The organism is Streptomyces auratus (assembly GCF_050433025.1).
GTDB classification, from domain to species: Bacteria; Actinomycetota; Actinomycetes; order Streptomycetales; family Streptomycetaceae; genus Streptomyces; species Streptomyces sioyaensis.
The window spans coordinates 4,306,556-4,364,226 of sequence record NZ_JBNGCB010000001.1 but is presented as its reverse complement, the minus strand read 5'-3'; the positions used below and the strand labels follow the sequence as shown (position 1 = coordinate 4,364,226).

General features: G+C 71.8%; 48 protein-coding genes and 2 pseudogenes (2 of these 50 running past the window's edge). 29 read left to right on the top strand and 21 right to left on the bottom strand.

The genetic code is table 11. The features are described 5' to 3' along the window. Both BKA18_RS19020 and BKA18_RS19015 read left to right on the top strand, forming a co-directional pair. Positions 1-1,067: the 3' portion of a PP2C family protein-serine/threonine phosphatase gene (locus BKA18_RS19020; RefSeq protein WP_366043952.1), read on the top strand. The gene continues 628 nt to the left of window position 1, outside the view; 1,067 of the gene's 1,695 nt are visible here — the last part of the coding sequence; its start codon lies off the left edge, out of view; the stop codon is at positions 1,065-1,067. A gap of 168 nt (positions 1,068-1,235) precedes the next feature. Then, positions 1,236-2,696, top strand: coding sequence for an aminopeptidase P family protein (locus tag BKA18_RS19015; protein ID WP_366043951.1), 1,461 nt, complete (start codon positions 1,236-1,238; stop codon positions 2,694-2,696). A gap of 34 nt (positions 2,697-2,730) precedes the next feature. Here BKA18_RS19015 and BKA18_RS19010 read toward each other — a convergent pair whose 3' ends face one another. Continuing rightward, complete coding sequence (locus BKA18_RS19010) at positions 2,731-2,901, bottom strand: hypothetical protein (protein ID WP_429638351.1); 171 nt, start codon at positions 2,899-2,901, stop codon at positions 2,731-2,733. Between the two features lie 435 nt (positions 2,902-3,336). On the opposite strand from BKA18_RS19010, the gene BKA18_RS19005 reads away from it, so the two are divergent. Next, positions 3,337-4,650, top strand: coding sequence for a diacylglycerol/lipid kinase family protein (locus BKA18_RS19005; RefSeq protein WP_366043950.1), 1,314 nt, complete (start codon positions 3,337-3,339; stop codon positions 4,648-4,650). 193 nt (positions 4,651-4,843) lie between these two features. On the opposite strand, the pseudogene BKA18_RS19000 reads toward BKA18_RS19005, so the two are convergent. Beyond that, positions 4,844-6,226: pseudogene (locus BKA18_RS19000) on the bottom strand (ABC transporter ATP-binding protein); the annotation flags it as partial. A 76-nt stretch (positions 6,227-6,302) separates the two neighbouring features. Continuing rightward, entirely contained in the window at positions 6,303-6,800 is a 498-nt protein-coding gene (locus BKA18_RS18995) for an ATP-binding protein (RefSeq protein ID WP_040898821.1), read from the bottom strand. 246 nt (positions 6,801-7,046) lie between these two features. On the opposite strand from BKA18_RS18995, the gene BKA18_RS18990 reads away from it, so the two are divergent. The 9 genes from BKA18_RS18990 to BKA18_RS18950 all read left to right on the top strand — a co-directional run bounded on the left by BKA18_RS18990 (position 7,047) and on the right by BKA18_RS18950 (position 17,482). Further along, a complete protein-coding gene (locus BKA18_RS18990; RefSeq protein ID WP_366043948.1) occupies positions 7,047-7,877 on the top strand; it encodes a hypothetical protein in 831 nt (276 codons plus the stop codon). Positions 7,878-8,007: 130 nt separating this feature from the next. Then, a complete protein-coding gene (locus BKA18_RS18985; protein ID WP_366044219.1) occupies positions 8,008-8,772 on the top strand; it encodes a YcnI family copper-binding membrane protein in 765 nt (254 codons plus the stop codon). An 84-nt stretch (positions 8,773-8,856) separates the two neighbouring features. Continuing rightward, positions 8,857-9,504 carry an SCO family protein gene (locus tag BKA18_RS18980; protein ID WP_366043947.1) on the top strand — a complete coding sequence of 216 codons (648 nt, stop codon included), beginning with the start codon at positions 8,857-8,859 and terminating at the stop codon, positions 9,502-9,504. Further along, positions 9,501-9,944 carry a copper chaperone PCu(A)C gene (locus BKA18_RS18975; RefSeq protein WP_366043946.1) on the top strand — a complete coding sequence of 148 codons (444 nt, stop codon included), beginning with the start codon at positions 9,501-9,503 and terminating at the stop codon, positions 9,942-9,944. Before BKA18_RS18980 ends, BKA18_RS18975 begins: the two co-directional genes overlap by 4 nt. Before the next feature lie 44 nt (positions 9,945-9,988). Continuing rightward, positions 9,989-12,190 carry a copper resistance CopC/CopD family protein gene (locus tag BKA18_RS18970; protein ID WP_366043945.1) on the top strand — a complete coding sequence of 734 codons (2,202 nt, stop codon included), beginning with the start codon at positions 9,989-9,991 and terminating at the stop codon, positions 12,188-12,190. Further along, on the top strand, positions 12,190-13,563 hold the full coding sequence (efeB, locus tag BKA18_RS18965; RefSeq protein WP_366043944.1) for an iron uptake transporter deferrochelatase/peroxidase subunit: 1,374 nt from the start codon (positions 12,190-12,192) through the stop codon (positions 13,561-13,563). The genes BKA18_RS18970 and efeB overlap by 1 nt, the downstream gene beginning before the upstream one ends. 204 nt (positions 13,564-13,767) lie before the next feature. Next, positions 13,768-14,694: a prephenate dehydratase gene (pheA, locus tag BKA18_RS18960; protein ID WP_006604331.1), complete on the top strand. Its 927-nt coding sequence runs from the start codon at positions 13,768-13,770 to the stop codon at positions 14,692-14,694. Positions 14,695-15,380: 686 nt separating this feature from the next. After that, complete coding sequence (serS, locus tag BKA18_RS18955) at positions 15,381-16,670, top strand: serine--tRNA ligase (RefSeq protein ID WP_006604332.1); 1,290 nt, start codon at positions 15,381-15,383, stop codon at positions 16,668-16,670. After that, on the top strand, positions 16,667-17,482 hold the full coding sequence (locus BKA18_RS18950) for an HAD family hydrolase (RefSeq protein WP_366043943.1): 816 nt from the start codon (positions 16,667-16,669) through the stop codon (positions 17,480-17,482). Before serS ends, BKA18_RS18950 begins: the two co-directional genes overlap by 4 nt. Here BKA18_RS18950 and BKA18_RS18945 read toward each other — a convergent pair. The 3 genes from BKA18_RS18945 to BKA18_RS18935 all read right to left on the bottom strand — a co-directional run bounded on the left by BKA18_RS18945 (position 17,470) and on the right by BKA18_RS18935 (position 19,574). After that, a complete protein-coding gene (locus tag BKA18_RS18945) occupies positions 17,470-18,264 on the bottom strand; it encodes a rhomboid-like protein (protein ID WP_366044218.1) in 795 nt (264 codons plus the stop codon). The two genes, BKA18_RS18950 and BKA18_RS18945, sit on opposite strands and share 13 nt — an antisense overlap. Before the next feature lie 11 nt (positions 18,265-18,275). Beyond that, positions 18,276-18,518, bottom strand: a complete 243-nt coding sequence (locus BKA18_RS18940; protein WP_366043942.1) for a hypothetical protein — start codon at positions 18,516-18,518, stop codon at positions 18,276-18,278. A gap of 105 nt (positions 18,519-18,623) precedes the next feature. After that, complete coding sequence (locus BKA18_RS18935) at positions 18,624-19,574, bottom strand: MerR family transcriptional regulator (protein ID WP_366043941.1); 951 nt, start codon at positions 19,572-19,574, stop codon at positions 18,624-18,626. A gap of 294 nt (positions 19,575-19,868) precedes the next feature. Between BKA18_RS18935 and BKA18_RS18930 the strand changes: the two genes are divergently transcribed. The 6 genes and pseudogenes from BKA18_RS18930 to BKA18_RS18905 all read left to right on the top strand — a co-directional run. Continuing rightward, complete coding sequence (locus BKA18_RS18930; protein WP_366043939.1) at positions 19,869-20,183, top strand: SAV_915 family protein; 315 nt, start codon at positions 19,869-19,871, stop codon at positions 20,181-20,183. Between the two features lie 14 nt (positions 20,184-20,197). Then, positions 20,198-21,664, top strand: coding sequence for a diaminopimelate decarboxylase (gene lysA, locus BKA18_RS18925; protein ID WP_366043938.1), 1,467 nt, complete (start codon positions 20,198-20,200; stop codon positions 21,662-21,664). Between the two features lie 171 nt (positions 21,665-21,835). Then, positions 21,836-22,546, top strand: a complete 711-nt coding sequence (locus tag BKA18_RS18920; protein WP_366043937.1) for a FadR/GntR family transcriptional regulator — start codon at positions 21,836-21,838, stop codon at positions 22,544-22,546. A 176-nt stretch (positions 22,547-22,722) separates the two neighbouring features. Further along, entirely contained in the window at positions 22,723-24,012 is a 1,290-nt protein-coding gene (locus BKA18_RS18915) for a CynX/NimT family MFS transporter (protein ID WP_366043936.1), read from the top strand. Positions 24,013-24,176: 164 nt separating this feature from the next. Further along, positions 24,177-25,016, top strand: a complete 840-nt coding sequence (gene mltG / locus BKA18_RS18910; RefSeq protein WP_366043935.1) for an endolytic transglycosylase MltG — start codon at positions 24,177-24,179, stop codon at positions 25,014-25,016. Between the two features lie 86 nt (positions 25,017-25,102). Continuing rightward, positions 25,103-25,189, top strand: a pseudogene (locus BKA18_RS18905) (aldo/keto reductase); the annotation flags it as partial. A gap of 109 nt (positions 25,190-25,298) precedes the next feature. Here the strand turns inward: BKA18_RS18905 and BKA18_RS18900 are convergent. The 4 genes from BKA18_RS18900 to BKA18_RS18885 form a co-directional block, all read right to left on the bottom strand. Next, positions 25,299-26,018: an ABC transporter permease subunit gene (locus BKA18_RS18900; protein ID WP_366044217.1), complete on the bottom strand. Its 720-nt coding sequence runs from the start codon at positions 26,016-26,018 to the stop codon at positions 25,299-25,301. Positions 26,019-26,097: 79 nt separating this feature from the next. Further along, positions 26,098-27,009: an ABC transporter ATP-binding protein gene (locus tag BKA18_RS18895; protein WP_366043934.1), complete on the bottom strand. Its 912-nt coding sequence runs from the start codon at positions 27,007-27,009 to the stop codon at positions 26,098-26,100. 76 nt (positions 27,010-27,085) lie between these two features. Beyond that, positions 27,086-27,997, bottom strand: a complete 912-nt coding sequence (locus tag BKA18_RS18890) for an ABC transporter permease subunit (RefSeq protein WP_366043933.1) — start codon at positions 27,995-27,997, stop codon at positions 27,086-27,088. 4 nt (positions 27,998-28,001) lie between these two features. Further along, on the bottom strand, positions 28,002-29,057 hold the full coding sequence (locus BKA18_RS18885) for an ABC transporter ATP-binding protein (protein ID WP_366043932.1): 1,056 nt from the start codon (positions 29,055-29,057) through the stop codon (positions 28,002-28,004). Positions 29,058-29,267: 210 nt separating this feature from the next. Here BKA18_RS18885 and BKA18_RS18880 point away from each other — a divergent pair, with 210 nt between their 5' ends. The 4 genes from BKA18_RS18880 (at position 29,268) to BKA18_RS18865 (ending at position 34,296) form a co-directional block, all read left to right on the top strand. Beyond that, positions 29,268-30,134, top strand: a complete 867-nt coding sequence (locus BKA18_RS18880; RefSeq protein ID WP_366043931.1) for a M24 family metallopeptidase — start codon at positions 29,268-29,270, stop codon at positions 30,132-30,134. A 101-nt stretch (positions 30,135-30,235) separates the two neighbouring features. Further along, positions 30,236-32,032, top strand: a complete 1,797-nt coding sequence (locus BKA18_RS18875; protein ID WP_366044216.1) for an SDR family oxidoreductase — start codon at positions 30,236-30,238, stop codon at positions 32,030-32,032. A gap of 174 nt (positions 32,033-32,206) precedes the next feature. Next, positions 32,207-33,136 carry a metal-dependent hydrolase gene (locus tag BKA18_RS18870; RefSeq protein WP_366043930.1) on the top strand — a complete coding sequence of 310 codons (930 nt, stop codon included), beginning with the start codon at positions 32,207-32,209 and terminating at the stop codon, positions 33,134-33,136. 29 nt (positions 33,137-33,165) lie between these two features. After that, entirely contained in the window at positions 33,166-34,296 is a 1,131-nt protein-coding gene (locus tag BKA18_RS18865; RefSeq protein WP_366043929.1) for a MerR family transcriptional regulator, read from the top strand. A 153-nt stretch (positions 34,297-34,449) separates the two neighbouring features. Here the strand turns inward: BKA18_RS18865 and BKA18_RS18860 are convergent, their stop codons facing one another. Next, a complete protein-coding gene (locus BKA18_RS18860) occupies positions 34,450-35,799 on the bottom strand; it encodes a carotenoid oxygenase family protein (RefSeq protein ID WP_366043928.1) in 1,350 nt (449 codons plus the stop codon). Continuing rightward, entirely contained in the window at positions 35,796-36,386 is a 591-nt protein-coding gene (locus BKA18_RS18855) for a hypothetical protein (RefSeq protein ID WP_366043927.1), read from the bottom strand. Before BKA18_RS18855 ends, BKA18_RS18860 begins: the two co-directional genes overlap by 4 nt. 138 nt (positions 36,387-36,524) lie before the next feature. On the opposite strand from BKA18_RS18855, the gene BKA18_RS18850 reads away from it, so the two are divergent. Both BKA18_RS18850 and BKA18_RS18845 read left to right on the top strand, forming a co-directional pair. After that, the gene (locus BKA18_RS18850; RefSeq protein ID WP_429638426.1) at positions 36,525-37,160 is read left to right on the top strand and encodes a PadR family transcriptional regulator; all 636 of its coding nucleotides are present in this window, start codon (positions 36,525-36,527) and stop codon (positions 37,158-37,160) included. Between the two features lie 187 nt (positions 37,161-37,347). Next, positions 37,348-37,890: an RNA 2'-phosphotransferase gene (locus BKA18_RS18845; protein ID WP_366043925.1), complete on the top strand. Its 543-nt coding sequence runs from the start codon at positions 37,348-37,350 to the stop codon at positions 37,888-37,890. 127 nt (positions 37,891-38,017) lie between these two features. Here the strand turns inward: BKA18_RS18845 and pspAB are convergent, their stop codons facing one another. From pspAB to BKA18_RS18830, 3 genes are all read right to left on the bottom strand, one after another. Continuing rightward, the gene (gene pspAB, locus BKA18_RS18840) at positions 38,018-38,581 is read right to left on the bottom strand and encodes a PspA-associated protein PspAB (RefSeq protein WP_366043924.1); all 564 of its coding nucleotides are present in this window, start codon (positions 38,579-38,581) and stop codon (positions 38,018-38,020) included. A 40-nt stretch (positions 38,582-38,621) separates the two neighbouring features. After that, complete coding sequence (htpX, locus tag BKA18_RS18835) at positions 38,622-39,521, bottom strand: zinc metalloprotease HtpX (protein WP_006604356.1); 900 nt, start codon at positions 39,519-39,521, stop codon at positions 38,622-38,624. Positions 39,522-39,759: 238 nt separating this feature from the next. Then, positions 39,760-40,662 (bottom strand): LLM class flavin-dependent oxidoreductase, encoded by a 903-nt coding sequence (locus BKA18_RS18830; protein WP_366043923.1) that lies wholly within the window; start codon positions 40,660-40,662, stop codon positions 39,760-39,762. Between the two features lie 146 nt (positions 40,663-40,808). Between BKA18_RS18830 and BKA18_RS18825 the strand changes: the two genes are divergently transcribed. Continuing rightward, positions 40,809-41,744 (top strand): HAD family hydrolase, encoded by a 936-nt coding sequence (locus tag BKA18_RS18825; protein WP_366043922.1) that lies wholly within the window; start codon positions 40,809-40,811, stop codon positions 41,742-41,744. Between the two features lie 18 nt (positions 41,745-41,762). Here BKA18_RS18825 and BKA18_RS18820 read toward each other — a convergent pair whose 3' ends face one another. From BKA18_RS18820 to hisC, 5 genes are all read right to left on the bottom strand, one after another. Next, positions 41,763-43,442, bottom strand: a complete 1,680-nt coding sequence (locus BKA18_RS18820; protein ID WP_366044215.1) for a GAF domain-containing sensor histidine kinase — start codon at positions 43,440-43,442, stop codon at positions 41,763-41,765. A gap of 147 nt (positions 43,443-43,589) precedes the next feature. Further along, entirely contained in the window at positions 43,590-47,243 is a 3,654-nt protein-coding gene (gene cydD / locus BKA18_RS18815) for a thiol reductant ABC exporter subunit CydD (protein ID WP_366043921.1), read from the bottom strand. A 39-nt stretch (positions 47,244-47,282) separates the two neighbouring features. Next, positions 47,283-48,284 (bottom strand): cytochrome d ubiquinol oxidase subunit II, encoded by a 1,002-nt coding sequence (cydB, locus tag BKA18_RS18810; RefSeq protein ID WP_366043920.1) that lies wholly within the window; start codon positions 48,282-48,284, stop codon positions 47,283-47,285. Positions 48,285-48,293: 9 nt separating this feature from the next. Then, a complete protein-coding gene (locus BKA18_RS18805) occupies positions 48,294-49,802 on the bottom strand; it encodes a cytochrome ubiquinol oxidase subunit I (protein ID WP_366043919.1) in 1,509 nt (502 codons plus the stop codon). Between the two features lie 248 nt (positions 49,803-50,050). Then, a complete protein-coding gene (gene hisC / locus BKA18_RS18800; RefSeq protein ID WP_366043918.1) occupies positions 50,051-51,130 on the bottom strand; it encodes a histidinol-phosphate transaminase in 1,080 nt (359 codons plus the stop codon). 405 nt (positions 51,131-51,535) lie between these two features. Here hisC and BKA18_RS18795 point away from each other — a divergent pair, with 405 nt between their 5' ends. The 3 genes from BKA18_RS18795 (at position 51,536) to BKA18_RS18785 (ending at position 55,153) form a co-directional block, all read left to right on the top strand. Further along, positions 51,536-52,636: a LacI family DNA-binding transcriptional regulator gene (locus BKA18_RS18795; RefSeq protein ID WP_093484204.1), complete on the top strand. Its 1,101-nt coding sequence runs from the start codon at positions 51,536-51,538 to the stop codon at positions 52,634-52,636. A gap of 251 nt (positions 52,637-52,887) precedes the next feature. Further along, positions 52,888-54,027 (top strand): metallophosphoesterase, encoded by a 1,140-nt coding sequence (locus BKA18_RS18790; RefSeq protein WP_429638424.1) that lies wholly within the window; start codon positions 52,888-52,890, stop codon positions 54,025-54,027. 229 nt (positions 54,028-54,256) lie between these two features. Beyond that, complete coding sequence (locus tag BKA18_RS18785) at positions 54,257-55,153, top strand: G protein-coupled receptor family protein (protein WP_366043916.1); 897 nt, start codon at positions 54,257-54,259, stop codon at positions 55,151-55,153. A gap of 196 nt (positions 55,154-55,349) precedes the next feature. Here the strand turns inward: BKA18_RS18785 and thiC are convergent, their stop codons facing one another. After that, entirely contained in the window at positions 55,350-57,137 is a 1,788-nt protein-coding gene (gene thiC, locus BKA18_RS18780) for a phosphomethylpyrimidine synthase ThiC (RefSeq protein WP_235448429.1), read from the bottom strand. A gap of 219 nt (positions 57,138-57,356) precedes the next feature. Here thiC and BKA18_RS18775 point away from each other — a divergent pair, with 219 nt between their 5' ends. Further along, positions 57,357-57,671 carry the 5' portion of a YibE/F family protein gene (locus tag BKA18_RS18775; RefSeq protein ID WP_366043915.1) on the top strand. 1,098 nt of this gene lie beyond the right edge of the window, so only the first 315 of its 1,413 coding nucleotides appear in the window; the start codon lies at positions 57,357-57,359; its stop codon lies beyond the right edge, outside the window.

The following is a 57,671-nucleotide window of genomic DNA, read 5'->3' as shown; positions in this document are numbered from 1 at the left end:
GCCTCGACCCCCGTCTGCGGGAGGTCGCCGCCCGTCTCGGGTACGCCGCCAGCTATGCGGTCCCGCTCACCGCCGAGCCCATCGGCCGCACCGGCGCCGCGGTCTGGCTCTACGACGAACCGGCCGAGCCCACCGAACGGCAGCGCCATCTCGTCGGCCTCTACCGCGCGCACGCCGCCGAACACCTCGCCCGTCTCCTGGAGCTCCACCGCAGCCGGCAGGACACCGAGACCCTCCGCGAGGAGCTGCTGCCGCACCGGCTGCCGCGGATCCCCGGCGTACGCCTGGCGGTGCGGCACAGCACCGGGCCGCGCGGCGGCGGCGACTGGTACGACGCGCTGCCGCTGCCCGACGGCGCACTGGGCCTGGCGGTCGGCTCGGTGACCGGCTCCGGGCCGAGCGCGGTGGCCGCCATGGGGCGGCTGCGGGCGTCCCTGCGCGCCTACGCCGTCATGGAGGGCGAGGATCCGGTCGCCGTCCTCTCCGATCTCGAACTGCTGCTCCGGCTGACCGAGCCGGCCCGCAGCGCCACCGCGCTGTTCGCCTACACCGAGCCGCCGGCCGGCGGGCCGTCCGCGCCCCCGGTGCCGGACGGTCTCACCGGCCCTCCCCCGTACCCGGAGGACATGGAGGAGATGGAGGAGATGGAGGCGGACCTCGCGGACGGGAGCTGGGGGAGTGCGCGGCTGCCCCGCAAGCTGGTGCTCGCCGGGGCCGGCCACTGTCCGCCGCTCGTCCTGGGCGAGACGCGGACCGAGTTCGTGGAGACCTCACTGTCCGCGCCGCTGGGCATGCTGGCCTGCTGGGAGGCGCCCAGCGTGGAGATCGAGCCGGCCGGCGGCGAGACCGTACTGCTCTACAGCGACGGGCTGCTGGAGCGCACCGGCGAGTCCATGGACCGCGCCTTCACCCGGCTGCACGCGGCCGCCGCGGGCGTCCCCGGGGCGATCCGCCACGATCCCGAGGCGGTCGTCGACCACATCGTGCGCACGATGCTGCCGCAGGGCCTGGACGATCCGTCGTCGGAGGAGGACGTGGTGCTGCTCGCGGTGTACTTCGAGGAGTAGGGACGGGCGCCGCGGCCCCGGGCCGATCCACAAGGCACGCCCGGGCCCGGCCCGCGGCGCGGATGCACCGTATGACCGGACTGCCGGAGAGGTCACACCTTTCTGCCCCTGGACCGCTTTCGATCCGCACATACGATGGAAGGCGGTTCAGTCTTTAGAGGAGGCACCGTGACCGACGAGCTCACGCCGGAGACCCCGGACGAGCACGAGCAGCCGATCAAGCAGCGGAAGAACGGCCTCTACCCGGCCGTCTCCGATGAGCTCGCGGACAACATGAAGAGCGGCTGGGCCGACACCGAGCTGCGCGATCTGCAGCCGATCGAGCAGGCACCGAACGCCGCCCGGCGCCGCGCCGCGCTGTCCGCGCGCTTCCCCGGCGAGCGCCTGGTGATCCCGGCGGGCAATCTCAAGACCCGCTCCAACGACACCGAGTACGACTTCCGTGCCTCTACGGAGTACGTCTACCTCACCGGCGACCAGACCGACGACAGCGTCCTGGTCCTGGAGCCCCGGGGGGACACCCACGAGGCGACGCTCTACCGGCTGCCCCGCTCCGACCGGGAGAACGGCGAGTTCTGGCTGAACGGCATGGGCGAGCTGTGGGTCGGCCGGCGCCACAGCCTGACCGAGGCCGAGGCGCTGCTCGGCGTCCCCTGCAAGGACGTGCGCGAGCTGCCCGAGGCGCTCAAGGAGGCCGGCGGGCCGGTCCGGGTGGTGCGCGGCCATGACGCCGGCATCGAGGGCGCGCTGACCGACAAGGTCACCGCCGAGCGCGACGAAGAGCTGCGGGTCTACCTCTCCGAAGCGCGCGTGATCAAGGACGAATTCGAGATCGGCGAACTGCAGAAGGCCGTCGACTCCACGGTGCGCGGCTTCGAGGACGTCGTGAAGGTCCTGGACAAGGCCGAGGCGACCAGCGAGCGCTACATCGAGGGCACGTTCTTCCTGCGCGCCCGCGTCGAGGGCAATGACGTCGGCTACGGCTCGATCTGCGCCGCCGGCCCGCACGCCACCACGCTGCACTGGGTCCGCAACAACGGCGCGGTCCGCTCCGGCGATCTGCTCCTCCTGGACGCCGGCGTGGAGACCACCACCCTCTACACCGCGGACGTCACCCGCACCCTGCCGATCAACGGCCGCTACACCGAGCTCCAGCGCACCATCTACGACGCGGTGTACGAGGCCCAGGAGGCGGGCATCGCCGCGGTCAAGCCGGGTGCGGCCTTCCGCGACTTCCACGACGCGGCGCAGCAGGTCCTCGCCGAGAAGCTGGTCGAGTGGGGCCTGCTCGAGGGCCCGGTCGAGCGGGTGCTGGAGCTGGGGCTGCAGCGCCGCTGGACCCTGCACGGCACCGGCCACATGCTCGGCCTGGACGTCCACGACTGCGCCGCGGCCCGCACCGAGGCGTACGTCAACGGCACGCTGGCGCCGGGCGTGGTGCTGACCGTCGAGCCCGGTCTGTACTTCCAGGCGGACGATCTGACGGTGCCTGAGGAGTACCGCGGCATCGGCGTCCGGATCGAGGACGACATCCTCGTGACGGACGACGGCAACCGCAATCTGTCGGCCGGGCTGCCGCGGCGCTCGGACGAGGTCGAGGCCTGGATGGCCGGCCTGCTCGGCAAGTAGGCGCGCAGCACGCCTCGTACGTCCCCCGGTGGCCTCAGCCGCCGGGGGACGTGCCGTCACCGGGGCCGTCGGCCTTCTCCATGGTCAGTCCGCCGAACCCGCTCTCGCCCAACGCCTCGAAGACGGCGGTCAATACGGCCTCGCGGGTACGGGCGGTGCGCCCGCCGGGCCGGGTCTCGCCCGGGGCATGGTGCGCTGTCGTCACGACGGCTCCGTATTGCAGTGCGGGATCACGCCAAGTATTGTCCGAGAATGATTAATGCGAGCAACTTCGCATTAATCAGGTGCGCGCTGGTCTCGCCGGGACAGGGGACGCCGCGGGGGAGGTCCTCCCACCGCGAGACCGCGCTGCCCACCTCGCGCAGGGGTGATTTTCAGTCAGTTATCCGACTGCCTACGTTCGCCCGGTTTGACACCTCGCCGTCGGCACGTCACGAAGCCGCCCTGGTCGTCCGCCTCAGCCGCTGCCCGCCGCCGGCTCCGGGCCCCCGTATCCGGCCGTCCGCCGGCGGCATGCCACTCACCCACTGCAACCGCCCCGCGCCCCGGATGTGCTCCGGGCCGCGCCGGTGGACGCTGGAAGTGACCGCACCGCGGTGCCCCCGCGCGCCCGTGCGGGGCCGGACGGGAGGTGGGTCGCATGGACGGACGCTGGACGGCGCGCCTGGCGCTGACGGCGGCAGCGGCGGCGGTGCTGGTACTGCTGGGCTTCGCCGGGCTGCAGAGCCTCGCCCTGGTGGGCCTGGGGGCGGCAGGACTGGCCGTCGCGGCGGTCGGCCTGTGGTGGCTGCTCTCGCGCAAGGGTCCGGCACGGGTGCTCGGCCTCGTGCTCACGGTGGCCGCCCCGCTCGCCGTCCTCGTGCTCTACGTGATCGCCGGGCTGCTCTGGGTGGTGCTCGTGTCGGTCATCCTGTGGGCGCTGGCCGTCTCCACCGGCCGGGCCGCGCTGGCGGCGCAGACCGGACCGGCGGGCCGGCCGGAGCCCGTCGCCGCACCCGCTGCACACCCCTACCTGATCATGAACCCGCGGTCGGGCGGCGGGAAGGTCGGGACGTTCGGCCTGGTGGACAAGGCCGAGGCGCTCGGCGCCGAGGTCTGCGTGCTGGATCCCGCGCATCCCCAGGACGTCACCGAACTCGCCCGGCAGGCCGTCGACGACGGTGCCGATCTGCTCGGGGTCGCGGGCGGTGACGGCACTCAGGCCCTGGTCGCGGGCGTGGCGGCGGAGCGTGGTGTGCCGTTCATGGTGATCTCCGCCGGGACCCGCAACCACTTCGCCATGGACCTCGGGCTCGACCGCGAGGATCCCTCGACGTGTCTGGAGGCGCTGACCGACGGCGTCGAGCGGCGCGTCGATCTGGGCTACGCCGGCGACCGCATCTTCGTCAACAACGCCTCCTTCGGCGCCTATGCGGCGGTCGTGCAGAGCCCGGCGTACCGCGCGGACAAGGCCCGTACGACCCTGGAGATGCTGCCGGATCTGCTGACCCACCACAGCGGTCCGCACCTGGCGGTCCGCGCGGGCGGGACCTGCGTCGACGGGCCGCAGGCCGTCCTGGTGAGCAACAACCCCTACCGCTTGGACGATCCGGCGGGCCTGGGCCTGCGGGAGCGGCTGGACTCCGGCGGCCTGGGGATGCTGAGCGTCAAGGTCGACAACGCGGCGCAGGCGGCCTGGATGCTGCGCGGCCGCAGCGGCCCCGGCCTGACCTCGCTGTCCGCCCGGGACGTCGTCGTCGACGCGGACGCCCCCGTCGTCCAGGCCGGCGTCGACGGCGAGGCCGTCACCCTGCCCACCCCGGTCCACTGCCGGATCGAACCCCGGGCACTGCGCGTGCGGTTGCCCCGGCACCGCCCCGGGGTGCCGCGCGGTCTGCCGCCGATGAACTGGCGCCGGGTGCGGCGACTGGCGCTGCGGACGGGACGGGCCACGGCGGCACCGCACATGGGCTGACCGTCCGCACCGCACTCGGGCTGACCGTCCGCACCGGCGCTCCGGATGCCCTCGGCGACCCGCAGCCGGCTTCATTCGCTGACGGGCAGGCGAGGTGGCCGTCCCTCAGACGGTCCCGGCAGGGGGCGCGTTGCGGCGGGATCGTCTTCGACGAGGAGGACCAGCGGGCCCGGCGGCTCCCGGGGCCCGCTGTTCACCCTCGGCCGCCGCCCTCCCCGGACGGCCGCGCCTCGCCGGGGAACAGCAGGCGTCCGTCGTCGGACAGCGGCAGGCGCAGCTCGCCGGTGTCCAGCACCGCGTTGTTCTGCGAGCGGTGCAGCCGGGAGTACGCTCCGCCGGCGCGGGTCAGCAACTCCTCGTGCCGACCGGTCTCCACGATCCGGCCGCCGTCCAGGACGAGGATCCGGTCGGCGTCGGGCGCGAGGTTGAGGTCGTGCGTGATCACGATGGTGGTGCGGCCGCGCATCAGCCTGCGCAGGGGTTTGACGATGCGTCGCGCGGCGAGCGCGTCCAGCCCGGTGGTCGGTTCGTCCAGGACGAGGACCGGCGCATCGCGCAGCATGGCCCGCGCGATGGCCAGCCGCTGGAGCTGACCACCGGACAGTCGGGCCGAGTGGGGGTCGATCCGGGTGTCGTAGCCGTCGGGCAGCGCGCCGATGAAGCCGTCCGCGTCGGCGGCCCGCGCCGCCTCGACGATCTCCGCGTCGCTGGCGCCGGGGCGTCCGCAGGCGATGTTCTCGCGGATGGTGTCGTGCAGGATGAGGGTCTCCTGCGGCAGCAGCGCCAGCTGCTCGCGCAGCCGGCCCAGCGGGAGTTGGTGCAGTGGGACGCCGTCCAGCGCCACGGTTCCGGAGTCCGGGTCGTAGAAGCGCAGCAGCAGCTTGGAGACGGTGGACTTGCCGGCGCCGCTGGGCCCGGTGATGATCAGCAGCTCTCCTGGGCGGGCGGTGAACGACAGGTGGGCGAGGGCCGGCTTCGCGGTGTCCTGCGCTCCGGGGTAGCAGAAGCTGACGTCGTGGAACTGGAGGGTGCCGGGGGACGGCGGGACGGCACGGAGCCCGGGCGCCGGGCCGAACCGTGCGACCGCGGCCGTCGGCGTGGTCGCCGGATCGGTCACCGACGGGCGCGCGTCCAGCACCTCGACGAGCCGCTCCGCGCCCGCCGTCGCCGTGGTGACCGTCAGCCCCAGCTGGCCCAGGTCCCGGAGGGGCGGATAGAGGTAGCCGAGGAAGGCGGCGAACGTCAGCAGTTGACCGAGCGTCATCCGGCCCGCCGAGATCTCCCAGGCGCCCAGTCCGATCACGCTCAGCACGCAGACGGTCTCGATGACCTCGACCAGCCGCTCGTAGCACTCGCTCAGCCGGGCGCCGCGGACCGAGGCGGTGAACCAGGCGCGGGCCTCACGGTCCAGCCGGGCCCGCTCCGCGCCCTGCCGGCCGTACGCCTGGGTGAGCACGATGTTGCCGAGCGACACCTCGACGACGGAGGTGATCGCACCGTCGGCCGCCCGTTCGTCGCGCGCGACGGACCTGATGCTGCCGGCGAAGCGCCTGGCCGCCAGCCAGAACAGCGGGGCGCCGCACATCCCGGGCACATTCCACGCACAGCTCACTCATATCCACGAGCCGCGGCGCGAAGACCGCGCGGCCCGCTCACGACGCCATCGGAAGTGCCGCCCCCTCGCGCCACTTGAGGATCTTGTCGAAGCTGACGACCGCGCCGGGCCGGCCCGTGCGGTTGCGGTAGTGGACGTGGTCGGTGAGGGCCTCGATCAGAAAGAGCCCCCGGCCGTCCTCGGCAAACGCGGGAGCCTGCGCGGGGGTGGGCACGGGGGCCGGCGGGAGGGCGCGGTCCTCGGCGGTATGGGGTGGGGCGGGGGGCGCGGGGCGGTGGCCGAAGCCGGGGCCCGAGTCGGTGATCTCGATGCGGCAGGTGTCGCCGTCGATGAACGCCGTGACGCGGTAGTCCTCGGAGGCGGCGTCCCCGCCGTGCTCGACGGCGTTGGCACAGGCCTCGGACAGGGCCACCGCCAAGTCGTAGCAGATGTCCGGGTCCACGCCCGCCGTCTCCATCGTGCCCAGCAGCAGACGACGGGCGAGCGGGACGCTCGCGGCCTCGCGCCGCAAATGGAGTGACCACCAGATGCTCATCGCTCCAGCCTCCTGGCCGCGGCTCGACATATCGTTACCTATTGCCGTGCCTCAAGGTCCGTAAGCATGTCCGGGACGTGATACCGCTCATTCGGCGGATGCGAAGAGTGAGCGCATCGGTGTAGGTGCAGCGCCGCCCATGCGCCCTTGCGCGCCCCGCTGGCCTCCTCGGACGCCCCGGGAGGCGCCCCTTGGCGCCGCCCTGCCGTAGGCCGCCCCTCAGTGCAGTGGGATGATGGCGCCGCCATGACTCCCCCGCCCGCCCCCACAGCGCGCGCGGCCGCCGATCTCCGGCTGCTGCGGGCCGCGGTCTTCGCCGCGGCCTGTGTCGCGCTGTCCGCGGCCGGGCACGTCGCCGCCTCGTGCGCCGCCGTCCCGCTGTGGACGCTGGGCGTCGCCGCTGCCGTGATCTTCGCGGTCGCGGCACCGCTGGCCGGACGGGAGCGCTCACTGCCGGGGATCGCCACGGGACTTGCCGTGGGACAGCTCGGCCTGCACACCCTCTTCGCCTCGGGCCAGGGCCCGCAGCCCGCGATGGTCCGCGGCGGCGGCCACGGCTCCGGGGGGCTCTCGGACCAAGCGGCGATCGCCCTTGCCCGCCATGTCATGTGCGGGTTCGCCGGCGGCCGTATGGACGGCGCTCAGGCGCGGCGGATGCTCGGCTCGGGCGGCTTCGATGCGGCCTCGGCCGCCGGGCTGACCGCTCCGGCGGGGCACCCGATGGCCGGCGGCACGGCGATGCCCGACGCGCTGCTGCCCTCGCTGCCCATGCTGCTGGGGCATCTGCTGGCCGCGCTCGCCGTCGGCTGGCTGCTGCGGCGGGGCGAGGCGGCGCTGTGGCGGCTGGTGCGGCTGTCGGCGCCGGCGGCGTACGAGAGCGCGGTGCAGACGCTGGCGGGCGCGGTGCGCGGGGCGCTCCGGCTGGCCCGCGCCCTGCTCGCGGGCCTCGCGGCGGCGCACGACGAGGCGCTGCGTGCCCCCGTTTCGTACGGGGATGACAAACCCGGCCCGCAGGACCCCGCGCTCCACCACAGTGTGATCAGGCGTGGGCCACCCACCCTCGCCCTCGCGGCCTGACGTCACGCGAACCACGCTCCCACAGGACGGGTACGGGGTCGCGCGTCGTCGCCGTACGCGCGCCACCTGCACCGTTATCAGCACCTTTCTCCTTCCTGTGGAGTGTTTTTCGATGTCGAGCAATTCAACGATGGCGAAGTCCTCGCAGCAGCAGCCGGAGTCGTCGCGGACGCGGCGCTACGCGCGCCGGCTGCCGCTGGTGGGCACCCTCGCGGCCGGCGGCGTGCTGCTGCTCGCCGGACCGGCGTTTGCGCACGTCAGCGTGGAGCCGGAGGGGGCGGCCGCGAAGGGCAGCTTCGCCACCGTCAACTTCAAGGTCCCCAACGAGCGCGACGACGCCTCGACGGTGAAGCTCGAAGTCACGCTCCCGACCGACCACCCGCTGGCGTCCGTCATGCCGCAGCCGGTGCCGGGCTGGAAGGTGTCGATCACCAAGGCCAAGCTCCCCAAGCCGATCGAGATGGAGGGCGAGAAGATCACCGAAGCGCCCTCGAAGATCACGTGGACGGCCGAGGACAAGGGTGTGGGGCCGGGCCAGTTCCAGCAGTTCCCGCTCTCCGTCGGGCAACTGCCCAAGGACGCCGACCAGGTCGTCTTCAAGGCCCTGCAGACGTATGACGACAAGCAGGTCGTGCGCTGGATCGAGCCCACCAAGGAGGGCGCACCGGAGCCGGAGAACCCGGCGCCGGTCCTCAAGCTCACCGCGGCCGAGGCGGACGGCCACGGCGCCGCCGCCGCGGACGGCAAGAGCGAGGCCAAGGACGGCGGGAACACGGCCGCCACGGATGCGTCCGGGAGCGACACCACGGCGCGCGTCCTCGGCGCCATCGGCATCGTCGTCGGCATCACCGGAGTCGGCTTCGGTGTGTTCGCCGGCCGGCGCCGCAGCGTCTGATCACCGGACGGGCCGGCGCCCGACCGTGCCGGCCCGGCACCCCCTCCCGGACACCCGGGATTCACCACACAGGATTTATCTGCAATGCGTAGAAGGACCCTGCTGGCGTCCGCCCTCACGGCGGCCGCAGCCCTCAGCCTCACCGCCTGCAACGGCGACGACCAGAACAAGCCCGCCGCCGAGGTCTCCGGCGGCACCGCCGCCAAGCCGATCGTCACGCTCGACAGCCCGATGGCGAAGCCGGATCTCGTCCTGACGGACACCAGCGGCAAGAAGTACGACCTGCTGGAGCAGACCAAGGGCCACCCCACGCTGATCTACTTCGGCTACACCAACTGCCCGGACGTCTGCCCGCTGACGATGGCCAACATCGCGGTCGCGGTGAAGCAGCTGCCGCAGGCCGAACAGAAGGACCTGCGGGTCGTCTTCGTCACCTCCGACCCCGAGCGCGACACCCCGGCCGCCCTGAAGAAGTGGCTCGGCGGCATCAACAAGGACTTCACCGGACTGACCGGGAAGTTCGACACCATCCAGGCCGGCGCGCGCAGCGTGAACATCGGCATCGAGAAGCCGGTCAAGAAGAAGAACGGCGATGTCGTCTCCACCCATGGCGCGCAGGTGCTGCTGAGCTCCCCCAAGGACGACAAGATCCACTGGATGGGCATGCAGGAGGCGACCTCCGACAACTACACCAAGGCACTGCCGAAGATCATCAAGGGACAGAACCCGTGAACCGCCGCACCACCCTGGCCGCCGCCCTGACCCTCACCACCGGTCTGGTGCTGGCGGGCTGCGGCGACAGTGCCCCGAAGCTCAAGGTCACCGACGCGTACATGCCGCAGCCGGTCACCCAGGACATGGCCGGTGCCTACTTCACCGTCAAGAACAGCGGCGGCACGGCGGACAAGCTCACCTCGGTCACCAGCGGCCTGGCCAAGGACATCTCGCTGCACAAAACGGTCGGCACCAAGATGGAGCAGGTCAACTCCCTGTCCGTACCGGCCGACGGCGAGCTGGTGCTCGGCCGCGGCGGCAACCACCTGATGTTGATGGGCCTGAAGAAGAAGCCGGCCGAGGGCGACACGGTCACCCTCCAGCTGCACTTCGCCACCGCGAAACCGATCACGGTGGAGGTCCCGGTCAAGGCCGTCACCTACGCGCCGAAGAAGTAGCCGGCCGGTTCACCACAGACAACGGAGTAAGGGGAGCGATCACTATGGTCACTACCGGGCTTCGGCCAGGACGGTCCGCCGTGCTGCGCCTGCTGGTCGTCGCGGTGGCGCTGGCGGGCGCGCTGCTCGGCGGTGCCGCCCCGGCCTCGGCGCATGCCGCGCTGACCGGCAGCACCCCCGCGCAGGGTGCGGTGGTGGACCACGCCCCCGAGCAGGTGGCGCTCACCTTCTCCGAGGGCGTCGCCATGGGCGACGACTCCATCCGGGTCCTGGACCCGAAGGGCAAGCGGGTGGACCGCGGCAAGCTGCTCAAGCTGAGCAGCGGCAACGTCGTCACATACGGCGCGGGGCTGCCGGCGGGGCTCGGCGACGGTACGTACACCGTCGCCTGGCAGGCGGTCTCCGCCGACAGCCACCCGGTCTCCGGCGCCTTCACCTTCTCGGTCGGCGCGCCCTCCAAGACCTCCGCCGCCGTTCCCGCGGAGCAGGCCGGCGGCGGTCTGGTGGGCGCGCTCTACGGCATCGCCCGGGCGCTGGCGTACACCGGCTTCGTCCTGCTGATCGGCGGCGCCGCCTTCGTGGTGGCCTGCCGGCCGGCCGCGGCCCTCGTCCGGTCCGTACAGCGGCTGGTCGTCCAGGGCTGGGCACTGCTGACCGGCACCACCGTCGCGATGCTGCTGCTGCGCACCCCCTACACCGGGTCCGGCGATCTCGCCGATGTCCTCGACTTCGGCGGCCTCCAGCAGGTCCTGCTCACCAAGCCGGGTGCGGCGCTGGTCTCCCGGCTGCTGCTGCTCGCCGCCGCGGCGCTGCTCGTGGCGGTGCTCTTCGGGGCGTACGCGCGCACGCAGGAACCGGCGGAGCCGGGCGAGGAGCCGCGGGATGCCACGGCGTTGGCCAGGCAGCGCAAGGACCTCGCCTTCGGGCTCGGCGTCGGCGGGCTGATCATCGCCATCGGGCTCGCCGCGACCTGGGCGATGGCCGAGCACGCCTCGACCGGTCTGCAGACCACCGTCGCGATGCCGGTCGATGTGCTGCATCTGCTCGCGGTCGCCACCTGGCTCGGCGGGCTGGCGGCGCTGGTGGCGTCCCTGTACTGGGGCCCGCCGGTCGAGCGGGCCGCCGTACGCCGCTTCTCGCGGATCGCGTTCGGCTCGGTGCTGGTGCTGGTCGCCACCGGCATCTACCAGTCCTGGCGGCAGGTCGGCACCTGGCACGCGCTGACCGACACCACGTACGGGTGGCTGCTGCTGCTCAAGGCGGGTCTGGTCGTGGTGCTCGTCGGGATCGCCTGGGCGTCGCGGCGGTGGACGGGGCGGCTGGCGGAGGTGTCGGCGGAGGAGGGCCTGGCGGCCGAGGTTACGGAGGGGGCCGGCGCGGGCGAGAAGGCTGCGGCGGTCGAGGGGGCCGAGAAGGTCGAGGAGGAGACCGCGGCCGACGCGGATGCGGAAACGGGCGCGGAGAAGGCCACCGTCGGTGTCTCGGCCGCTGCCACCGCCACCGCCACCGCCGCCCCGACCCGCGCCACCGGCCCGGGGGCAGGGGGCGGGACCGGGTCCGGAACCGTATCCGGAACCGAGTCCAAGGCCGCGGCCGACGACACCCCCGCCTCCGACGACGCAAGCCCCTCCAAGGCCACCCCCACCCCCGACACTACAGACACCCCCAACCCCACCCGCACCGCCCAACTAGCCCGCCAGCAAGCCGCATTGGACAGCGCGCGCACCAAGCGGGAACGCGACGCCGACCCCGAGCGGCTGGGGCTGCGCCGGTCCGTGCTGGCCGAGGCGGCGGTCGCGGCCGTCGTGCTCGTGGTGACCACGGTGCTGACCGCCACCGAACCGGCCCGTACCGAAGAGGCGGTCAAGGCCGCCTCGGGCGGGCAGTCGGCCACGGCCGCCCGGCCGCAGGCGCTGACCATCCCGTTCGACACCGGCGGCCCGCACGGCAAGGGCACCGCCCGCCTCGCCCTCGCCCCCGGGAGCAGCACCGCCGCCAATACGCTGCAACTGCGGCTCACCGACCCGTCGGGCAAGGCCATGGACGTCCCCGAGGTGAAGATCTCCTTCACCCAGAAGGCCAAGAAGCTCGGGCCGCTGCCGGCCGTTCCCCGGAAGGTGAGCAAGGGCCGCTGGCGGGCGAGCGGGGTCCGGCTGCCGGTCCCCGGGCAGTGGCAGCTGTCGCTGGTCGTCCGGACCTCCGACATCGACCAGGTGACCGAGATCAAGAACGTGAAGATCGGCTGATGAGCAAGCAGACCTCCGGTAAGAAGGCCACGCAGAAGGCCACCGGCAAGCGGAATCCCGGCACACGGACCGGCGGGCAGGGCGGCGGACGCGTCCCCGCGCCGGCCGCCGTACCGGCCCCCGAGACCGGCACGTCCCTCGCCCCGGAGCTCTCCCGCCGCCGGCTGCTCGGCACCGTCGGCGCGGCGGGTGCGGCCGGGCTGGTCGTCGGCGGGGCCGGTGGTGCGCTCGCGGTCACCGCCGCGCAGGACGCCGCCCCCACCGCGCTGACCAGCATCGGCTCGACCGAGGTGGCGTTCCGGGAGGCACCCGCCACGCACCAGGCGGGGATCACCACCCCGCTCCAGGCCACCGGCCATCTCGTCGCCTTCGACCTGGCACCGGACGCGGACCGCAAGACCGCGGCCGCACTGCTGCGCCGCTGGTCGCGGACGGCCGAGGAGCTGATGGCCGGGCGCACCCCGGACGCCGACACGGGGGTCGCGCTCGATGCGGGCCCGTCCTCGCTGACCGTCACCTTCGGCCTCGGGCACAGCTTCTTCGACCGTACGGGGCTGACGAAACGGCGCCCCGTACAGCTCGACCCGCTGCCGGACTTCTCCGCCGACGCGCTGGACCCGGGGCGCAGCAACGGCGACCTGTGGATCCAGATCGGCGCCGATGACGCCCTGGTCGCCTTCCACGCGCTGCGTGCGCTGCAGAAGGACGCGGCCGGCAGCGCCCGGCTGCGCTGGCAGATGAACGGCTTCAACCGCACCCCGGGCGCCACCGCGCAGCCGCGGACCGCCCGCAATCTGATGGGCCAGATCGACGGCACCAACAACCCCAAGCCGTCGGACAAGGACTTCGACGAGCGGATCTTCGTGGGGCGCGATGCCGACCAGGCCTGGATGCGCGGCGGGTCGTACGCCGTCGTCCGGAGGATCCGGATGCTGCTGGACGACTGGGAGAAGCGCTCCCGGCACGAACAGGAGAAGGTCATCGGGCGCCGCAAGGACAACGGGGCCCCGCTGACCGGCGGTTCCGAGACCACCCCGATGCGGCTGGACGCGACCGGCTCCGACGGGCTGCCGGTGATCCCCGCCAATGCGCATGCGCGGATCGCGGCGCCGGCGTCGAATCAGGGCGCCGCGCTGCTGCGCCGCCCGTTCTCCTTCCATGACGGGTTCCGGGAGGACGGCGCCCCGGACGCCGGGCTGCTCTTCGTCTGCTGGCAGGCCGATCCGCTGCGAGCCTTCACCCAGATCCAGCGGAAGCTGGACCGCGGGGACGCGCTGTCGCCGTTCCTGCGGCACGAGGCGAGCGGACTGTTCGCGGTGCCACCGGCCGCGGAGCCGGGCGGCTACGTGGGCCGCCCCCTGCTGGAGGGCTGAGGAACCGGCCCGCCGGGACGCGGCCCCGGACTCGGAGCCGCCCGGCGCCCGGCCCCGCACCCGCAGCCGGCCCCGGACCCGGCCCGTCCCGGAAACCGCCCGCCCCGGCAGTCCGGTCCGGCCGCCGGACGGGCCGGTTATCGTGGCAGGGCAGGGAGTAGATCGGCGGGGTGCCCCCGCAGTTACGCGAGGGAGTCCTGATCCATGTCGGCCAGTCGCTATACCTATCTCGGCCCCGAGGGCACCTTCACGGAGGCCGCGCTGCGCAGCCTGCCCGAGGCGGCCACCCGCGAGCTGGTGCCGATGGTGTCGGTGCCGGCCGCCCTGGACGCGGTGCGCGCCGGTGAGGCCGCCGCGGCGCTGGTGCCGATCGAGAACTCCGTCGAGGGCGGGGTGACCACCACCGTCGACGAACTCGCCTCCGGCGAGCCGCTGATGATCTACCGCGAGGTGCTGCTGCCGATCGCCTTCGCGCTGCTGGTGCGCCCCGGTACGTCGCTCAGCGAGGTGAAGACGGTGACCGGGCACCCGGTCGCCCAGCCGCAGGTGCGCAAGTGGCTGGCGGCCCAACTCCCGGAGGCCGTATGGGAGTCGGCGGCCTCGAACGCCGACGGCGCCCGGCTGGTGCAGGAGGGCCGCTACGACGGCGCGTTCGCGGGCGAGTTCGCGGCCGGCACCTACGGCCTGGAGCCGCTGGTCACCGACATCCATGACGCGCAGAACGCGGCCACCCGCTTCGTGCTGGTGGGCCGCCCGGCCCGGCCCGCCTCGCCCACCGGCGCGGACAAGACCTCGGTGGTGCTGTGGCTGGCCGAGGACCACCCCGGTGCGCTGCTGGAACTGCTCCAGGAGTACGCGGGCCGCGGGGTGAACATGATGCGGATCGAGTCCCGGCCGACCGGCGAGGGTATCGGCCGCTACTGCTTCTCGGTGGACTGCGAGGGGCATCTCACCGACCGCCGGGTCAGCGAGGTCCTGATGGGACTCAAGCGGGTCTGCCGCGAGGTGCGGTTCCTCGGCTCGTACCCGCGGGCGGACGAGGTGCCGCCGACCGTACGCCGGGAGATGACGGACGCGGCGTTCACCGAGGCGTCGGACTGGCTGGCGCGCTGCCTGGACGGGCGGGGCTGAGCGGTCGCCGTACCGCTTCGCGGGCCCGGCCACCGGACCCTGCGAGAGCACACGACCTGCGGCTTTGGCAGCGCTGTGGGTTATCCACAAAGTTATCCACAGGCCCGGTTCTCGACCTGTGGGTAAGTCGACATGCGAACCGGACACAGTCGACAAATCGCCCTACTGACCGCACTTCACTCCACAGCACCCCACGTCGGACAGCGTCAGCACAATTCAGGTGATCAATCCTTTAGGGCGAGGCAATCCCACACGAAAGAGTGCGTGAACGGGGTTTGTACGGGGAATCCATAGCTGAGCATTTCGGGAGCGGAATGACCTCCTCCGACTTCCACAGATCTCACACACAGGCTGTGGATAACAATCCAGAAACCCCCAGCGCCTGTGGACAACCGAGGAATGCCGGGGGATAACAGCGCTCCGGACCCCCGCCCGGCACCCACCCGAGGCCCCCGCCCAACTACCGCTCCCCACGCAGTGGATCACAGGCACCCGCGCCGCCGAACCCCTCACCCCGGACGCCGCGAAATCTGCACCGGCCACCTCCGCACCCCGGAATACGCACGCCTTTTCCGTCGCTTTCCCACCTCCACCCCTAAGCGGAATAAATACCCCAAAACGGACAAAGTGCCGCGCCGGGGAATATCGCGTCGAGTGACGCGGTGTGGCCCCGGTAGCCTGGGGGTGTGATTGACCTTCGCCTGCTCCGTGAGGACCCCGACCGTGTGCGCGCATCCCAGCGCGCCCGTGGAGAGGACGTCGAGCTCGTCGACGCGCTTCTCTCCGCCGACGAGCGGCGCAGGTCGTCCAGCGTCCGCTTCGACGAGCTGCGTGCCGAGCAGAAGTCGCTCGGCAAGCTCATCCCCAAGGCCTCCGGCGACGAGAAGGCCGCGCTGCTGAAGAAGGCCGGTGAGCTGTCCGCCGCCGTCAAGGCCGCCGACGCCGCACAGGACGAGGCCAAGGAGGAGACCCAGCAGCTGCTGCTGAAGCTCGGCAACCTCGTCCACCCCGACGTCCCGGTGGGCGGCGAGGAGGACTTCACGGTCCTGGAGACGCACGGCACGATCCGTGACTTCACCGCCGAGGGCTTCGAGCCCAAGGACCACCTGGAGATCGGCGAGCTGCTCGGCGCCATCGACGTCGAGCGCGGCGCCAAGGTCTCCGGCTCCCGCTTCTACTACCTCACGGGCGTCGGCGCGCTGCTGGAGCTCGCCCTCGTCAACGCCGCCATCGCGCAGGCCACCGCGGCCGGTTTCACGCCGATGCTGACCCCCGCCCTGGTGCGCCCGCGCGCCATGGAGGGCACCGGCTTCCTCGGCCAGGCCGCGGAGAACGTCTACCACCTGGAGAAGGACGACTACTACCTGGTCGGCACCTCCGAGGTCCCGCTCGCCGCGTACCACATGGACGAGATCGTCGACGCGGCCAAGCTGCCGCTGCGCTACGCCGGTTTCTCGCCGTGCTTCCGCCGCGAGGCCGGCACCTACGGCAAGGACACCCGCGGCATCTTCCGGGTCCACCAGTTCGACAAGGTCGAGATGTTCTCCTACGTCACGCCGGAGGACGCGCAGGCCGAGCACCAGCGGCTGCTGGACTGGGAGAAGCAGTGGCTGACCGGTCTGGAGCTGCCCTTCCAGGTGATCGACGTCGCCACCGGTGACCTCGGCGCCTCCGCCTCCCGCAAGTTCGACTGCGAGGCGTGGATCCCCACCCAGGGCAAGTACCGCGAGCTGACCTCGGCCTCCAACTGCGATGAGTTCCAGGCCCGCCGGCTCTCGGTCCGGATGCGCGAGAACGTCGACGGCAAGCAGAAGGTCTCGCCGCTGGCGACCCTGAACGGCACGCTCTGCGCCGTACCGCGCACCATCGTGGCGATCTTCGAGAACCACCAGCAGGCGGACGGCTCGGTGCGCGTCCCCGAGGTGCTCCGTCCCTACCTGGGCGGCCGCGAGATCCTGGAGCCCGTCGCCAAGTGAGCGCAGTTGCTCCGCCGCCCTACAAGCTCATCGCGACGGATCTCGACGGGACGCTGCTGCGCCACGACGAGACCGTCTCCGAGCGCACCCGCCAGGCGCTCGCCGCGGCCACCGCGGCGGGCGCGGCGCATATCGTCGTCACCGGCCGGGCCGTGCCCTGGACCCGGCACATCCTCGATGCCCTGGAGTACAAGGGCCTTGCGGTGTGCGGACAGGGCGGGCAGGTCTACCACGCCGGTGAGCACCGGCTGCTGACCTCGGTGACGCTGGACCGCCAGCTGGCCGGTCTGGCGCTGTCCAAGATCGAGGCGGAGACCGGCCCGCTGTATCTGGCGGCGAGCCGGGACGGCCTGGAGGGCGAGGTGCTGGTCGCCCCCGGCTACCGCGTCCAGGAGGGCCCGCTGCCGAACGTCCTGCTGGACGACCCCGGCGAGCTGTGGAGGGCTCCGCTCAACAAGGTCTACATCCAGCACCCGACCCTGGACGACGATGCGCTGGCGCTGGCCGCGCGTCAGGTCGCCGGGGATCTGGTGGGGGTGACGGTGGCCGGCGAGGGCATCGTCGAACTGCTGCCGCTGGGCCTGTCGAAGGCCACCGGACTGTCGCTGGCCGCCCGTCGCCTGGGGGTCACCGCCAAGGAGACCCTGGCCTTCGGCGATATGCCCAACGACATCCCGATGTTCGCCTGGTCCGCGCACGGCGTGGCGATGGCCAATGCCCACGACGAGCTGAAGGCCGTCGCGCACGAACTCACCGCCTCCAACGAGGAGGACGGCGTCGCGGTGGTGCTGGAGCGGCTCTACCTCTCCTGACCGTCCGGCCTCCCCTGACCGCGCGGCTTCTCCTGACCGCGCGGCTTCTCCTGACCGCCCGGCGGATCGGACTCCGCGGGTGGCCGTCCGTCCGGTTCGGCAGTCTCCGGCCCCTGCGCCCCCTCCTGCGGCAGCTTCTCGGCGGCCGCCGCCGGAGTCAGCGGCCAGGCCGCAAAGCCCATGGTCAGCGCGATGGCATGGCCGAAGTCGGTGAAGGTGGCACCGGTCACCAGCGGAATGCCGAAGAAGACCAGCACCCCGCCGAAGTAGACGTAGCGCCAGGGCGCCCGCAGCCGGTACGTCAGCACCCCGGCGGCCGCCGCCAGCCCGTACGAGACACCGATGTCGACCACATGGGTCATCGACCGCGGCAGCCGGTGCCCCTCGATGGCCAGCAGCACGAGTTCCTGGCTGGCAAGGGTGGCGGCGATATGCGCACCGCCGACGGTCAGCAGCCAGCGCGCGGTCCCCGTCCAGCGCTCCACGTTGGCGTGCAACAGCTCGAACATCACCACGTACAGCAGGAAGGACTCGGGCCGCTCGATCCAGAACCCGCTGATCAGCAACGACGGCAGCGGATGCTCGTTCAGCTCGTGGATGTTGCTGCTGGTGCGGTGGACGAGGAACTGCCCCAGCCCCTCGGAGGCGGAGGCGATGACCAGGCTCGTGACGCCGATGACCAACAGCCAGATATGCGTACCGGGGCTGCTGCGGACCCACTCCTTCACCCAGAACACAGGATTGCGGGGAAGCTTCCGGAGACCGGGGCGGGGCGGCTCCATCAGGGCGGCCATCAGCGGCGGGCCCGGGGGGTGGGGGCGGGCGGCACGGTGACGGCACGGGTGAAGGCCACCGCAGGGTGCGCCGCCGGCGCCTCGCCGGTGGCGACGAGTTCGGCGGGCGGCGTACGGATGCCGAGCCGGACGGCCCGCGCCGGCCCACGGTCGGGGGCACCGAAACCGGTGCGGACGCCGCCGGGGTGGCCGTCGGCTCCCCCGCGGACCGTTCGGTCAGGTTTCCCGTCGATTTTCACCATTCGAGGCTAGCGCGTGGCGGATTGCACCGCCGGGGGCGAGCGGCCGGCAGCAACGGGCGCGCGGACCCCAGGGCGACGGGGGAACTGGAAGGGCCCCGCCCGTGCTCAGGCCCGGACCACCGGCTCCTGGAGCTCGGTGACCCATTTTTCCTGGTCGGGTGGGCACTCCAGGTAGAGCTCGCGGGCGTAGCCGGCGGAGCGGTAGCCGTTGGCGTCGATCCAGTGGGCGAGGTTCTGGGCGGTGGGCAGGATGCGGCTCATCGGGCCGCGGTGTACCACCGTGGCGGCGCAGTCGAGGCCGGGGAGGGTGACGATCGCGAAGCCGGGTCCGTCGGCGCCGGCCGTCACGGCGCTGCCGCCGGCCGGGAGACCGGCCCTGTCCAGGGCTTCCCGGGTGACCACCATCCCGGCGTGGACGACGATGGCTTCATTGCCGGGGGACGGCGTCGTGCCGCTGTCTGGCCCGGCGCTCCGCTCGTCTGCTGCCGTGGGCGGCTCGCTTCCCGCTGCGGTCGCCGGTGCGTCCTCGTAGTACGCCAGCCCGGGTCCCGCCGAGGTCACCCCGGCCGTCTCCAGGCGTCGGCACAGTTCGGTGTAGAGCGGCTGGATGACCGGCCCGATGTCCTCGGGCCCGTAACCGGCCGCGATTCCGGTCAGCTCCGCGAGCAGGACCGTTCCGGTGCGCTTGACCACCACATCGTCGGCAGACATGCGTCCCTCACTCTCGATCGTCCGGAGCCTCGCCTCGACCTGGGCCAGTCGTGCGCCCGCCGCCGTCAGCGCCGCTTCCAGCTCCGCCCGCCGCAGCCGCAGCATGCCGCGCAGTTCCGGCACGCTCACCTCCTCGGCCAGGATCGCCCCCACCTGCTGGAGGCTGAAGCCGAGGTCCTTGAGCGCGATGATGCGGTTGAGCCGGGCGAGCTGGGCCGCTTCGTAGTAGCGGTAGCCGCTGTCGGGGTCGGTACGGGCCGGGCGCAGCAGCCCGAGCGCGTCGTAATGACGCAGCATGCGGGCCGACACACGGCCGTACCTGGCGAAATCTCCGATGGTGAACATGACGCCTTCCAGTGGAGTGCTTTCCACAGTGTCAAGGTCAAGGGGGCGGTCCACCAGGCGAGGCACCCTGGCCGGGCCGGACGCCGCCCCGTCTTCCGGCGGTTCCCCTGCGTCACCGCCGTCCCACAACCGGCCACCGGGCGGCAGCATCGCGTCAAGTAGGGCTCGTAACCCGTCAATGACGCGTCAGTGACCGGCCGGATACCCCGGATCCCGGGCATAGCGTCAGAGCCGAGCCCCGGCATGTGCGCTTCCCCCGGTCCGGGGCCGCTGTTCTGTACGAGGAGCAACGCCGTGTCCCACCCCCTGTACGCGGAAGATCCCGAGCCTGTCGAACCCGTCCCGGCCGGGCTGCTGTGCGTCCCTGTCCGGTCGGGCCCCGCGGGCTGCACGGCCCGCCTGTTCCGCACTCCGCTCGGCGGCCGTACCGCCGTCGGCTTCACCTCGCCCCAGCGGCTCGCCACGGTCCTCGGCGGCGGCCAGTCGTGGGTCAGGCTCTCCGAGGCCGCGCTGCGGGCGCTGGCCGAACCCGTCGGCGTGACGGTGCTGACCGTCGATCCGGGGTTCGTCCCCGACGTGTCCCGCGGTCACCACCTACGGGCCGTCTGAGGGAGGCAACCGCCATGAGTCACCACACCTTGCCCCCGCTCGCACGAGAGACTGCCGGTGCGCCGGCGGGCACCGGCGTGGCCGTCCCGCCGCACACCGCCACGCCGCCCACCACTTCCCGGCCGTCGTCCGACGACGGGCCGCCGTCCGACGACGGGCCGTCGGTCGAAGGGCCGTCCGCCGAAGGGCCGTTGTCCGTCTGGCCCGGGTCCACGACGCCGCTCGGCCATGACGACCTCGCCGTGGGCGGCGTCCCGCTCACCGAGGTGGCCGACCGGTTCGGCACCCCCTCCTACGTCCTGGACGAGGCCGAGATACGCCGGCGCTGCCGCGCCTACCTGCGGACCTTCCCCGACGCCGAGGTCTACTACGCGGCCAAGGCGTTCCTGTGCCGCGCCATGGTGCACTGGGTGCAGGAGGAGGGCCTGGGCCTGGACGTCTGCTCCGCCGGCGAACTGGAACTGGCCGTCACCACCGGCTTTCCGCCCGAGCGGATGGTGCTGCACGGCAACGCCAAGAGCCCGGCCGACCTGCGGGCCGCACTGCGGCTCGGCGTCGGCCGGATCGCCCTCGACAACACCTCGGAGATCGCCCGGCTGGCCGCCGCGGTCCCGGCGGGCGGGCGGCAGAAGGTACTGATCCGGGTCGTGCCGGGGATCGCCGCCGGCGGGCACGCCAAGATCCGGACCGGAACCGACGACCAGAAGTTCGGGCTGTCGATCGCCGACGGCTCCGCACAGCACGCCATCGCCCGGGTGCTCAGCCAGCCACGCCTCGAACTGGTCGGGCTGCACTGCCACTTGGGCTCGCAGATCACCACCGTCAAGCCGTATCTGTCGGCCGTACGGCGGCTGATCGGCCTGCTGGCGCGGATCCGCGAGCAGCACGGCAGCACCCTGCCCGAGCTGAACCTCGGCGGCGGCCACGGCGTCGCCTACCGCCCCGGTGAACCGGCGCTCGACCTCGCCTCCCTCGGCGCCCGGATCCGCGCGGAACTGGCCCGCGGCTGCGCGGCGGCCGGTCTGCCGGTGCCCCGGCTCGCGGTCGAACCCGGCCGCGCCATCGCGGGTCCGGCCGGCGTCGTCCTCTACCGGGTGCTGTCGGTCAAACGGACCGGCGGCCACACCTTCGTGGCCGTGGACGGCGGGATGAGCGACAACCCGCGGCCCGCGCTGTACGGGGTGCGCTATGCGCCGCGGCTGGTCGGGCGGGACGCGGCGGCCGCGACGGAACCGGTCACCGTCGTCGGACGGCACTGCGAGGCGGGCGATGTGCTCGCCGCCGATGTGCCGCTGCCCGCCGACGTCCGCCCCGGCGATCTGCTGGCCGTCCCCGTCGCCGGCGCGTATCAGCTCTCGATGGCCTCCGGCTACAACCTCGTCGGGCGGCCTCCGGTCGTCGCCGTCACCGCGGGACATGCCCGCCTCCTCGTACGCCGCGAATCCCTGGCGGACATCCAGGAGCGGGATATCGGGCTGTGAGGGGGTGGGGGTGAGGGGGCACGCAGGACCCCTCACCCCCGCCTCCACCAGGGATTTTCCTTGCCGCCGCCGCTTCCGTGTACGATGAAGGCGTCAGTTGTAGGATGACAGGGCAACTGGCCGCGCCGCCCGGAGGTGGCGCCGGAGCTCATCGACACGGACGGAACGGCCATGGCACTGCAGGCAGCGGGACGTCGCTCACTCGTGGACACCGTCGTCGACGCCCTACGGGCCCAACTCGCCGCCGGGGAGTGGCCGGTGGGGTCCCGCATCCCCACCGAGCATGCACTCGCCGAACAGCTCCAGGTCGGCCGGAACACCGTCCGTGAGGCGGTACGGGTGCTGGTGCACGCCGGGATGCTGCGCGCACGGCAGGGCGAGGGCACCTTCGTCGTGTCCACGGCCGACCCCGGCGACATCATGCGCGGCGTCCAACGGGCCGGCATCCGCGACGTCTTGGAGCTGCGGATCGCGCTGGAGGCGGAGGCCGCCCGGCTGGCCGCGCTGCGCCATGAGCCCGCCGACCTCGCACGGATGCGGGCGGCACTGGACGCCCAGGCCGGCTTCGCCGACGCGGCGGGGCAGCCCCATGCCGAAAACCTGGAGCTCTACGCCGATCACGACATCGCCTTCCACATGGCCGTCGTCGAGGCCGCGCACAACGCCGCGCTGACGGCCACCTACGGCTGGTTCAGCAGCTCGGTGCGGGAGGCGCTGGTCACTGCCCTGGACGACCGGGCGATGCCACGGGTCTCGCACGGTGATCACCGCGCGGTCGTGGACGCAATCGCGGCGGGCGACCCGGAGGCCGCGGAGCGGGCCACCCGCGCCCTGCTGGAGAGGCCGAAGCGGGCGGTGGAAGCCCTGCTGTCCGCCCGTTGAAGGCTACGCATTCGGGCGGTACAGCAGGAATTCGGTGGCACAGCCTCAGGTGTCCGGGCTGCAGATATTCGGGCTGCGTAGCAGGCTTTCGTCGCTTTTCGCCGCGCGCTGCCGCGGCGCTTCAGATGTCTGTGCCAGGGCGGGGAAGCCACACAAGCGGAGGAGAGGAACAGCGCATGCCGAGCACACCCGAGCGGGGAACCGCGGTGATCGACGCCGAGGAGGATCTGGTCGCGACACCGCCGGTCGCCCTGGCCCGCCGCCGGCTGCGGGCCCACCCCGCCCTGCTCCTGGCCGGGATCGTGCTCGCCTCGCTCAACATGCGGGCGGCGCTGGCCGGCGTCTCCCCGCTGCTCGGTGAGATCGGCCGGCACTTCCGGCTGAACGCGACCACGGGCAGCCTGGTGACGACCATCCCGCTGGTCTTCATGGGCCTCGGCTCGCTCGTCGCGCCGAAGCTGGCGCGGCGGTGGGGCACGGAGGCGGTGCTGTGCGGGGCGCTGGTGGCGCTGTGCGGCGGCATCGTGCTGCGGATCGCCCCGCCGGTGGTCGCGCTGTTCGCCGGGTGTGCGGTAGTGGGGTCCGCCATAGCCCTGCTGAACGTGCTGATGCCGGGGCTGATCAAGCGGGACTTCCCGGAGCGGGCCGCGGGCATGACGGCGCTGTACTCGACCGCGATGATCCTGGGGGCGACCACTTCGGCCGCCACCGCGGTCCCGCTGGAGCATGCGCTCGGCGGCTGGCAGGGTTCGCTGGTCTCCTGGTCGCTGCTGGCCGCCGTCGCCGTGGTCGTCTGGATCCCACAGGTCCTGATCGCGCGGCGGGGCAGCCGGCACGGCGCGGCCGCGGCCACCCCGGTGCAGCATGCCGCGGCCGGGCCGAAGCTGAGCCATTCCCCGCTGGCCTGGCAGGTCACGCTCTTCATGGGCTCGCAGTCGCTGATCGCGTACGTGAGCATCGCCTGGATGCCGACGATCTTCACCGACCACGGCATGGGCAAGGGCGAGGCGGGCCTGGTCTTCGCCTTCAGCACGCTGTTGCAGATGGCCGGTTCGTTCGTGGTGCCGATGCTCGCGGGGCGGATGCGGCGGCAGCGTCTGCTGGGGGTGGCGGTGTCCGCGCTGATGGCCTGCGGCGTCACCGGTCTGCTGCTGGCACCGGTGGCCGGCGCCTGGCTGTGGGCCGCGCTGCTCGGCGTCGGGCAGGGCGGTGCGCTGGGGCTGGCCCTGACGATGATGGTGCTGCGCTCCGGCGACGCCCACACCGCCGCCCGGCTCTCCGGCATGGCCCAGACCGGCGGCTACCTCCTCGCCGCCGCCGGCCCCCTGGTCCTCGGCGCCGTCCACCAGGCCACCGGCGGCTGGACCGTCCCCCTGGCGCTGCTGCTCGCCGTCTGCGCCGGCCTCGCACTGCTGGGCACGGGCGCGGGCCGGGACCGGCGGATCGGGGAGGAGAGCAGGAAGTAACGCATACGGGGAGGGGAGCGGGAAGTCGCGCATACCGGCAGGGGGGTGCGAAGTCGCGCATACGGGGGGGGACGGGGCGCAGGGGACGACGAGGCCGGGGCCCTGCGGCGTCGCGTTACGGGGTCGCCACTTCGCGGTCAGGAAGGTGACCTACCGTGCCCCCCATGAGCGACGTTCAGCACACCGTTCGCCGGCCGGGACCGCGGGCTTCCCGTCGTGGCCGGCTCCTTCTCGTGGGCGGGGTGTCCGTCCTGCTCGTCCTCGGGGTGCTGCTCCTGGCGTGGTGGCTGCGCGAGCGGCAGGCCGAGCGGAGTCTGACCGTCCCGGAGGGGCAGCGGGCCGGCCAGATCTATGCCGCCGCGGACAAGGCACTGAAGCTGCCCGCGGGCTCCACGGCGAAGGCCGCCAAGCGCGCGCACCTCGAGCTGCCGGACGACGCCCGGGGCAATCCGGAGGGCTATCTCTACCCGGCGACCTATCCGGTCAGCTCGGACACCACCCCGGCCTCGCTGCTCTCCTACATGGCCACCACCGCGGGAGAGCACCTCTCCGACGACGGCATCTCCTCCTACCGGACGGTGGTCATCGCCAGCATCGTGCAGGCCGAGGCGGACCGCCCGGCCGATATGGGCAAGGTCGCCCGCGTCATCACCAACCGGCTCGCCCACCACATGCCGCTGCAGATGGATTCGACGCTCAATTACGCGCTGCACCGCAGCACGCTCCGCACCAGCCACGCCGACACCCGGCTCCACAGCCCGTACAACACCTACCGGAACCAGGGCCTCCCGCCGACGCCGATCGACAGTCCCGGGGCGGACGCGCTGAAGGCGGCCGGGGCGCCGCCCGCCGGCGACTGGCTCTACTTCGTCACCGTCACCCCGGGCGACACCCGCTTCACGGCCGACTACCAGAAGCATCTGAGGAACGTGCAGGAGTTCAACGACCGTCAGCGGAGCGCGGCGAGGGGCGGTGGCGCGGCCCAGGGCCCGTCGTCACAGTGATCTCGGGGTGGTGGTTCAGGGGCAGGGCAGCAGAGTCCTGACCCGGCCGGCCGCCCGGGAGGCGCGGCGTGAAAGCGCTTGCTTCAAGTGCACTTGAAGCTCCTATCGCCGGCCAGGTGGCGGGCGACCGCTATGCGGACATGTCGCTCACTTCCGTGGGCCGGGAGTCTTAGAGCCTGTCCGGCGGATCGTGGCCGGGTCCGCGACGCGTCGGCAGGCCCGCGGGGCGGCAGGGACGGTTTTCCGCCCTGCCGCCCCGCGGGCCCGGCCGTCCGGAGGGCGTTACTCCTCGCCCGCCAGGGTGAGCGCCTTCAGGCGGCGGCCGGCGTACCAGGTGGCGACGGCCGTGAGGCCGACCAGCAGGCAGATGGCGACGGGCAGTTGGACGTCCGAGGTGATCGCGCCGTCGGCGGCCACCCGCTGACCGATGGCCAGCGCCCACTGCTGGACGCTGAGGGTCTTCGCGCCCGGGATGAGCGTGCCCATGAGCGCTTCCCAGACCAGGGCGTAGACCAGGCCGAACACCACGGCGTGCCGGGTGATCGTGCCGAAGAGGAGGAAGAGGGCGCTGTAGGCGACCGAGGCGATCGCCGCCGCCACGGCGTACCCCACCGCCATCTGCTGGCTGTTGCCGTTGAGGAGGAAGCCTGCGAACAGGACGGGCAGGGCGGAGAAGGCGACCGTGACACCGATCGCGACGAAGAGTTTGGTGAAGATGATCGTCGACCGGGGCACCGGCTTCGCCAGGACGTAGACCACCGAGCCGTCGTCGATCTCCGGGCCTATCGCGCCCGTACCGGCGATGACGCCGATCAGCGGCACCATCGTGCCCAGCGCGAAGCCGCCCAGGATGCCGCCGGCGGTGGCGTCGTCCGCGTTGGCCAGGGCACGGACGGCGATGGCGAGCACCACCAGCAGGGTGGGCAGGGCGAAGAGGATCAGGGCCCGCCGCCGGCCGAGCAGGGCGCGGTAGGTGAGGCGGGCGACGGTCGGGTGGAACAGTGCGGCCTTGGGCGCACGCGGGGGCGCGGGCGGGGCCGCCGGGGTGGTCGTGGACATGCGTCAGGGCTCCTTTCCGGCCTCAGGCCGCTACGAGATAGGAGAAGACGGATTCCAGCGACTCGTCGGAGGGGGAGACCGTCAGCAGGCGGATGCCGTGGTCGCGGGCGACCCGCGGCAGGAGTTCGGTGAAGCGCCCGAAGTCGACCGCCTGGACGCGCAGGGCGCCTTCGGCGAGATCCACCTCGATCCCGGCCGTCGAGGGGTCGGCGATCAGGGCACCGGCCAGCGCCCGGTCGTTGTCGGACCGGACGAGGTAGCGGTGCGGGCGGTCCGTCATCAACCGGCGGATCTTGCGGAAGTCGCCGGACGCGGCGTGCCGTCCGGCCACCACCACCTCGATGTGCGAGGCGAGTTGCTCGACCTCTTCGAGGATGTGCGAGGAGAACAGGACCGTACGGCCCTGGTCGCCCATCTGCCGCAGCAGCTCCATCAGCTGCATCCGCTGGCGCGGGTCCATGCCGTTGAACGGCTCGTCGAGCAGCAGCACGGACGGGTCGTGCACCAGCGCGGAGGCCATCTTCACCCGCTGCCGCATGCCCTTGCTGTAGGTCGAGATCTTGCGGTCCTGGGCGTACTCCATCTCGACGGTGGCCAGCGCCCTGGCCGCCTCGGTCCGGCCCAGACCGTGCAACTCGGCGTTGGCGAGGACGAATTCGCGTCCCGTGAGGAAGTCGTACATCGCCTCGCGCTCCGGAACGATGCCGATGTGGCGGTAGATGCCGGCGTTGCGCCAGATCGTCGTGCCGTCGAGGGTGACGGATCCGTTGGAGGGGGCGAGGAAGCCGCCCATCATGTTGATCAGGGTGGACTTGCCGGCGCCGTTGGGGCCGAGCAGGCCGGTCACGCCGGGGCCGATGGACATCGTGATGTCGTTGACGGCGACGACGTTGCCGAACCAGCGCGAGACATGGTCGATGGTCAGATGCGTCATGGGCGCGGCCCATTCCTTCGGGGGGTCGTGAGGGGGCTGGGGGCGCCGCCCGGCAGCAGCCGGCGGCGGGCGGGCGTCACAGGCCGGCCTTCCGGTAGCGGCGCAGCAGCAGGGCATAGCAGCCGGCGATGACCGAGAGCGTGACGAGGAGATAGACCAGTCCGATGCCGGTCGAGGGGGTCACGGTGTCGGGGAAGGAGCTGGTGCCGCCGAGGAACACCGACTGCACCCCGTCGATCAGGGTGATCGGGGAGAACAGCCCCAGCCAGCCGACGGCGGACTCGTTGCCCTGGACGTAGGCGATCCCCTGGAGGGCGCTCACCGCGCCGTACGGAATGGTGAGGACGGCGATCACGGCGGCGACACCGAAGCCGCGGCGCGGGGTGGCCGCGGAGACGACCAGGCCTATCCCGGCGAACAGCAGCGAGAGCAGCACCACGGAGACCAGCCCCTGGGCCAGCCCCTTGGTCTGGTCGACGAAGTCCATCTTCGCCAGCAGCGCTCCGATGTAGAGGACCAGCAGGGGGGCGGTATTGAGGGCGAGCAGGGCGGCCGACAGGGCCGCGAACTTCGACGCCACGTAGTCGACCCGCTCGATGGGGCGGGAGAAGTACAGCGGTATGGAACGGAAGCGCAGATCGCGGGAGACCGACTGCGGAGCCTGGGACGCCAGGTAGAGGCCGATGACGGCCTGGAGGTAGACGGCGTAGCCGGAGTAGCCGACCGGGAGCTTTCCGGCCTTGGTGAACACCGCCACCGCGACCATGATCACGGCGGGCAGGCACATCACGACGAAGAGCAGCATCGGCAGCACCTTGCTCTTGGCCGAACGGCCCAGACCGTAGGCGCCGCGCAGGCTCTGCGAGAAGAGCGACCGGCGGGCATAGGCGCGGCCCAGACGGGGGCCGTCGTAGTGGCGGTAGCCGATGTTGTGGATATAGGCGCTGCCCGGCGCGCCGGATACGGACGTCGCTGACTCGGACGTCATGGGCTCAGGCGACATCGTGGGCGCCTCCGTCCTGGGTGGCATACGGGGCGCGCGGGGCGCCTGCGGGGGCGGGGGTGGCCTGCGCCGCGTCCGCGTCACGGAAGACCTCGGCGATCTGGTGGCGGCGCTGTTCCATCCGGACCAGGCCGAGGCCGAGCCCGGCGACGGTGTCCCGCACCAGGTCGTAGGTCTCCTCGCCGGCCGCCTCGACGTACAGGAGGTGGCCGGAGGACGCGAGGCTCTCGGCGCCGCCGGCGGCGGTGGTCACCGCGACGCCGGCGCCTTCCAGGGCCGCGCGCAGTGCTCCGGTGCCGTCCGGCTGGGCGTCGGTGTCCGTGACCTCGATCGCCAGCGAGGCCGTGACCTGCGTGAACTCATCGGTGGAGGAGGAGCGCAGCAGTTTGCCGCCGTCGATGACGACGACGTGGTCACAGGTGCGCTCCAGCTCGCCGAGGAGGTGGGAGGTCACCAGGACGGAGATCCCGAAGTCGCGGTGGACGCGCTGGATCAGACCGAGCATCTCGTCCCGCCCGGCGGGATCGAGGCCGTTGGTGGGCTCGTCGAGGAACACCAGCTGCGGGTCGTGGACCAGCGCCTGGGCCAGTTTCACCCGCTGCTTCATGCCGGTCGAATAGCCGCCGATGGGGCGGTATCGCTCCTCGTAGAGGCCGACGTGGCGCAGGGTGTCCGCGGTGCGCTCGCGGGCGGCGGTCGGCGGCAGGCCGGACATCCGGGCCATGTGCACGACGAATTCGGTGGCCGAGACGTCCGGCGGCAGGCAGTCGTGCTCGGGCATGTAGCCGACCCGCTCACGGATGGTGCTGCCGTCCTTGGTCACGTCCAGGCCGAGGACATGCGCACTCCCTTCGGTGGCCGGTGCAAGTCCCAGAAGGATCTTGATCAGGGTGGACTTGCCGGCACCGTTGGCACCCACCAGGCCCGTTACGCCGGGGGCGATGTCAACGGAGAGCCGGTCCAAGGCGGTCACCCGCGGGAACCGCTTGCTCAGGCTTTCGGTCACGATCACAGTCACGGCATCGACGGTAGTGGCGTCCGCCACACAGGTCGTCACCCCAGACGATGGGATGTTCCTCCCCCTGCGGTATTACGTGCCCGTAGGGGTCTCCTTCTGTGAGCTGCCCCGGCCTCGGGGGCGCGGAGACCGCGCGCCCACCCCCTCTTGACGCAGCCGCCGGTCATTGTCACATTCATCGGTGTCAAGTTACGAGCACGTACCGCGATGCACTGCTCAGGGACGGGACGGTTGGCGATGGCCTCAGTGACCACAGCGACCTCATCAGGAGCCGGAGAACACAGCGCCGGGCTAAGGGGGTTCAGAGAGGTCCAGCGGCTCGCCTATGCCTGCGCGGAGGCGGTGGCCGCACAGCTCAGGCCCGGGGTCACCGAGCGGACGGCGGCGCGGATGCAGCGCGAGTGGCTGCGTGAGCGCGGCGTACGGGACTGGTTCCATCTGCCGTTCGCGTGGTTCGGCGACCGCACCGCCTTCGTCAACTTCCGCGTGCCGCTGCAGTTCTTTCCCACCGACCGTGCGCTGGAGCCGGGGATGCCCTTCATCCTCGACATGGCACCGATCCACCGGGGATTCACCGCCGATATCGGCTACTCGGGCTGTCTGGGCCTCAACCCCGTGCACGACCGGCTGCTCGCCGACCTCGGAGCACACCGGGAGCTGATCCTGCGCGAGGTGCGCGAGCGGCGGTCGCTGCGGGAGATCTACGAGGATGTCGACCGGCTGATGGTGCGGCAGGGCTATGCCAACCGCCACCGTGCCTACCCCTTCGGGGTGATCGCGCACAAGATCGACCGGGTCGGGCAGCGCCGCTGGTCGCCCACCCTCTTCGGGTTCGGCGTCCACGCCCTCAAGGGCCTCGCCTCCGATGCGCTGCGCGGCCACCGTGACGGCTGGTCCCCGCTGTGGAGCCCGTACACCTTCTCCGACCACCCGCCGGCGCCGGGGCTGTGGGCGGTCGAACCCCACCTCGGATTCCGGGGTACGGGCGCGAAGTTCGAGGAAATCCTGGTCGTCACGGACTCGCGGGACCCGCAGGAGAGCGCCTTTTGGCTGGACGACGATCTGCCGCATGTGCGGCGCGGGCGGGAGGAGAGGGCCGCGTGAACAGGGAACGTGGAGGGGAGCAGGGGGATGGACATGGGCGGGAGCAGGGGAATGGGCGGGGAAAGCGGGCCGGGCGGCGGGCGGCGGCCTGGGGGCAGGAGTTGAGCCAGGGGCAGGGGGACGGGGCGCGTGACGGGGCCGGGCTCGTAGGGGCGCGGGAGCGCTGGGTGCGGACCGGCGGTATCGAGCTGTGTGTCGCGGAGCTGGGGGATCCGGAACAACCCACGGTGCTGCTGGTGCACGGCTATCCCGACAGCAAGGAGGTGTGGTCCGAGGTCGCCCGCGGACTGGCCGACCGCTTCCATGTGGTGCTCTACGACGTCCGGGGCTGCGGCCGGTCCACCGCCCCGCGGCCGCTGCGGGGCGGCTTCACCCTGGAAAAGCTGACGGACGACTTCCTGGCGGTCGCCGACGCCGTCAGCCCCGGCCGCCCGGTCCATCTCGTCGGCCATGACTGGGGCTCCGTACAGGGCTGGGAGTTCGCCACCGTGCCGCGTACGGAGGGCCGGATCGCCTCCTTCACCTCCCTGTCGGGCCCGTCCCTGGACCACTTCGGCCACTGGATCAAGAAGCGGATGACGCGCCCCACCCCCCGGCGCGCCGCCCAGCTGCTCCATCAGAGCGCCAAGTCCTGGTACGTCGGCATGCTGCACACCCCCGTGCTGCCCGAGCTGGCGTGGAGGGGCCCGCTCGGCAAGCACTGGCCGCGGATCCTGGAGCGGATGGAGAAGGTGCCGGGCGGGGACTACCCCACCGCCTCGCTGCCGAGGGACGCGGCTCACGGCGCCTGGCTCTACCGCGACAATGTGCTCCCCCGGCTCCGCCGCCCGCGCAACGACGCCTATGCGCACTGCCCGGTCCAGCTGATCACCCCCACCGGCGACGCCTTCCTCTCCGAGCGGCTCTACGACGACCTGGAGGAGTGGGCGCCCCAGCTGGTGCGCCGCACCCTCCCGGCCAAGCACTGGGTCCCGCGCACCCGCCCCGACCAGCTCGTCTCCTGGATCGGTGGGTTCGTCGACGCCAAGGAGGAGGGCGATCCGGCGAAGCGGGTCGTGGCGTCCGGCCCGCACGCCGACCGGTTCGGCGGGCAGCTGGTGCTGGTGACCGGCGCGGCCAGCGGCATCGGCCGGGCGACCGCGTTCGCCTTCGCGGAGGCCGGTGCGCGGATCATCGCCGTCGACCGGGACGCCGAGGGCGCGGCACGGACCGCGGACATGTCCCGGCTGATCGGCGCACCCCAGGCCTGGGCGGAGGTGGTCGATGTCGCGGACGAGACGGCGATGGAGAAGCTGGCCGACCGGGTCGACGCGGAGTACGGCACCGTCGATGTGCTGGTGAACAACGCCGGTATCGGGCTGGCCGGTTCCTTCCTTCAGACCACCACCGAGGACTGGAAGAAGGTCCTGGACGTCAACCTCTGGGGGGTCATCCACGGCTGCCGGATCTTCGGCAGGCGGATGGCGGACCGCGGGCAGGGCGGCCATATCGTCAACACCGCCTCGGCCGCCGCCTTCCTGCCGTCGAAGCTGCTGCCCGCCTACAGCACCTCCAAGGCGGCCGTCCTGATGCTCAGCGAGTGTCTGCGCGCCGAACTGGCAGAGCAGGGCATCGGCGTCACAGCCATCTGCCCCGGGCTGGTCAACACCGCCATCACGAACACCGCCCGCTTCACCGGAGTCCCGGCCGAGGAGGAGAAGCGCCGCCAGGACTCGGCCGCGCGGAGGTACCGGATGCGCAACTACCCGCCGGAGAAGGTCGCCGACGCCATCCTGCGTGCGGTGGTCCACAACCAGGCGGTGGTGCCGGTCACCCCCGAAGCACGCGGCGCCCGTCTGCTGTCCCGCTTCGCCCCGCGCGTGCTGCGCGCCTTCGCCCGCTACGAGCCCCGGCTGTAGCGCCCTACGGGCTCGGCTGGAGGGCCGGGCGCCCATCGGGTATCCGCGGGCCGGGCGCCCGTCGGGTATCCGCCGCACACGGCGCGCCTCCCGGGCCGGGCCGAAGCAGCTTCCGTCCGGCCCGGGGCCCCGCCCCGCCGAGAACCGGAGAACCGCGCACCTCAGGAGCCGCGCATGAGCACCCCGCACCTCCCGTCGCACCCCCAGGAGCCCCAGCCGATCGCGCCACGCCGGGTCTCGTTCGACTGGCATGCCACGCCGCTGCTGTGGATACCGGACGAGCCCACCGCCACCCACGTCATCAATGTGCTGCATCTGCTGCTGCCGGCGGGCGAACGATGGTTCGTCAAGGTCTTCAAGGAAGCCCTGCCGCTGGTCCGCGACGAGCAACTCCGCACGGACGTCAAGGGCTTCATGGGCCAGGAGGCCACCCACAGCGTCCAGCACTCCACCGTGCTCGACCACCTGGCCCACCAGGGCCTGGACACCGCTCCCTACACCCGGCGCATCGACTTCCTCTTCGCCCGCCTCCTGGGCGAGCAGCCGCCCTTCGGCATCCCGGTCACCGGCCAGGAGTGGCTGCGCTTCCGGCTCTCCCTCATCGCCGCCATCGAGCAGTTCACCGCGGTGCTCGGCGACTGGGTGCTGGACGCCGAGGGCCTCGACCGCGCCGGATCCGACCCGGTCATGCTCGATCTGCTGCGCTGGCACGGTGCGGAGGAGGTCGAGCACCGCGCGGTCGCCTTCGACATGTACCAGCACACCGGCGGTGCGGACCCCGGCCGTTATCTCCGCCGTGCCCTGGGCATGGCTGTGACCGCCCCCGTGCTGCTCTACCTGTGGGGCTGGGGCGCGGCCTACCTCCTGCGGCACGACCCACAGCTCGCCGCCCGCTCCCGCTACTCCCTGCGCGCGCACCACCAGGCCGTCCGCAAAGGGCTGCTGCCCACCTGGCGTGAGCTGGGAGCGGCGATACCGCGGTATCTGCGGCGGTCGTACCATCCCTCGCAGGAAGGGTCGCTGCGCACGGCCGTCGCCTATCTGGCGTCCTCCCCGGCCGCGCGGGCCGCGGCGGGTGCGGTGGGCCGAGCGGCCCTCTCGTAACGCGCGGCCATGGGTGAGGAGCAACCGTAGTGACCGAGCAGCCGCCGCCGGCCGAATACCGCATCGAGGACCTGGCTCACCTCAGCGGCGCCACGGTCCGCACCATCCGTGCCTATCAGGACCGTGGGCTGCTCCCCCGCCCGGAACGCCGGGGCCGGGCCAATGTCTACGGCGAGCGCCATCTGACCCGACTGCGCCAGATAGCCGGTCTGCTCGACCGCGGCTACACCCTGGCCAGCATCAAGGAACTCCTCCAGGCCTGGGACGCGGGCCTCGACCTCGGCGGGGTCCTGGGCCTGGTCGCCGAGATCGACGGGCCGTGGACCGACGAGGAGCCCTCCCGCCTCTCCCGCACCGAACTGGACGCCGCCTTCGGGGGCACCTCCGACGAGACGGCGATCGCCGAGGCGGTCGCACTGGGCGTCCTGGAACGGGTCCCCGGCCGGGACGACGAGTTCCTGGTCCCCAGCCCGCAGGAACTCGCCGTCGCGGCCGAACTGCACTCGGCCGGCGTCCCACTCCGGGCGATCTCCGGCCATCTGCGGGAGGTGCGCGGCCAGGTCGAGCACATCGCCGCCCGCTTCCTGGACTTCACCACCGAGCACGTCTTCCAGCCGTTCCTGGACCATCCGCCCACCGGGGCCGAGGCAGCGGAGGCCGCCGCCCTGGTACGCCGGCTGCGCCCACTGGCCCAGCAGACCATCGACGCCGAACTCGCCCGCGCCATGCGCACCCTGGCCACCCGGTACCTGCGCCATCACCTCAGCGACACACGGCCCGGGGAGACGCGAAAGCCGACCGAAGGGGTGGCAGCCGTGGAGCCGGTCTCGGACCCCCGCCCCGAGACCGACCCAGCGGCAGTTTCCGAGGAGGTGCTGCTCCCCGCCGACGCCGTACGGGCCGTACGGGCCCTGGTGGGCCCGGAGAACGCGGCCGACTTCATCGCCGCCGCAGCGCATCGGGAGGTCCAGGCCCGCACGATGGACGCCCTGGCGGCGGGCGGAAGCAGGCCCGCACCGTCGGGCCGAACCGGGCCCGCATCGGTGGGCGGAAGCAGGCCCGCACCGGCGGCCGCGGCAGCCGGTACGGCCGGCGGCCGCCGGGCGGACTGCCTGTCCGCCGAGGAGGACGGCCGGGGTCACCCGGACGGGCGGCCCTGAACCCCGCCCGCAGCATGACCACCCGGCCGCGCTCCCGTACCGCCCGCAGCCCGCAGCCCGCAGCCCGCAGCCCGCAGCCCGCCCAGGCCGTCGTATCCCTTTTGAGTTGTCAAGGTTCAGGCGGGCGCGGGCCCGCCGCACCCTTCAGTGACGTCAACTGGCAGGATCCGGCAGCCAGTTGCCGTGGAATCCGTAGGGCACCCGCTGGGGTAGATGGACCGTGGCGACCGGGTCGGCGGATATGTCCTCCGTGTCCAGTACGACGAGATCGCTGGTGTCGGTGGACGCGTCGTAGACATAGGTGATCAGCCAGCCGGGCCCTCCCGGGCGGTCATCGGCCGGGGCGAAGACCGCCTCGCCCGGAGTGCGCCCCGGACCGAAGTCATGCCGGACGACCGCACCCGTCTGCAGGTCGTAGCGGAGCAGGGCGCCGGGTATCGGACCGCTGCCCGGCAGCTCTGCGGTGGTGGCATGGCCGAAGCGGGCCGGTTGCCCGGCGAGGCGGTCGTCCACCCTGGGGAACTCGCAGAAGCGGTCGTCGAGTTGTTCCTCGGCGACGGTGCCGGTGGCGAGATCGATCGTCCAGCGCCAGAGATGGGCCGGGCTCGCGCCGCCGAATTCGGCGTAGCGGGCCACATGGAGAACGATGCGCTGGTCGCCCTCGTCGTGAGCGTTCAGGGCATGGAAGACATAGCAGGGGTCGATGGGCAGCCAGCGGACCTCACCATGGGGATCGTCGCGGCGCAGCACACCGAGCCGGGCACCGTACTCCGGGTCCCAGCGGTACGGCATGCCGGGGTGGCTACGGTCGAAGACCACCGGGAGGTCCATGAAGACGACATGGCTCGCGGTGAGATGGAAGTCGTGCATCATCGTCGGCCCCGGAACATCGATGGGGCGGCTGAGCACCAACTCCCCTGAGGCATCGGCACGGTGGTAGGTGAGAAAGGGCGGGGTGGGGCCGCCGTATCCGAAGAAGTGCAGCTCACCGGTCACCGGACAGGTCTTCGGGTGGGCGGTCATGGCCGTGGTGAGCCGGCCCCCGAAGTCATGGACACCGATGGTCTCCAGCTCATGGCCGGGGCGGCAGTCGATCTCGTAGGGGAACGACGACTCGACCAGGGCGAGGGTGCGTCCGGCATGGCGGACGACATGGGTGTTGGCCACGCCCGCCGCCAGATTCCGGCGGCCCTGTGCGTCCACCGCCTGCGCGCCCTCGGTGAAGGTGGAGGTGCGCACCCAGCGGTTGCGGTAGGAGACGGCCCGGCCGCCCTCCAGGCGCAGGCCGTGGACCATGCCGTCGCCGAAGAACCAGTGCGGGCTGGCGGCGTCCCGCGGGTTGGGGCCGTTGCGCAGGAACCAGCCGGTGAGCTCGGGCGGGATCGTGCCCGTGACCGGGAGGTCGTAGGCGGTCAGCTCATCCGTCACCGGGGCGAAGTTGCCGGCCATGTGCGGCGGAAGAGCGTCGGATGCGGATGCGGTGGTCGGGGGTGTGGTGGTCATGAGGCCAGGCCTCCCTGGATGTCGGCCCGCGTGCCGGACTCCTGCATGAAGCGGGCACGGGCCCGTTCCGGATAGGCGGCGGTGAAGCGGGCGGGAAGGATGAATCCGGCGATCTGGATGAGGATCGAGAGGGCCACGCTCCACCCAAGGGCGGAGACGACGGTCTGGGCGATCGCGGTGAGAGTGAAGGACAGCGCCCAGGCGGCGGTGAGCACGACATTGATACGGCGGAACAGCTGTGTGTCCCAGACCTCCGGCGGAGCCATCCGGCGCGCGATCCCCAAGGTGAAGGGCCGTCGCACGGCTATCGACACCCAGGCGATCAGCGCCAGCCAGCCCATCGAGAGGGCGCTGCCGTAGTTCTTGAGGCCGCTGTCGGGCTGGAGGAAGGCCAGCATTCCGAGGGCCGCGAAGAACACGAGCGTGCCGTACTCCAGCAGTCGGTAGTCGAGCGAGAGGCCCGCCGCACGGTCGGCGAGGAGCAGCACGACGGCTGTCACCAGACCGGCGAGCGCACCCCACTGCCAGCCGGCCGAGGACACCCCCGCGAAGACCAGCCAAGGAATGAAGCTCCGCAGATAGTTCATGGTTCCCCCTCGTCACCCGCCCCCGCCGGCGCTCGACGCACCGACGAGCCGCCGCCTCGCGGCACATTCCAATCTCGACATGTCGAACATAGAAGCTCCACCTTTGACATGTCAACAGTGGAAGGTAAAGTCAGGACCATGAGCCTGAAACATGCCGTGCTGGGCCTGCTGGCCGAATCCCCGGCGAGCGGCTACGACCTGATGAAGCTGTTCAACGTGTCGCTGTCGAATGTCTGGCCGGCCACACAGAGTCAGGTCTACGGCGAGCTCACCAAGCTCACGACCGCCGGTCTCGTCGAAATCGCCGCCCACGGCCCGCGCGGCCGCAAGGAGTACGCGATCACCGATGACGGCCTGGCGGAGCTGCGCCACTGGCTCATCGAGGTCGAGCCCACGGGACAGCAGCGCCATGACGGCCTGCTGCGCACCTTCTTCCTCGGCATCGTCACGCCGCTGGAGGCGCAGACGTACCTCCTGCATCAGGCCGAGCGCGCCGCGCGCACCCGCGCCGAACTCGAGCACCTCGAAGAGACCGCCCAGTGGGACGAGGAAATGATTTCGGTCTACGGACGGATCGCGCTGGAGTACGGCCTGCGCATGTCGGCGACCCAGGAGGAGTGGGCGCGATGGGCGGCCGAAGAAGTGAACAGCGCAAAGGCGAGAAAAGCAGGCGAACTTGCGCGGCGGCAGCACGAGGAAGCCGGTCCACCGGCGGAAGGCCGACCGCAGGCGGAAAGCCGCCACCCCGACGAAGCCCAGCCTGAAGGGCACTGACGCACAACGGCCACCCGCCGGACCCGGCGGCCCCCGGGCCGCCGGGCCCCCGGGCCACCTGGCCACCTGGCCACCTGGCCACCTGGCCACCTGGCCACCTGGCCACCGTCCCAGTTGTCCACCGCCCCCATGCCCTCCGACCCGCAATTCAGATGCCACCGGACACGCCGCGCGGCACCCTGGAGGCATGGACAGCCAGCGCTCCGTGCGCCTCTCGAAGTACCTGGCGAAGCATCTGCGCCATGCACCGGAACGGATCGGCATCACCCTCGACGCCCAGGGCTGGGTGCCCGTGGACGCGCTCGTTACGGCGGCCGCGCAGGATGGATTCCTGTTCTCCCGGGCGGAGTTGGAGCAGGTGGTCGCCGGCAACGACAAGCAGCGCTACGCCATCGAGGGCGACCGGATCCGTGCAAACCAGGGCCACTCCGTGCGGGTCGAGCTCGATCTGGAGCCGGCCGTACCGCCCGACCGGCTCTTCCACGGCACGGTGGGCCGCCGGCTGGCCGCCATTCGGGCCGAGGGACTGCGGCCGATGTCGCGGCACGCCGTCCATCTCTCGCCCGACCGGGAGACCGCGACCCGAGTGGGCGCGCGGCGCGGCAGGCCCGTGGTGCTGACCGTCGATGCGTCCGCGATGCACCGGGCGGGCCATGTCTTCCAGGTCAGCGCCAACGGCGTCTGGCTCACCGACCGGGTACCGGCCGCATACCTCCGCTTCCCGAGCTGAGCCCCCGTGGAGCCGAGAGGCTTCCACAGCCCCCGGGGCCGAAGCCCGCACCCCCGTGAGCCCGCACCCCCGTGAGCCCGCACCCCCGTGAGCCCGCACCCCCGTGAGCCCGCCGCCCCGCCCGGCCTCAGAGCCCCGGCGCCCCCCACACCGGAAACCACCGCGACAGGTCCTGCTCGATCGTCAGGTCGTTCCCGAGCATCGCCCGCACCTGCAGTTCGAGCGGGTTGTCGCGCTTCTCGCCGGCGCCCGCCTTGGGGGCGAAGGGGTAGAACGTGCCGCGCTTGTAGAGGTAGACCAGCGCCAGCGGCCGCTGCCGTTCATCGCGGAAGCCGAGCAGCGAACACAGCAGCTGCGGGCCGAAACCCGCCTCCTCCAGCGAGGTGTTGACCGCGTGCAGGTCATTGACCAGGCCCGCCACGTCCTCCGCCGGATGCCGCGCGAGCAGCCACGAGTAGCCGTACGCGTCCTGGGAGAACTCCACCGAGCCGTCCAGCAGGGACCGTGCGTCCTCCTGGATGCGCGAGAACGCCCCGCCCTCGACGCTCGCGAAGCACACCGACCCCAGGCCGGTGGGCTCAAATCCGGCCGCGGCCTGGAGCGTCACCGCCGCGGACGGCAGCGCGAAGAGCTGGTCGAGATCGGGGCGTACCGGCTTGCTGCGGCCGAGGAGGGCGTCCAGAAATCCCATGCGCGAGGTACTCCTTGCTCGTTACGGGCGGCATCGTGCGTCACGGCCGTCCCAGCTCCGTCGCGATCCGGCCCAGCTGGTCCAGCCGCTGCTCCAGCGTCGGGTGCGAGGACAGCAGCGTGCTGAAGCTCTCCTTGTTGAACGCCGGGGCGAAGTAGAAGGCGTTGAACGGCTGCGCCTTGCGCAGGTCTTCGGTCGGGATCCGCGCGATCTGGCCGGTGACCTTGGTCAGCGCGGCGGCCAACGCCGACGGGCGGCCGGTCAGCAGCGCGGCGGCCCGGTCGGCGGACAGCTCGCGGTAACGGGACAGCAGCCGGGTCAGCAGGAAGCTGATCGCGTAGACGACCACGCTGACGGCGGTGACGATGAGCACGGCGATGGCCGCGTTCTGGTCACGGTTGTTGCGGCCGACCCCGCTCCACAGGGCGGCGCGGGTGATGATCCCGGCCAGCACGCCGAGGAACGAGGCGATGGTCATCACCGCGACATCGCGGTGCGCGACATGCGAGAGCTCATGGGCCAGCACGCCCTCCAGCTCCTCCGGCTCCAGCCGCCGGAGCAGCCCGGTCGTGGCGCAGACCATCGAATTCTTCTGGTTGCGGCCGGTGGCGAACGCGTTCGGCACATCCGACTCGGCGATCGCGACCCGGGGCTTGGGCATATCGGCCAGCGCACACAGCCGGTCGACGGCGCCGTGCAGTTCGGGGGCCTGCTCCGGCGTGACCTCACGGGCCCCCATGCTGAACGCCGCGATCCGGTCGCTGTACCAGAACTGTGCGACGAACAGGGCACCGGCGATCAGCAACACCACCACCCAGGCGCCCTTGAGCAGCACCACCAGCACGCCGACGACCACCACGTACAGCAGTCCGATGAAGAACATCGTCGTGACCATGCGCGAGGTCAGCCCGCGGTCCGGGGCGAATCGGGTCTGTGCCATGGCTCCTCCACACGCCGCATTTCGCGCAGTGCGCCGACCCGCTCGCGCGCCGTCTTTCGCACCGCGCGCCGCGTACCGCACTGCGCCGCTGCCCCGATTCTCCCTCTTCGCAGCTATATGCGGAGTAAAGCCCGGGCCAGGAGACCACCGGGCGCGTCGGAGCGGCCCGTCCCCGTACGCCGAGGGGCGGGCCGGCTCCCGGAGAAGCCCCGTCTGCCGGCCGCCCCCAGCTCCCCTTCTACCGGGCCGGCCCCAGCTGCGCCAGCCCCTCCGTGGCGATCCGCTCGAAGACCGCGGGATCGGCCTCGAAGACCGAATCGGCGATCGGCCAGTGCAGGACCAGCTCGTCGATGCCCAGCTCGGCATGGCGTCCGGCGAAGTCGACGAACGCGTCCACGGAGTCCAGCGGACGGTCCGGGGTGAAGCCGGTCAGCATGATCTTCCGCAGCTCGGCGAGGTCCCGGCCCTGGTCGGCGCAGGCCTTCCCGAGCCGTTCGAGCTGCCCGCGGATCGCCTCGCGCGACTCGTCGGGCGTACCGCCCCCGTTGGAGACCTTGGGATCGCCCGTCGTCACCCAGGCCTGACCGTAGCGGGCCGCCAGCTTCAGCCCGCGCGGCCCGGTGGCCGCCACCGCGAACGGCAGCCGCGGCCGCTGCACACAGCCGGGGATGTTGCGCACCTCGTGCGCGGAGTAGTGCTCGCCCCGGTAGGAGACGACGTCCTGGGTCAGCATCCGGTCCAGCAGCCCGACGAACTCGGCGAAACGGTCGGCCCGTTCCCGCGGCTCCCAGGGGTCCTGGCCCAGCGCGGTGGCGTCGAAGCCGTTGCCGCCGGCGCCGATGCCCAGGGTGATCCGGCCGCCGCTGATGTCGTCCAGGGAGATCAGTTCCTTGGCGAGCGTGACCGGGTGCCGGAAGTTCGGCGAGGTGACGAGGGTGCCCAGGCGCAGCCGGGTGGTGGCTGCCGCGGCCGCGGTCAGCGTCGGCAGGGCGCCGAACCAGGCCTGATCGCGGAAGCTGCGCCACGAGAGGTGGTCATAGGTGTACGCGGCGCGGAAACCCAGTTCCTCGGCGCGCTGCCACACCTCCCGCCCGCCTTCGGACCAACGGCGGACAGGGAGTATCACGGTGCTCAGTCGCATGCCCCCGAGCGTACGGCCGTCCGGAGGCGGCGGACCATCCGCTGCGGCGGCGGTGCGCTCCACTACGGGCCCCACCCGGCCGACACCGGGGCTCATGCGCGCAACCCACCGCACGCCTGTGCACGGCGGTACGGGAAGATGGCCCCGTGACTGATGCCTCCGCCACACCATCCCGGGGCCCCGATACGGCCGTTGCGCCCCGGCTGATCGCCACCGACCTCGACGGCACGCTGCTGCACGACGACAAGACGGTCTCCGACCGGACGATCGCCGCGCTCGCCGCCGCGGAGCGGGCCGGCATCGAGGTGTTCTTCGTCACCGGCCGCCCGGCCCGCTGGATGGGCGTGGTCAGCGACCATGTGCATGGACACGGCCTGGCGATCTGCGCGAACGGCGCGGCCGTCGTCGATCTGCACCGCGGCGGCCGGATCGTCGAGGTCAGCCCCCTGGAGCGGACCGTCGCGCTGGCCGTCGTGGAGGCGCTGCGCGGCGCCGCGCCCGGTACCTCGTTCGCGGTCGAACGCACCAGCGGCATCCACTACGAGCCGCAGTACCCGCCCCTCCTCCTGGACCCGGCCGCGGTCGTCGCGCCGGCGGAGAAGCTGCTCGCCGAGGACTTCGTCACCCCGCTGTGCCCGGATACGTCCCTGCCGGACGACCCGGCCGGTGCCCCCGAAGCCCCCGCCTTCCCGGACCAGCCGGTGATCAAGCTGCTCGCGCACCACCCCGAACTGGACCCCGACGCCTTTCTCGCGCTGGCCCGTACGGTCGCGGGCGGGCTCGCCTCCTTCACCCGGTCCAGCCCGACCGCCCTCCTGGAGATCAGCGGGCCCGGCGTCAGCAAGGCGGGCACCCTCGCCCACTGCTGTGCGGAGCGCGGCATCGCGCCGGAGGAGGTCGTCGCCTTCGGGGACATGCCGAACGACATAGAGATGCTGACCTGGGCCGGCACCGCGTACGCGATGGCCAACGCCCACCCGGATGTGCTGGCCGCCACGGTGCACCGCACCGAGTCCAACAACGACGACGGCGTCGCGGTCGTCATCGAGCGGATCCTCCAGGACGGCCACCGGCAGCGCTGAGCGCGCCCCCGCGCCGCCTCACAGCGGCGCCTCCCACCGCACCGTCGTCCCCGTGCCGTCCTTGCCCACCCCCGGGCCGTAGGTGCTGCACCCGCCCAGCGACTCCGCGCGCTTGGCGAGGTTCTTCAGTCCGCTGCGACGGCCGCCGTCCGGGATGCCGATGCCGTCGTCGGCGACGGTCAGACGGACGCCGTCGGTGCCGTCCGGCAGCCTGATGGTGGCGTCGACGACGACCTCGATCCGGGACGCCTGGGCGTGCCGGAAGGCGTTCGACAGCGCCTCACGCAGCGCGGCGATCAGGTTCTTGCCGGTCAGCTCGCCGACCCGGGAGTCGACCGGTCCGACGAAGCTGGCCGAGGGCTGGAAGCCGAGCGGTACGGCGGCGGTGCCGATCTCGCGCAGGACCCGGGTCCGCAGCCCCGACGGTGCCTCGGCCGGACCCTGCTGCAGGGCGAAGATCGCGGTGCGGATCTCTTGAATCGTGACGTCCAGTTCGTCGACCGCCTTGCCGACGCCCAGCGCCACATCCGGCACGATCGTTCTGCGCTGGGCGCTCTCCAGGATCATGCCCGTCGCAAACAGCCGTTGGATGACGAGGTCGTGCAGGTCACGGGCGATCCGGTCGCGGTCCTCGTAGACGGCCAGCCGCTCGCGGTCGCGCTGGGCGTCGGCCAGCACCAGCGCCAGCGCGGCCTGCGCTGCGAACTGGGTGGCCAGCGTCCGCTCGGCGGCGGTGAACGGGCGGGCACCGCGGCTCCGCGGGGTCGCGAGGGTGCCGAGTACCCGTCCGCCGCTTTTGAGCGGCAGCATCATGCTGGGGCCGAAGCGCTGCGCGATGTCCGTGACCATGCGCGGGTCGCTGGCCGAGTCCTCCACGAACACCGGTTCCCCGGTGAGGAGTTGCTCGACCACCGGGCTGTCGTTCGGGATCTGCGTCCCCATGATCCCGGCGGGGTCGTCCGCCGACACCGCGACGATCTCCAGCCCGCCTTCGTCATCGGGCAGCAGGACGATGCCGGCCGCCGAGTCCGCCAGCCTCCGGGCCTGCTCGGCGACCACCGCCAGGGCATCGTCGACATCGCTGCCGGCGAGGAGTTCGGTGGTCACGGCCACGGAACCGTCGATCCACCGCTCCCGCTGCCGGGTTGCCGCATGCAGCCGGGCATTGCCGATCGCGATACCGGCCTCGGTCGCCAGCACCCGCACCATGTGCAGGTCCTCCTCGCTGAACTCCGCGCCGCCGCGCTTCTCGGTCAGATAGAGGTTGCCGAAGACCTCGCCCTGCACCCGGATCGGCACCCCGAGGAACGTGCGCATCGGCGGGTGCCCGGGCGGGAACCCGACCGAGCGGGCGTCGTCGGTGAGGTTGCCCAGGCGCAGCGGCCTGGGGTCGTGGATGAGCGCGCCGAGCAGGCCCGTGTGGCCGTCGGGCAGAGCGCCGATCTGCTCGTGCTGCTGCGGGGTCACGCCGTACGTGACGAAGTCCGAGAGCCCCGTGCGGGTCTCGTCGATGATCCCGATCGCGGCATAGCGGGCGTCGGCAAGCTCGGCGGCGGTCGCCACGATCCGGTCGAGGGTGACGTGCAGATCGAGCCCCGTCCCGACCGTCCGCATCGCCTCCAGCAGCTGCGGCACCCGCGCGGTCAGCTCGGGCGACAGTCCCTGCAGGCTGCGCGTCGCCTCGGTGGCGGCGTCCATGGGGTCGGGGGCCGCACCCGTGCCACCGACCCCGAGGTCCCCCGGGTCCGGGAGTGGTGGTTCTGCCGTGGCTGCCATGCCATGAGCCTAATAACGGCTGTTTTCCGAGGAAAGTCCACGTATGGGACGAACTCCGCGGACCGCGCCCTATGCCACCGGCTGTGCCGCCCCGTACGCCGCCTCCACGGCCCGTTCGCGCTCCCGCATCCGACGGAACGGGCCCTCGGCCGCGGCCAGCTCGGCCGGGCTCCCGCGCTGCACGATCCGCCCGCCGTCCAGCACCAGCACCTCGTCGACCGCATCGAGCCCGGTGAGCCGGTGGGTGATCAACACCGTCGTACGGCCCTCGGTCGCGGCCAGCAGATCCGCGGTCAGCGCGTCGGCGGTGGCCAGATCGAGGTGCTCGGCGGGCTCGTCCAGGACGAGCACCGGGAAGTCCGCGAGCAGCGCACGCGCCAGGGCCAGCCGCTGCCGCTGGCCGCCGGACAGCCGGGCACCGTGCTCACCGACCATGGTGTCCAGACCGTCGGGCAGCCCCCGCACCCAGTCCGCGAGCCGCGCCCGGCCGAGCGCGTCCCACACGTCCTGGTCGGCGCCGTCCGGCGTCTCGCGGTCCCGGCGGGCGAGCCGGAGGTTCTCCCGCAGCGAGCTGTCGAAGAGGTGCGCGTCCTGCGCGCACAGCCCCACCAGCCGCCGGACCGCATCGCCGTCGGCCTCCCGGGCTTCCGTGCCGGCCAGTGTGTACGTCCCCGACTCCTGGTCCAGGAAGCGCAGCAGCACCTGCGCCAGCGTGGTCTTGCCGGAGCCGGACGCGCCGACGACGGCGAGCCGGTGCCCGGCCCGCAGGGTGAAGCCGACCCCGTCCAGCGCCGGCCGGTCCTGGCCCGGGTGGCGCGCGGTCAGATCCCGCACCACCAGCGGGAACGGCGTCGCGGGAGCGGCGGCCGGGGCGACCGGTTCGCGCACCGGCGCCGGGGCGTCCAGTACGTCGAAGACCCGCTCGGCGGCGTGCCGGGTGCGCCGGCGGTACTGCACCGCGAGCGGCAGCCCCGTGACCGCCTCGAACGCGGCGAGCGGGGTGAGCACGACGACCGCCAGCAGCACCCCTTCCAGCCGGCCCGCGTGCACCGCCTGGACACCGGCGACCGCCGCCGCGGCGGTGGTCAGCCCGCACAGCAGCGCCGACAGCCCGGCGCCGGTCCCGGCCACGGCGGCCGAGCGGGAGGCGAGCGCGGTCAGGTCCCGGTCCGCGCGCCGCACCGCTTCCGTACGGGCCGTGAGCGCACCCGCCACCGTCAGCTCGGCAGTGCCGGTGAGCACCTCGACGACCCGGGTGGCGAGCCGTCCCCGCGCCGGCGCCAGCTGACGCTCGGCCCGCCGGGCCAGGGCGCCCGAGAGCACCGGCACGCCCACCCCCGCGAGCAGCAGCCCGGCGGCGAGGATCGCCCCCGCCTCGGGCAGCAGCCATCCGGTGAAGCCGACCGTGCCCACCCCGACCAGCACCGCCGCCCCGACCGGCAGCAGCCAGCGCAGGAAGTAATCCTGCACCGCATCGACATCGGCCACCAGCCGCGACAGCAGATCACCGCGGCGGCGCCCGGTGAGTCCGGCCGGCGCCAGCCGCTCCAGCCGCTGGAAGACGGCGACGCGTACGTCGGCGAGCATCCGGAACACCGCGTCATGGGCGACCAGCCGCTCGGCGTACCGGAAGACCGCCCGCCCGATGCCGAACGCCCGGGTCGCGGTCACCGCCACCAGCAGATACAGCACCGGCGGCTGCTGTGCCGCGCGCGAGATCAGCCAGCCGGAGGTCGCCATCAGGCCCACCGCGCTGCCCAGCGCGAGGCTCCCCAGCAGCAGCGCCAGCCCCAGCCGCGCCCGGCGCGCGCGGGCCGTCCCGCGCAGCCGGGCGAGCGCCGCACCGCGGGCGGGACCGGGGGCGGTGCCCGCCGTCTCCTGCACCGCGGCCTCGGTGGCGTCCGGGTCCCGGGGCGCGGGGATCACCGCTGCTCCCGGGCGCACCGCCGCTCCCGTTCCGGCGCCGGTGCCCGGCCCCGCCTCCCCGGCGCCGGCCGGCTCCACGCCCGCCGCCGGTGCCGCCGGGTCCGGCAGCCGCACCACCCGGTCCGCCACCGCCAGCAGCGCCGGTCGGTGCACGACGAGCAGGACCGTACGGCCGGCCGCGAGCCGGCGGACCGCGGCCACGATCGCCTCCTCGGTCGCGCCGTCCAGATTCGCGGTGGGCTCGTCCAGCAGCAGGATCGGGCGGTCGGCGAGGAAGGCGCGGGCGAGCGCGAGACGCTGACGCTGTCCGGCGGAGAGCCCGGCACCGGACTCGCCGAGCCGGGTCGCCATCCCGTCCGGGAGCGCGTCGACGAAGTCCAGCGCATTCGCGTCGGCCAGGGCGGTGCGCACCGCGGCGTCGTCCGCGTCCGGCCGCGCCAGCCGTACGTTCTCGGCGATGCTGCCGGCGAACAGATGCGGCTGCTGCGGCACCCAGGCGATCCGCTGCCGCCAGCTCTCGGGGTCCAGGGACGCGATGTCCCGTCCGTCGACGAGGGCCCGGCCCCCGGCCGGTTCGGTGAAACCGAGCAGCACGCTCAGCAGCGTGGACTTACCGGCGCCGGAGGGCCCGACCAGCGCGACGGTCTCGCCGGGCCGGACCTCGAACGAGGTCGCGGGGAGCGAGGCGGCACTCCGCCCGGGGTGCCGGACGACCAGGTTCTCGACGGCCAGCGCGGTGCCCCGGGGCGCGGGTGCGGTGCCGGGCACCGGCAGCGGCGTCTCCAGGACCGCGAAGATCTCCTCCGCGGCCGCCAGCCCCTCGGCCGCGGCGTGGTACTGCGCGCCGACCTGCCGCAGCGGCAGATAGGCCTCGGGGGCCAGTACCAGCACCATCAGGCCGGTGTAGAGGTCGAGTTCGCCCTTCACCAGGCGCATACCGATGCCGACCGCGACCAGCGCGACGGAGATGGTGGCGAGGAGTTCGAGGGCGAAGGAGGAGAGAAAGGCGATCCGCAGCGTGCGCAGCGTCGCCCGGCGGTAGGAACCGGTGATGGCCCGGATCGAGGCGGCCTGGGCCTTGGCCCGGCCGAACACCTTGAGGGTGGGCAGCCCCTCCACGACGTCCAGGAAGTGACCCGACAGCCGGGCGAGCAGCCGCCATTGGCGGTCCATCCGCGACTGGGTGGCCCATCCGATCAGGACCATGAACAGCGGGATCAGCGGCAGGGTGAGCACGATGGTGAGTGCCGAGATCCAGTCACCGGTGACGATCCGCGCGAGCACCGCCACCGGGACCACGACCGCCAGCCCCAGCTGCGGCAGATAGCGCGCGAAGTAGTCGTCCAGGGCGTCGATACCGCGGGTGGCGAGGGTGGTGAGTTCACCGGTGCGCCAGTCGGCACCGCGCGGCGCTCCCTCGGACGCGGTGGCCGGGCTGGAGGCAGCTCCCAGCGGTAGCTGGGGGAGGGTGGGGCCCAGCCGCGCCGCCCGCTCGACCAGCCGCATCCGCAGCTCGGACTTGACCGCCGCACCGGCGCGGTGAGCGGCCAACTCGGTGAGCCAGGAGACCAGTCCGCGTCCGACGGAGACCGCGGCGAGCAGAATCAGCGGTGTGGTCAGGCCATCGGGGCCGAGACCGTGCTGGAAGGCGCCGACCACGATCTCGGCGATCAGCATCGCCTGGCCGACGACCAGGCCCGCTCCGGCAAGCCCGAGCACCACCACCGCGACGAGGAAGCCACGGGTGGCGCGGGCGTAACGAAGCAGACGCGGGTCGACGGGTTTCACGTGAAACATTCCCTCCTGCCGAGGCCGCCGCGAGGGGCGGCCGCTCGGCTAGTGGGCATCGGCGAGGTGCTGGGTGCCGATGCGCTTGCGGAAGACCCAGTACGTCCACCCCTGGTAGAGCATGACGAGGGGCGCAGCGAACCCGGCACCCCAGGTCAGGATCCTCAGGGTGTACGGGCTGGACGAGGCATTGCTGACCGTGAGGCTCCAGCTCTCGTTCAGCGTGGACGGCATGACGTTCGGGAAGAGCGTCAGGAAGAGCATCGAGACCGCGGCCACGACCGTGACGCCGGAGAACACGAAGGCCCAGCCTTCGCGCCCCAGCCGGTTGGCTCCCAGCGCCGCGACCAGCGCGATCACCGCGAGCAGCAGGACGACCAGGCTGGTGCTGTCGCCCTTGTCGGCCTGGGTCCAGCCCAGGAAACCGGTCACCAGCACCGCGGCGGTCAGCCCGACGACGGTCGCCGTTCGGCGCGCCCGCTCCCGGATGTCACCGACGGTCTTGAGCGAGGCGAACACCGCACCGTGGAAGGTGAACAGCGTCAGCGTGACCAGCCCGCCGAGGAGCGCGTAGGGGTGGAAGAGGTCGAGCAGGCTGCCGACGTACTCCTTGTGGGCATTGATCTGCACGCCGTGCACGATGTTGCCGAAGATGACGCCCCACAGCACCGCAGGCAGCAGCGAGGTCCAGAAGATCGCGTGCTCCCAGTTGCGCTGCCAGCGCTCCTCGGGCCGCTTGACGCGGTACTCGAAGGCGACGCCGCGCAGGATCAGACAGACGAGGATCAGCAGCACCGGCAGATAGAACCCGGAGAACAGGGTGGCGTACCAGTCGGGAAAGGCCGCGAAGGTCCCTCCGGCCGCGCTGAGCAGCCAGACCTCGTTGCCGTCCCAGACCGGCCCGATGGTGTTGATCAGTACGCGCCGCTCGCTCCGGTCGCGGGCGAGGAGCTTGGTGAGGACGCCGATCCCGAAGTCGAACCCTTCGAGGAAGAAGTACCCGACCCAGAGGAAGGCGATGAGGACGAACCAGACGTCGTGGAGTTGCACGGTCGCCTCCTAGTACGAGAAGGCCATCGGCCGGTCGGCGTCCGTGCTGTCGCCGCCGATCCTGGTGGGCGGATTGAGGTCGGAGTCGGTGAGCTCCTGTGGGCCTGCCTTGACGTACTTCACCAGCAGCTTGACCTCGACCACGGCGAGGATCGCGTAGAGCGTGGTGAAGACGATCATCGAGGTGAGCACCTCGCCCTGCGAGACGCCGGGGGACACCGCGTCCGAGGTGCGCAGCACGCCGTAGACGACCCAGGGCTGGCGGCCCATCTCGGTGAATATCCAGCCCCACGAGTTCGCGATCAGCGGGAAGCCGAGGGTGACGAAGGCGAGCGACCAGTACGCCCTGCTCAGCCGGGCACCGAGCTCCTTGTTCTTGGTGAGCGCGAGACGGGGTGGTTCCTCGTCGCCCGTACGCAGACCCGGCGCGAGCCAGAACTTCTTACGGGTGAGCCAGAGGCCGGCGAGCCCGATGGCGAACGACGACATCCCGAAGCCGATCATCCAGCGGAAGCCCCAGTAGGCGACCGGGATGTTGGGCCGGTAGTCACCGGGCCCGAACTTCTGCTGCTCGGACTTGTTGACGTCGTTGATGCCGGGGACCGGCGAGGTGAAGTCGCTGTGCGCGAGGAAGGAGAGCAGACCGGGGATCTCGATGGCGACGTCGTTGTGGCCCTTTTCGACATCGCCGTAGGCGAAGACCGAGAACGGCGCCGGCTCCTCCTTGTCCCACAGCGCCTCGGCGGCGGCCATCTTCATCGGCTGCTGCTGGAACATGACCTTGCCGAGCGAGTCACCGCTGATCGCGGTGAGGACGCCGGCGATGACCAGGGTGACCAGCCCGAGCCGCAGCGAGGTGCGCATGACCTTGATGTGCTTCTTGCGCATCAGATGGAAGGCGGAGATGCCGACCATGAACGCGCCGCCGGTCAGGAAGGCCGCGGTCAGCGTGTGGAAGGCCACGACCAGAGTGGTGTCCTGGGTCAGCACCTTCCAGAAGTCGGTCAGCTCGGCGCGGCCGGTGACGGCGTTGTACTTGTAGCCGACCGGGTGCTGCATCCAGGAGTTCGCCGCCAGGATGAAGTACGCCGACAGGATCGTGCCGATCGAGACCATCCACATGCAGAAGCAGTGGATCTTCTTCGGCAGCTTGTCCCAGCCGAAGATCCACAGACCGATGAATGTGGACTCGAAGAAGAAGGCGATCAGCGCCTCGAAGGCCAGCGGGGCACCGAAGACGTCCCCGACGAACCGCGAGTAGTCGGACCAGTTCATCCCGAACTGGAATTCCTGGACGATGCCGGTGACCACGCCCATCGCGATGTTGATCAGGAACAGCTTGCCCCAGAACTTCGTGGCCTTGAGGTACTGCTGCTTCCCCGTGCGCACCCATGCGGTCTCCAGCCCGGCCACCAGAGCGGCGAGGGAGATCGTCAGAGGGACGAACAGGAAGTGGTAGACGGTCGTGATGCCGAATTGCCATCGCGCCAGAGTCTCCGGCGCCAGCGCCAGTTCCACGCCGCTTCCTCCTTACGTCGCCGTTGCACAGCGCAGGTGCCCCTTTTGCACCAGATAAAGCGGCACATAAAAGGCGCGCTTGTGAACGCGTTCACATTCACAAGCATTATCTCCTACCGGCCTTCCGCCTTACCTATGGGGGGTGCGTGACTGCGGTCACGCCCGGATCCATGGTGCGCCGGGCAAGAAAATTCCGAGGCCGCGGGTCCAGGGAAGGACCCGCGGCCTCGGAGAGGTCGTACGACGGCTCACAGCGCCTTGCGGAACTCCTCCGCGGCCTGGAGGAACAGATCCATCGCCGGGCTCTCGCCGATCGTCACCCGCACGCCCTCGCCGGGGAACGGCCGTACCACCACGCCGGCCCGCTCACAGGCCGCCGCAAAGTCGGTCGTCCGGTCGCCCAGCCGCAGCCAGACGAAATTGGCCTGCGTCTCGGGGACCGTCCAGCCCTGCCCGAGCAGCCCCTCCACCACCCGCGTCCGTTCGGCCACCAGCGCATCGACCCGCTCCAGCAGCGCCGCCTCGCTGCGCAGCGAGGCCACCGCCGCCTCCTGCGCGAGCTGGCTCACACCGAACGGCACCGCCGTCTTGCGCAGCGCGGCGGCCACCGGCTCGTGCGCCACCGCGAAGCCGACCCGCAGCCCCGCCAGGCCGTACGCCTTGGAGAAGGTACGCAGCACACACACATTGGGGCGGTCCCGGTAGAGGTCGAGGCCGTTCGGCACCTCGGCATCGCGCACGAATTCGCAGTAGGCCTCGTCCAGCACCACCAGCACGTCGCCCGGCACCCGGTCCAGGAAGGACTCCAGCTCCGCACGGCGTACGACGGTGCCGGTGGGGTTGTTGGGGTTGCAGACGAAGATCAGCCGGGTCCGGTCGGTGATCGCCGCGAGCATGGCCTCCAGGTCGTGCACCTCATCGGAGTCCAGCGGGACCTGCACGGACGTGGCGCCGGAGACCTGGGTGACGATCGGGTACGCCTCGAACGACCGCCAGGCGTAGATCACTTCATCCCCGGGCCCGGCCGTCGACTGGACCAGTTGCTGGGCCACGCCCACCGAACCGGTGCCGGTCGCCAGATGCTCCAACGGTACCGAGAACCGCTCGGACAGCTCCGCCATCAGGCCCGTGCAGGCCATGTCCGGGTAACGGTTGAAGGAGCCGGCGGCCCTCACCGCGCTCTCCAGGACACCCGGCAGCGGCGGATAGGGGTTCTCGTTGGAGGACAGCTTGTAGGTGACGGGGCCGCCGGCCGCCGCCGGCCGGCCCGGCTTGTAGGTGGGGATGCCGTCCAGCGCAGTACGCAGCTTCGGGGTCTTCTCGCTCACCGCAGGTCCTCCTCGACCGTTGCGCTCGTCTCCAATACTGCACACCTTATGAGGATTGACCCGTTCGGCGGCAGCCCCGCCGCCGCCGGACCGCCCTGCGCCGCCCCTGGCCCCCTCACCCGGACGGCCCCGCGCAACGCCGTCGAAGGGCGCTGCCCGATCCGGTGCGCGCCGGTGGCTCGCGCCGTGGCGCGCGTCCCCCGTCAAGGTGACTTGAGGCCACTCCGAGACCTCATCCGACCGACAGGTAAAGCCGCCGCATCTCCCCCGGAATTACTGCGCCTCTCGCCAACTACCTGCGAATTAAGGCTACTTGGTGGCTATCTGCCATGCAGAAACGTGACTTTCCGGAGCCGTCACCCAAGCCCTGTGAAGGGCTCTCATGAGCCCTACTATCGGCTCGCCATGACAGCAGCAGGGAAGCACCAGGTGAGCCGGTCAACCGGTCGCCGGCTGGGGCGGGCGGGCATCCGGGACGTGGCCGCCGCAGCCGGTGTGTCGATCACGACTGTCTCCGACGCGCTCAACGGCAAGGGCCGGCTTCCGGATGCCACCCGTAGCCATGTCCGCGAGGTGGCCGACCGGCTGGGCTACCGCCCGTCCGCAGCCGCCCGCACCCTCCGTACCGGCAAGTCGGGCCTCCTCGGCCTGACCGTGACCACGTACGGGGATGAACCTTTCACCTTCACCGAATTCGCGTACTTCGCCGAGATGGCCAGAGCCGCCACCTCCGCGGCCCTGGCCCGCGGCTATGCGCTGGTCATCCTCCCCGCGACCTCCCGCCACGACGTGTGGTCCAACGTCGCCCTGGACGGCACCGTCGTCATCGACCCCGCCGACGGCGACCCCGTCGTCACCGAGCTCGTCCGGCACGGCATCCCCGTCGTCTCCGACGGCCGGCCCGGCGGCGCCCTGCCGGTCACCGGCTGGGTAGACAACGATCACGAGGCGGCCGTCCTCGGTCTCCTCGACCATCTCGCCGACGCCGGCGCCCGCCGCATCGGGCTGCTCACCGGCAACACCACCGACACCTACACACGACTGTCGACCACCGCCTACCTGCACTGGTGCGAGCGGGTCGGCCAGGATCCGGTCTACGAGTCCTACCCGGCCCACGATCCGTGCGCGGGGGCGGTCGCCGCCGACCGGCTGCTGGCCCGCCCGGACCGCCCGGACGCGGTCTACGGTCTCTTCGACCCCAACGGCACGGATCTGCTCGCCGCCGCCCGGCGCTACGGGCTGCGGGTGCCGGAGGACCTGCTGCTGGTGTGCTGCAGCGAGTCCACTCTCTACGCCGCCACCGAGCCGCCCGTCACCACGCTGTCCCTCAAGCCGCGCCGCATCGGCACCGCCGTCGTCCAGATCCTCATCGACGCCATCGAAGGGCTCGACACCGGCCGGCCCATCGAACAGGTCATACCGACCGACCTGATCATCCGGGCCTCGTCCCAGCGACGCTCTCCCAGAACGACCGTCAGTCCACCACGGGCACCCACCGGCGACTGATCTTGATCGCACATACGGAGGACCGAACGCTCCCTTGCGCACGGAAAAAACAGGGCGATCCCGGGAGAAATCCGCCGCGAACGCCGGGCTCCGGCGGATTGACCACCCCCGGGTGCGTCACAACCCGCTACCGGCATTCCTATGATGGGCGCACGACACCGCGGACCGCCGTCGACCAGGCAAAGGTCCGAGAGGTGCACGGCGGCGCGACGGTGGAGGGGTCGATGACTCAGGGGGCCAGTCAGGGACCCATGGTGTGGACCATGGCGGGAGGAACTCCGGCGTCTGTACCGCCGCCCGGAGTGCCCTCCGGCATGTCCGCCGGGTCCCCCGTGCCGCCGGCCGGCCCACCGCTCCATCTGCCCGCCGGCTCCCCGGCCGCGCCGCCTGCCGCGCCGCCTGCCGCGCCCCCCGTGGTGCCGCCCGCCGCCCCGCCGGCCGACCTGCCCGAGGAGTACACGCCGACCGCGCGTGACCTGCCCATCATCGAGCCCGGCCGGACCGAGACCCTGATCGACCGCCCGGCCGTCGTCCCGGTGCCCGAACCAGCCCCGGACCCCGACGCGCCCGACGGCATGGGCCCGTTGTACGTCGTCGGCGATGTGCACGGCTACTACGACGAGCTGCGCGAGGCGCTGGCCGCCGAGGGCCTGATCGACGCCGACGGCAGCTGGTCGGCCGGCAATGCCCGGCTCTGGTTCCTCGGCGACTTCACCGACCGCGGCCCGGACGGCATCGGCGTCATCGACCTCGTCATGCAGCTCTCCGCCGAGGCCGCGGCCGCCGGCGGCTACTGCAAGGCCCTGATGGGCAACCACGAACTGCTGCTGCTGGGCGCCAAGCGGTTCGGCGACACCCCCGTACAGTCCGGTGCCGGTACCGCCTCCTTCCAGGCCGCCTGGCTCCTCAACGGCGGCCAGAAGACCGACATGGACCGCCTGGAGGACCACCACCTCCAGTGGATGGCCCGGCTGGACGCCGTGATGGAGGAGGACGGGCACCTGCTCGTGCACTCCGACACCACCGCCTACCTCGATTACGGCGACTCCATCGAGGCCGTCAACGACACCGTGCACGACGTGCTCACCCGTAGCGAGGCGGACGAAGTCTGGGATCTGTTCCGCAAGTTCACCAAGCGCTTCGCCTTCCGCGACGAGTCCGGCTCGCAGGCCGTGCGGGAACTTCTCGACGCCTACGGCGGCGAGCGCGTCGTCCACGGCCACAGCCCGATCCCGTATCTGCTGGGCGAGGTGGGCGCGGAGGACGGCGAGAGCGAGAGTGTCGCGGTCGACGGTCCGCATGTCTACGCCGACGGTCTGGCCATCGCCATGGACGGCGGTATCACGATGGCCGGGAAACTGCTGGTAGTTCAACTTCCTTTGGCCGGCTGAACGTTATCGGTTCGGCCGGACACCCACCGGGAGGCCGGAGGCCAGGAGGGAACCGGGTGACGACACGGGCGGAAACCGGTCGCGGCATTACTCAAATTCCGCAAACTCTCTGTCACGCCGCGCCGGAGTCGCTCTACCATCGGTCTATCCGTAGCAGGCTCTCCTCCGTTTCCGCCCACTACCCGGCCCACGCCGGCCGTACGGCCCTACGGAGCATCGGGGGATCCATATGAACAGCGCTCCGCACCTGCTGAACGAGGACCGCGCGGAATTTGCGCGCATCCTCGATGAGGCGCTGCGAACCGCCGAATACCGCCCGGGCGACCTCACCGGCGCCGCGGGAAAACAGCTCAGCACCGAGCAGTTGCGCGCGATGGCGCTCAGCGCCACCACCGCCATCGCCGCCTGCGCCACGGCCGAATATCAGCGCTATGTGCAGCTCCGCGCCGAGGTGCGCGCGCCGGCGCGTGCACCGTCCGCGGCCGATACGGCCGGCGCGGAGCCGACCGGGGCCGCTGACGGGGGTACGGGACCGGCCACCGCCGCCGCGCTGGACGAGGCCGAAACCACGGGCGCCGGGCTGACCGCCATGATCGCCGTGCTCGCCCCTGTCCTCGCCGGCATCGCCGCCGTCCTCTTCCTCCTCATCGGATATGTGCTGAGCGCCATCAGCCCCGACAAGTCCCTGGCCCGGCCGCTGATCAGCGTCGGCTGGATCTTCGCGGCGCTGACCGCCGCGGGCACCCTCGTCGCGATGGGCGGTCTGCTCGTCACCGCGCTGCGCAACGGCTCGTCCGCCCAGACCGCCGGAGCCGATGACGTGGGCGAGGCGCTGCAACTGGCCCGCGAGGCCTGGCGCAGCGCCCTCCTGGAGCGCGGGCTGCTGCCGTTTCTCCGTGAGGCCCTCGCCGACCCCGCGGCCACTCCGGACGACGACCCCACCCGCTACGTCCCCCGCCGCACCACCGCACCCGAGAGCCGCATCCCGACCCTCGGCTACACCCGCCCCGAGTTCACCAGCCCCGACAGCGGCTCCTCCGGCTCCCGCCCGCGCTACTCCAGCCCGGACTTCACCAGCCCGGAGTACGGCGGGCCGGATCACCAGCCGGATCACCAGCCGGAGTAGGGCCGCGCCGGGATTGCCCCGCACCGGAACAGGGCGCAAGCCGGAACAGGCCGTGCCGATACGGGCATCGGTGCGGCGTCCGTCCCCACACCCGGGGCCGTCGGCCCCGGAACCGCCCCCGGGCAGGAATGCCGAAGCGCTGTCCGGGCGGGAATCAGAAGGTTCCCGCCCGGACAGCGCGACCGGCGAGGCCGAGTCAGTCGGCCAGCGGCAGGTACACCCGGTTCCCTGCGGCGGCGAACTCCTTGGACTTCTCCAGCATCCCCGCCTCGACCTCCTCGGGCGTCGCGTCGGCTTCCCCGCCGAACTGCTCGGTGATGCTTCGGCTGATCTTCATCGAGCAGAACTTCGGCCCGCACATCGAGCAGAAGTGCGCCGTCTTCGCCGGCTCGGCAGGCAGCGTCGCGTCGTGGAAGGCGCGGGCCGTGTCCGGGTCGAGGGCCAGGTTGAACTGGTCCTCCCAGCGGAACTCGAAGCGGGCGTCGGAGAGCGCGTCATCCCATTCCTGGGCGCCCGGGTGGCCCTTGGCCAGGTCCGCCGCATGGGCCGCGATCTTGTACGTGATCACGCCGGTCTTGACGTCGTCGCGGTCCGGCAGGCCCAGGTGCTCCTTGGGCGTGACGTAACAGAGCATCGCGGTGCCCCACCAGGCGATCATCGCCGCGCCGATGCCGGAGGTGATGTGGTCGTAGGCGGGCGCGATGTCGGTGGTCAGCGGGCCGAGCGTGTAGAACGGCGCCTCTTCGCAGATCTCCTGCTGGAGGTCGATGTTCTCCTTGATCTTGTGCATCGGGACATGCCCGGGGCCCTCGATCATCGTCTGCACACCGTGCCGCTTGGCGACGGTGTTCAGCTCGCCGAGCGTGCGCAGCTCCGCGAACTGCGCCTCGTCGTTGGCGTCCGCGATGGAGCCGGGGCGCAGGCCGTCACCGAGCGAGTAGGTGACGTCGTAGGAGGCGAGGATCTCGCAGAGCTCCTCGAAGTGCGTGTAGAGGAACGACTCCTTGTGGTGCGCCAGGCACCAGGCCGCCATGATCGAGCCGCCGCGGGAGACGATGCCGGTCTTACGGCGGGCCGTGAGCGGGACGTAACGGAGCAGCACGCCGGCGTGCACCGTCATGTAGTCGACGCCCTGTTCGGCCTGCTCGATGACGGTGTCCTTGTAGATCTCCCAGGTCAGCTCCTCGGCCTTGCCGTCGACCTTCTCCAGCGCCTGGTAGAGGGGGACGGTGCCGATGGGGACGGGGGAGTTGCGCAGCACCCACTCGCGGGTGGTGTGGATGTTGCGGCCGGTGGAGAGGTCCATGACCGTGTCGGCGCCCCAGCGGGTCGCCCAGGTCATCTTCTCCACCTCCTCCTCGATGGAGGAAGTGACCGCCGAATTACCGATGTTGGCGTTCACCTTCACCAGGAAGTTCTTGCCGATGATCATCGGCTCGATCTCCGGGTGGTTGATGTTCGACGGCAGCACCGCGCGCCCGGCCGCGATCTCGTCGCGCACGAACTCGGGGGTGACCTTCTCGCGGACGGCGACGTACTCCATCTCCGCGGTGATCTCCCCGCGCCGCGCATAGGCGAGCTGGGTGACCGCGGCGCCGTCGCGGCCACGGCGCGGCTGGCGGGGGCGGCCCGGGAAGACCGCGTCGAGGTTCTTGAGGCCGCCGCGCGGCGAGGTGTGCTTGAGGCCGTCGTCCTCCGGCCGCATGGGGCGGCCCGCGTACTCCTCGGTGTCGCCGCGGCCGATGATCCAGTTCTCCCGTAGCGGCGCCAGGCCGCGGCGGACATCGGTTTCGATATTGGGGTCGGTGTATGGCCCTGACGTGTCGTAGAGCGTCACGTCCTTGCCGTTGGTGAGGTGCACCCGCCGGACCGGGACCCGAAGATCCGGGCGCGATCCGGAGACATAGCCCTTGTGCCAGCCGATCTGCGGCTCATTGCGGTCGTTGGCACCGTTTTCGGGCGTGCGTGCATCCTGCAGAGTCATATGACCCAACTCCCTACGCCGGCATTACCCGGTAACAGGTTCGGCGGTCGACGCAGCGGCTTCCGTCCATGGGCGTTTCACGTGAAACGCCGCTGGGACGAAGGTCAGCGCCCTCTCAGCCCGGTGCTCCGAGCTCCCGCGATTGCAAAGGTGGCACCACGGTAGCGGCCGTTCCGCCGCGGTGAACAGGGGGCCCGGACTTCTTGCGATGATCGGGCGGTGCCTCCTCACGAGTCCCACCACCACTCCGCCTCGCACTCCCATGGCCATGGACACGGTCCTGCCGCGCCCGTCTCCCGGCATCTGCGCAAGGTCATCGCGGCGGTGCTGATCCCCTTCGCGGCCGCGGTGGCCGTCGGTCTGCTCGTGCTCTGGCCGGGCGGTGCACCACCCCACAAACCGTCCGGTGTCGGCTTCGACCAGCCCACCGAGCGGGCGAGAGTGACCAAAGTGGCGGAGGTGAACTGCGCGGACGTCCATGCCGAGCAGCAGCCCCAGCCGCCGTCGCCGGGCGGGCAACCGCCGAGCGGGGGA

Bases quoted from the DNA above. Each gene is read 5' to 3' on its own strand.
- BKA18_RS18880 (WP_366043931.1), top strand. From the start codon at position 29,268: ATGGCCTCAGTGACCACAGCGACCTCATCAGGAGCCGGAGAACACAGC.
- BKA18_RS18980 (WP_366043947.1), top strand. From the start codon at position 8,857: ATGCGTAGAAGGACCCTGCTGGCGTCCGCCCTCACGGCGGCCGCAGCC.
- thiC (WP_235448429.1), bottom strand. From the start codon at position 57,137: ATGACTCTGCAGGATGCACGCACGCCCGAAAACGGTGCCAACGACCGC.
- BKA18_RS18995 (WP_040898821.1), bottom strand. From the start codon at position 6,800: ATGAGCATCTGGTGGTCACTCCATTTGCGGCGCGAGGCCGCGAGCGTC.
- mltG (WP_366043935.1), top strand. From the start codon at position 24,177: ATGAGCGACGTTCAGCACACCGTTCGCCGGCCGGGACCGCGGGCTTCC.
- BKA18_RS18790 (WP_429638424.1), top strand. From the start codon at position 52,888: ATGGTGTGGACCATGGCGGGAGGAACTCCGGCGTCTGTACCGCCGCCC.
- BKA18_RS18985 (WP_366044219.1), top strand. From the start codon at position 8,008: ATGGCGAAGTCCTCGCAGCAGCAGCCGGAGTCGTCGCGGACGCGGCGC.
- BKA18_RS18860 (WP_366043928.1), bottom strand. From the start codon at position 35,799: ATGACCACCACACCCCCGACCACCGCATCCGCATCCGACGCTCTTCCG.
- BKA18_RS18945 (WP_366044218.1), bottom strand. From the start codon at position 18,264: ATGGAGCCGCCCCGCCCCGGTCTCCGGAAGCTTCCCCGCAATCCTGTG.
- BKA18_RS18850 (WP_429638426.1), top strand. From the start codon at position 36,525: ATGAGCCTGAAACATGCCGTGCTGGGCCTGCTGGCCGAATCCCCGGCG.
- BKA18_RS18940 (WP_366043942.1), bottom strand. From the start codon at position 18,518: ATGGTGAAAATCGACGGGAAACCTGACCGAACGGTCCGCGGGGGAGCC.
- BKA18_RS18890 (WP_366043933.1), bottom strand. From the start codon at position 27,997: ATGACGTCCGAGTCAGCGACGTCCGTATCCGGCGCGCCGGGCAGCGCC.
- BKA18_RS18970 (WP_366043945.1), top strand. From the start codon at position 9,989: ATGGTCACTACCGGGCTTCGGCCAGGACGGTCCGCCGTGCTGCGCCTG.
- BKA18_RS18915 (WP_366043936.1), top strand. From the start codon at position 22,723: ATGCCGAGCACACCCGAGCGGGGAACCGCGGTGATCGACGCCGAGGAG.
- BKA18_RS18795 (WP_093484204.1), top strand. From the start codon at position 51,536: ATGACAGCAGCAGGGAAGCACCAGGTGAGCCGGTCAACCGGTCGCCGG.
- BKA18_RS18870 (WP_366043930.1), top strand. From the start codon at position 32,207: ATGAGCACCCCGCACCTCCCGTCGCACCCCCAGGAGCCCCAGCCGATC.
- BKA18_RS18785 (WP_366043916.1), top strand. From the start codon at position 54,257: ATGAACAGCGCTCCGCACCTGCTGAACGAGGACCGCGCGGAATTTGCG.
- pspAB (WP_366043924.1), bottom strand. From the start codon at position 38,581: ATGGGATTTCTGGACGCCCTCCTCGGCCGCAGCAAGCCGGTACGCCCC.
- lysA (WP_366043938.1), top strand. From the start codon at position 20,198: ATGAGTCACCACACCTTGCCCCCGCTCGCACGAGAGACTGCCGGTGCG.
- BKA18_RS18845 (WP_366043925.1), top strand. From the start codon at position 37,348: ATGGACAGCCAGCGCTCCGTGCGCCTCTCGAAGTACCTGGCGAAGCAT.
- BKA18_RS18990 (WP_366043948.1), top strand. From the start codon at position 7,047: ATGACTCCCCCGCCCGCCCCCACAGCGCGCGCGGCCGCCGATCTCCGG.
- BKA18_RS19005 (WP_366043950.1), top strand. From the start codon at position 3,337: ATGGACGGACGCTGGACGGCGCGCCTGGCGCTGACGGCGGCAGCGGCG.
- BKA18_RS18820 (WP_366044215.1), bottom strand. From the start codon at position 43,442: ATGGACGCCGCCACCGAGGCGACGCGCAGCCTGCAGGGACTGTCGCCC.
- BKA18_RS18920 (WP_366043937.1), top strand. From the start codon at position 21,836: ATGGCACTGCAGGCAGCGGGACGTCGCTCACTCGTGGACACCGTCGTC.
- BKA18_RS18895 (WP_366043934.1), bottom strand. From the start codon at position 27,009: ATGACGCATCTGACCATCGACCATGTCTCGCGCTGGTTCGGCAACGTC.
- BKA18_RS18935 (WP_366043941.1), bottom strand. From the start codon at position 19,574: ATGTTCACCATCGGAGATTTCGCCAGGTACGGCCGTGTGTCGGCCCGC.
- BKA18_RS18855 (WP_366043927.1), bottom strand. From the start codon at position 36,386: ATGAACTATCTGCGGAGCTTCATTCCTTGGCTGGTCTTCGCGGGGGTG.
- pheA (WP_006604331.1), top strand. From the start codon at position 13,768: ATGTCGGCCAGTCGCTATACCTATCTCGGCCCCGAGGGCACCTTCACG.
- efeB (WP_366043944.1), top strand. From the start codon at position 12,190: ATGAGCAAGCAGACCTCCGGTAAGAAGGCCACGCAGAAGGCCACCGGC.
- htpX (WP_006604356.1), bottom strand. From the start codon at position 39,521: ATGGCACAGACCCGATTCGCCCCGGACCGCGGGCTGACCTCGCGCATG.
- cydD (WP_366043921.1), bottom strand. From the start codon at position 47,243: ATGTTTCACGTGAAACCCGTCGACCCGCGTCTGCTTCGTTACGCCCGC.
- BKA18_RS18830 (WP_366043923.1), bottom strand. From the start codon at position 40,662: ATGCGACTGAGCACCGTGATACTCCCTGTCCGCCGTTGGTCCGAAGGC.